Here is a 57,479-nt window from a genome sequence, read left to right as displayed (position 1 = left end):
TTGATCTTCGGCAGCACGCGATCGGCGCCGAGCAGGTCGAGTCGCAGTGCGAGCGGGTCGCGGCCGGTGGCGTGCGCGATCTCGTCGAGGAACGACTCGGTGACGAACGCGTGCGTGTTGGCGACGGGGGCGCGGAGCGGACCGAGCGGGATGTTGGTGTTGAGGATGTGCTGCTCGACGCGGACGTGCGGCACGGCGTTGAAGGGGAAATTCTCCCCGACGAACTCGGCGCAGAAACCGGGCTTCTCGCTCGTGTTGAGGCCGACGGTGATGAACCGGTCGTGCAGCGCGACGAAGTTGCCCGCGGCGTCGAGACCGGCGCGGAGGTGATGCCAGCCGGTCGGGCGATAGAAGTCGTGACGCATGTCGTCCTCGCGCGTCCAGGTGAGTTTCACGGATTCGCCGCACTTGAGCGCGATGGCGGCGGCCTCCATCGCGTAGTCGTGCATGTAGCGCCGTCCGAACGCGCCGCCCATGCGCACGACCTTCGGGACGATTTTGTTCTTCGGCACCTTGAGCACCTCGTTGATCTGGTCGACGACGCGCTGCGGCATTTGCGTGGGCACGAGGAGTTCGAGGCCGCCGTCGGGCTTCGGAATCGCCGTGCAGTTCATCGGCTCCATCGTCGCGTGGGCGATGTAGGGATAGGAATAACTCGCGGTGAGCTGGCGCGCGGCGGCGGCGAGCGCGGCTTCGGCATCGCCCGCGACGAGCACGGGCGCGCCGGGTTGCGTGGCGCGGGCGGTGGCTTCGCGGTCGAAGCCGTCGGTGCTCTGCGCGGCGCCGGGGCCGAAATCCCAATCCACGCGGAGGCGACGGCGGGCGTTAAAGGCGGCCCAGGTGTTGTCGGCGACGATGGCGACGCCGGGCACGAGCGTTTCGAGGTCGCTGCCGCCCTCGATGACGAACGCATGGCGCACGCCCGGCTGGCCGCGAATGTCGTCGAGATTGGCCGAGCGGACGCGGCCGCCGAAGACGGGGCATTTTTCGAAAACGGCGATGCGCAGGCCGGGCACGTGTTGGTCGAGGCCGAAGCGCACGCGGCCGGTGACGATGGCGGGATTGTCCACGCCGCCGACGCGCGAGCCGAGGAGCTTGAAGTCGGCGATGGGTTTCAGCGGCACCGAGTTTTCGTCGGGCAGCGGGAGTTGCGCGGCCTTCGTCGCGAGTTCGCCGTAGCTGAGCATGCGGCCGGTGACGGCGTGCTTCACCCGGCCTTTGTCGGTGGTGAGCTCGGTGGCGGGCACGTTCCACGTTTGCGCCGCGGCGGCGACGAGTTGGTGGCGCGCGACCGCGCCCGCACGGCGCAGCGGCAGGTAGTTGGTCGGCACGGACGTGCTGCCGCCGGAGAGCTGGAAGCCGAGTTGCGGATCGAGATTGCCCTGCTCGATGCGCACGGAGGCGAAGTCCACGTCGAGTTCCTCGGCGAGGATCATGGGCAGCGTGGTCTTCACGCCTTGGCCGAACTCGGGGTTCTTCGCGACGAGGGTGACGAGGCCGCTCGGCTCGATGCGGATGAAGGCGTTGGGCGTGAACGCGCGAAGGGTGTTGTCGAGCGGCGTGGCTTGGGCGAGGAGGTCGCGCGGCAGCACATAGCCGAGCGCGAAACCGCCGCCGGCGAGCGCGGTGAGGCGGAGAAATTCGCGACGGGAAAAGGCGGAGGAATCGGCGCTCATTTCACACCTCCGGAGTTCGCTGTCGTCGTGGCGGGGACGCTCGCGGGGACGTTGAGGCTGGCGGCGTCCTTGATCGCGGCGCGGATGCGGAGGTAGGTGCCGCAGCGGCAGAGGTTGCCTGACATCGCGGAGTCGATGTCGGTGTCGGAGGGCGCGGGATTGGATTTCAGCAGCGCGGCGGCGGTCATGATCTGGCCGGGCTGGCAGTAGCCGCACTGCGAGACGTCGTGGTCGCACCAGGCTTTTTGCAACGGGTGCGCGCCGGCGGGATCGAGGCCTTCAATCGTCGTGATCGGCATGCCGGCTACGACGGAGACGGGCATCTGGCAGGAGCGGACGGGCACGCCGTTGAGGTGCACGGTGCAGGCGCCGCAGAGGCCCTGGCCGCAGCCGAATTTCGTGCCGGTGAGCTGGAGATTGTCGCGGAGGATCCAGAGCAGCGGGGTGTCCGCCGGGGCTTCGACGCTATGGGTCTGCCCGTTGATGTTCAGGCGAAAGGTTGGCATGGGGGAACGCGCGTGCGCCGTGGTCAACTCGGAGCGAATGCACGCGGCCGCAATCCGAAATCGAAGCGCGGATTCGGACCTTTCGCGGAGGACGCCGGGGCGCGACGCGGTGGTCGGAAAATTCCGCAGCTTGACGCGCGAGTGGCGCGTTTTAGCGCGCGCGGGCGGCGGCGGGCTTGGCGGATTTTTTCTTCGGCGCGGCGGGCGCGGCCACTGGAGCGAGGAACGGTTCGAAGAGCGCGCGCTGTTTCAGCGGGAAGCGGCCGCGGATGAAGACGCCTTCGTCGCGCGTGTCCTGCTCGGCGACGGTGCCGAGTTGGTGGAGCTTGGCGACGAGGTCGTAGCGGTCGTGCGGGAGGAGCAGTTCGGCGGACATCTGGTCGTCGATCGCGAGTTCGGCGCAGCGCGCGAGGAGGCGGTCGAGGCCTTCGCCGGTGTGCACGCTGATGAAGAGCGCTTCCGGATGGCGGGCGCGGAAGAGCGCGATCGTCTCGGGCGTGGTCGCGTCGACTTTGTTGAACGCGATGATCATCGGTTTGTCGGCGGCGCCGAGTTCGCCGAGCACTTCCATCGTGGTGGCGAAGTGGTGTTCGACGTTCGGGTTGGCGATGTCGAGGACGTGGATGATGAAATCGGAAACGACGACTTCCTCGAGCGTGGCCTTGAAGGCTTCGACGAGACGGTGCGGCAGGCGGCGGATGAAGCCGACGGTGTCGGTCATGAGCAGCGTGCGGCCGTCGGGGAGCGCGAGTTGGCGCGTAGTCGGGTCGAGGGTGGCGAAGAGCTTGTCGGCGGCGAGGACCTGCGCGCCGGTGAGTTTGTTGAGGAGCGAGGATTTGCCGGCGTTGGTGTAGCCGACGATGGCCGCGCCGGGCACGGGCTTGCGCATGCGGCGGCGGCGCTGGACGTCGCGCTGCTGGAGCACCTGCTCGAGCTCGCGCTTGAGGTGCGCGATGCGGTCGCGCACGAGGCGGCGGTCCTGCTCGAGCTGCGTCTCGCCTTCGCCGCCCATGGCGCCCTTGCCGCGCTGACGCGAAAGGTGCGTCCACGCGCGCGTGAGGCGCGGCAGCGAATATTCCATGCGCGCGAGGGCGACTTGGAGGACGGCTTCGCGGGTCTGCGCGCGGTCGGCGAAGATTTCGAGGATGACTTCCTGGCGGTCGATGACGGCGAGGCCGGATTCTTCCTCCCAGTTGCGCTGCTGGGCGGGGGAGAGTTCCTTGTCGAACACGATGAGGTCGCACTCGTCCGCCTTGGCGAGGCCGATGAGTTCGGCGGTCTTGCCGGTGCCGATGAGGAATTTTGGCTGCTCGCCGGTGCGGATGGTCACGAGGACCGTGCGAGCGACGACGATGCCGAGGTTTTCGACGAGTTCCTTGAGTTCACCGAGCAGCTCGGCGCCTTCGCCGGCAGCCATGTCGTGCGTCTGAACGCCGACGAGGAGCGCGCGCGTGGTCTTTTTCTGGTCGGTGAGGAAATCTGCCATGTAGGGCAGAGCGTGCGCCGGCGCGGGCGGGAGTCAAATGCGGCGGGGCGGCTGAGTGGGTCAGCTGGATCGCCACGCCCGGCAATGCCGGGCTCGCGATGGCAAAGGGAAATGGAGAGCTACCGATCCCAGAACAGGAGCGAGTGCACGTAGTTCGCGCGCTCGTAGGCTTCGGGGTTCGGGCTGTTCTTGAGGCTGAGTTTGCCGCGGAGTTCGGCGACCGAGCGGAAATGGTGCTCCTCGAGGTAGGACTTGAGGCCGTTCACGAGCGAGCGCAGGTGCTGGGGACCGTAGCGGAGCAAGGCGGAGACCACTTGCACGGTGTCGGCGCCGGCGAGGATCGATTTGATGACGTCGACCGGCGTGTGCACGCCGCCGGTGACCGCGAGATCGACGGGCACGCGGCCGCTGAGGATCGCGAGCCAGCGAAGGCGGAGGAGCAGCTCGGAGGAGTCGGAGAGTTCGAGCTTCGGCGCGACTTCGCGGAAGCGGACGTTGATGTCGGGCTGGTAGAAACGATTGAAGAGGACGACGCTCTTCACGCCGGCGGCGTAGAGACGTTCGGTGAAGTTCGGGAGCGACGAGAAGAACGGCGAGAGTTTCACCGCGAGCGGCAGCGAGGAATTCTCGCGCACGGACGTGACGATCTCGAGCATGCGCTCCTCGATTTGCGCGCCGGTGGTGTCGGTGTCGGTGGGCAGGAAGTAGAGGTTGAGCTCGATGGCGTCGGCGCCGGCTTGTTGCACGCTGCGGGCAAAGTCGACCCACGTGGTGGGCGTGCGGGCGTTGAGCGAGGCGATGATGGGGATGTCGACGGCGACCTTGGCGCGGTAGATGTGTTCGAGATATTCGTCGGGTCCGAAGGCGTAGGCGTCGCTGCCCTCGAAGAAGCGCGTGGGCTCGTTGAGGGGATCGGCTTCGGAGAGGCGGTTTTCGAGTTTCAGCCGCTCGGTCTGCGTGAGCCGCACCTGTTCCTCGAAGAGCGAAGCGAGCACGATGGCGGAAGCGCCGGCGTCCTCGAGTTGGCGGATGGACGCGAGGTTGTTGGTCAGCGGGGAAGCCCCCGGCATGATGGGATGCTTCAATTGCAGCCCAAGGTAGTTCGTCGTGAGATTCATCGGCGCGGGGGAGGCGGGCGAGGCGGGGAAGGCAGGGCGGCCGAGTATGCCCGGCGGGCGGGTGGGCGGCTGCGCCGGACTTGGCCAACGCTGTGCGCGGCTTGTGTGCGCGTGACGCGGAGTGCGGGCGAATTTGTTTGCGCGCGCCCGGCGGCTGGCAACGTTCCGCGGCGTCTGGCGCGAACTCGTGCGCGACCGGACACCCTTAACTTCCACTCCGTCCTCGGACCTTCAGGCCTGATCGCCATGCGACAAGCACTCCCGTCCTCCTCGCTCCCGCGCCCGCGGGTTTTCCGTCGTCGGAAAACCGCCGGAGCGCCGTGAAGAGCATCCTCGAATTTTCCGCGGCGCACGCCGCCCGCCGGCCGATCGTCATGACGACGGCCTACGACGCCCTGATGGCGCGCCATGCGGCCCGCGCGGGCATCGACGCGTTGCTGGTCGGCGACAGCGTCGCGATGACGGTGCACGGCTTTCCGTCCACGGTGCATGCCACGCTCGAGATGATGGTGGCGCACACGGCGGCGGTGCGGCGCGGCGCGCCCGAATTGGTCGTGGTGGCGGATTTGCCCTTCCTCGCGCATCGACGCGGCCGGCAACTGGCAGTCGAAGCGGCGGGTGCGCTGGTGCAGGCCGGCGCGACTGCGGTGAAACTCGAGGGCGTGGCCGGACACGAGGAGGTGATCGCGCATCTCGTCGGCAGCGGCATTCCGGTGATGGGCCACCTCGGGCTCACGCCGCAATCGATCCACCAGCTCGGCGGCTATCGCGTGCAAGGCCGTTCGCTCGACGAAGCGGACGACATTCGCGCCGATGCGCGACGCGCGGCGGACTTGGGAGTGTTTGCCGTGGTGCTCGAGTGCGTGCCGGCGGCGCTCGCGGCGGCCATCACGGCCGAGTTGCCGGTGCCGACGATCGGCATCGGGGCCGGGTTGGAAACCGCGGGCCAGGTGCTCGTGGTCACGGACCTGCTCGGGCTCGATCCGGAGTTCCGGCCGAAGTTCGTCCGCCGCTACGCCGATGGGGCGCGGCTCGTGCAGGACGCGCTGGCGGCTTACGCGGCCGATGTGCGCGCGGCGAAATTTCCCGCCGCGGCGGAGGTGCTCGCATGAACGCGCCGCGCCTCCACGAATCGATCGCGGCGTGGCGCGCCGAGCGGGCGGGGCCGCGCTTTGCGGGTTGCTCGGTCGGATTTGTGCCGACGATGGGCGCGTTGCACGCCGGGCATCGCGCGCTGCTCGAGCGGGCGCGGACGGAGAACGACCGCGTGGTGCTCAGCGTCTTCGTCAACCCGACGCAGTTCAACGACCCGGCCGACCTCGCAAAATATCCGCGCACGCTCGCCGAGGACGTGGAGCTCGCGCGCGGGCTCGCGACCGACGTGTTCGTGCCGAATGCGGCGGAGATGTATCCCGACCGCTACCGCTATCGCGTGAGCGAGCTGGAATTCAGCCGCGAACTCGAGGGCGCGCACCGGCCCGGGCATTTCGACGGCGTGCTCACGGTGGTGTTGAAGCTGCTCAACCTCGTGCAGCCGACGCGCTCGTATTTCGGCGAGAAGGACTGGCAGCAGCTCCAGCTCGTGCGCGGCATGGCGGAAGCGCTGTTCCTGCCCGGCGAGATCGTCGCGTGCCCGACCGTGCGCGACTCCGACGGCTTGGCGCTCAGCTCGCGCAATCGCCGGCTCGCGCCAGCCGACCGCGCGCACGCGGCGGCGTTTCCGAAGCTCTTGCGCGCCGGCACCGCGGCGGCGGCGGAGCAGGCGTTGCGCGGCGCGGGCTTCGCGGTCGACTACGTGGCGGAGCGCGACGGCGTGCGACTCGGCGCGGTGCACATCGGCGGTGTGAGACTCATCGACAATGTGCGCCTCTGAAACAATGCGGCCGCCCGTGGCCGGAAGGTGGAGCGGATTGACCTCAATCCGCCTTGAACGCGTTGAGGTCAACGCGTTCCACCTCAACGCAAGCGGCAATCCGCTCTGACCCATGTGTGGCTCCAATCTTCTCGTTGTGCTCACCGGATCGATCGCGGCCGCGAAGGCGTGCGATGTGATCTCGCGTCTCGTGCAGCGCGGGCACCACGTGCGTTGCGTGGCGACCGAGGCGGCGTTGCGCTTTGTCGGGCCGGCGACGCTGGAGGGTCTTACCGGCGCGGTGCCGCTGACGGATTTGTTCGCGCCGGGCGCGGCGCTCGAACACATCGAGCTGACGCGCTGGGCCGACGCGGTGTTGGTGTGCCCGGCGACGGCGAACACGCTCAACCGGTTCGCGGCCGGCATGGCCGACGATCTGCCGGGCGCGCTCTTTCTCGCGCACGACCGGCGCAAGCCGTGGCTCGTGGCGCCGGCGATGAACCCGGCGATGTGGGCGCATCCGGCGACGCAGGCCGCCGTCGCGCAGCTGACCGCGTGGGGTGTGCGAGTGCTCCCCGTCGCCGAGGGGCGCACGGCCTGCGGCGAAGTGGGCGAGGGGCGCATGAGCGAGCCCGCCGAGATCGTGGCCGCCACGGAGGCGGCGCTCGCGCGACCGGCGCGCCGCCTGCGCGTGCTGATCACCAGCGGCGGAACGCAGGAACCAATCGATGGCGTGCGCGTGCTCACCAACACCAGCACGGGCGCCACGGGCGCGCGATTGGCCGAGCATTTCGCGCGCAGCGGTCATGAGGTGACCTTGCTGCGGGCGCGCGGCAGCGTGCGTTCGGAGGCCGGATGCGCGGAGGAGACCTTTGTGAGTTTCGCCGATCTGGACGGCGCGCTGTCGCGCCTGCTGGCGGCGGGGCGGTTCGACGCGGTGGTCCACGCGGCGGCGGTGAGCGACTTCGGCGTCGAGCTGGTCGACGAGCGCGGCGACGGGCGCGCATCCGCCGGCGGCAAACTGGAGACGGAGTCGCCGCCGCTTTTGCGCCTGCGCCCGCTGCCGAAGTTGCTCGATACCCTGCGGGCGCGGTCGGCGGCGCCGTTGCGCGTTGTGGCTTTCAAACTCACGCATGGCGCCATGCCGGGAGAGGCGATGGGCGCGGTGCGCGCGCTGTTCGCGCGGGCGCGACCGGATGCGGTCGTGCACAACGACCTGACGGCTCGCGGCGCGACGGCCGACGATTTTCCCGCGACGCTCCACCTCGCCGAGGGCCGCGCGCAGCCGTGCGCGACGCGCAGCGAGCTCGCGCTCGCGCTCGAGCGCTGGCTCGTCGGCGAAGTCGCCGTGGCGCCCGGCTCATGCGAAATTCCCGAACCCAAAACCGAAAATCCCTCGCTCCATGCTCCTCTGTCTTGATGTCGGCAACACCCAGATCCACGGCGGCGTCTTCGTGGATGACGCGCTGAAGTTCCAGTTCCGGAAATCGACGCATCCGCTCGGCTCGTCCGATGAACTCGGTGTGTTCTTTCTTTCCGTGCTGCGCGAAAACGGCCTCGACCCGCGGCAGGTCACGGAGGTGGCCATCTGCTCGGTGGTGCCGCCGGCGGCCTACCCGCTGCGCGCCGCGAGCGTGAAGTATTTCCACGCCGAGCCGTTCGTGTTGCAGGCGGGAGTGAAGACCGGCCTGAAGATCCGCTACCGCAATCCGGCGGAAGTTGGCGCGGACCGCGTGGCCAACGCCATCGCGGCGACGCAGCGCCAGCCGGAGCGCGACGTGATCGTGGTGGATTGCGGCACGGCGACGACGTTCGACGTGGTGACGGCCGAGGGGGAATACCTCGGCGGCGCGATCATGCCGGGCGTGGGGCTCTCGGCGGAGGTGCTTTCGGCCCGCACGGCGAAGTTGCCGGCGGTGGAGATCCAGCGTCCCGAATCGGCGCTCGGCCGCACGTCGGTCGAGAGCATCCAGGCCGGGCTGTATCACGGGCATGTCGGCGCGGTGAAACGGCTGCTCAGCGAGCTGACCGCCGAGGGCTTCGCGGGCGCGCGGCCCTACGTGATCGGCACCGGCGGCTTCGCGCGGATGTTCGAGAGTGAGCAGTTGTTCGACGAGATCGTGCCGGAACTCGTGTTGCTCGGTCTGCGGCATGCGGTGCGTTTGAACGCCGGGGCGGAGTGATTTTGCCATGCGCCTGACGCTGCTGAAATCGAAACTCCACCGCGCGCGGGTCACCGCGGCGGATTTGAACTACGAGGGCTCGATCGCGATCGCGCCCGAGCTGCGGCGTGCGGCGGGTTTCCTCCTGCACGAGCGCGTGGAAATCTACAACGTGACCAACGGCCAGCGTTTCGCGACGTATGTCATCGGCGGCACGCAGCGCGGCGAGATCATGGTCAACGGCGCAGCGGCGCGGCTCGTGCAGCCGGGTGACGAGGTGATCATCGCGGCCTATGCCGAGTTCGAGCCTGCGGAGGCGGAGGCCCACGAGCCCGTTGTGGTGTTGCTCGACGCGCGGAACCGGCCGAAACGAAAGTAGCGCAGGCGTCCCGCCTGCTTCGGTGCCTGAATGCAGGCGAGACGCCTGCGCTACGCAGAACGTCTCGCGCCGTGTCGCGCGGTGTCGCGTTGTGGCACAGCGGGCGCGGTGTGGCGGTGGCGTTTCACTCGGGAGCGGGTATTGTGGAAGTGGAACACTGTCTGCGAAGGAGAAACCATCATGGACCCACAAAAGATGACCGTCATGTCGCGCCAAGCCGTGCAGGAGGCGCAAAACGTCGCGCGTCGCCGCTCGCACAACGAGGTGGACACGTGGCACCTGCTCGTCGCGCTCCTCGCCCAGGAGGGCGGCATCGTGCCGGCGCTGGTCGAGAAGCTCGGCCTCACCGTCAGCGCCATGCAACTCGCGGCCGACCGCGAGCTGGAGCGGCTGCCCAAGGTCAGCGGCGCGGTGGACGTTTCGAAAATCTACGTCACGCAGGCGCTCAACGAAGTGCTCACGCGCGCCGAGGAGGAACGCGACGCCCTCAAGGACGAGTTCACGAGCGTGGAGCATTTGTTTCTCGCGCTCATCCACGTCGCGAAGCCCGACGCGCTGAAGAAGTATTTCAAGAGCTTCAACCTCGACCGCGCCCGCGTGCTCAAGGAGCTGCAGGCGATGCGCGGCAGCCAGCGCGTGACGACCGACAATCCCGAGACGACCTACAACGCCCTCGAAAAATACGGCATCGATCTCGTGGCGCAGGCGCGCAAGGGCAAGCTCGACCCCGTGATCGGCCGCGACGCCGAGATCCGCCGCGCCATCCGCATCCTCTCGCGCAAGACGAAGAATAATCCCGTGCTCATCGGCGAGCCGGGCGTCGGCAAGACCGCCATCGTCGAAGGCCTCGCCCAACGCATCCTGCGCGGCGACGTGCCCGAGGGTTTGAAGGACAAGACCGTCTTCGCTCTCGACATGGGCGCGCTCATCGCCGGCGCGAAATACCGCGGCGAGTTCGAGGAGCGCCTCAAGGCCGTGCTCAATGAAGTGAAACAGGCCGAGGGTCGCATCGTGCTCTTCATCGACGAACTCCACACCATCGTCGGCGCCGGCAAGACCGAGGGCGCGATGGACGCCGGCAATCTCCTCAAGCCCATGCTCGCACGCGGCGAGTTGCACTGCATCGGCGCCACCACGCTCGACGAATACCGCAAGCACATCGAAAAGGACCCTGCACTCGAGCGACGCTTCCAGCCCATCCTCGTCGAGGAGCCGAGCGTCGAGGACGCCATCTCGATCCTGCGCGGCTTGCGCGAGCGTTTCGAGCTGCACCACGGCGTGCGCATCCAGGACAACGCGCTCGTCTCCGCCGCCGTGCTCTCGCACCGCTACATCGCCGACCGCTTCCTGCCCGACAAGGCGATCGACCTCGTGGACGAGGCCTGCGCGATGATCCGCACCGAGATCGACTCGCTGCCCACCGAACTGGACGAACTTCAGCGTCGCGTCATGCAGCTCGAGATCGAGGACACCGCGTTGCAGAAGGAAAAAGACGACGCCTCGAAGCGCCGCCTCGACGCGCTGCGCAAGGAACTCGCCGACGCGAAAGAGCAGGCCACCGCGCTCCGCGCCACTTGGCAGAAGGAAAAGGAGTCACTCGGTCGCGTGCAAAAGGTCCGCGAGGAACTCGAAGCCGCGCGCCTCGAAATGGCGAAAGCCGAGCGCGCCTACGACCTCAATAAGATCGCCGAGCTGAAACACGGCCGCATCCCGCAGCTCGAAAAGGAACTCGCGAAGGCCGAGAAATCGCCGACCGCCAAGACCACGCTCGTGAAGGAGGAAGTCTCCGCCGAGGAGATCGCCGAGATCATCTCGAAGTGGACGCACATCCCCGTGACGAAGCTCATGGAGGGCGAGAAGGAGAAGTTGCTCCGCCTCGAGGACGAGTTGCACACGCGCGTGATCGGTCAGGACGAAGGCGTGCGCCTCGTCAGCGAGGCGATCCTCCGCGCTCGCGCCGGCATCAAGGACCCACGTCGCCCGATCGGGAGTTTTCTGTTCCTCGGCCCGACCGGCGTCGGCAAGACCGAGCTCGCCAAGACGCTCGCCGAGCAGCTCTTCGATTCCGAAGCCAACCTCATCCGCCTCGACATGTCCGAATACATGGAGAAGCACAGCGTCGCGCGCATGATCGGCGCGCCTCCGGGCTACGTCGGCTACGACGAGGGCGGCCAGCTCACCGAGGCCGTGCGCCGCAAGCCCTACGCCGTCGTGCTCTTCGACGAGGTCGAGAAGGCGCACCCCGACGTGTTCAACGTCCTGCTCCAGGTCCTCGACGACGGCCGCATCACCGACTCGCAGGGCCGCACTGTGGATTTCAAGAACACGGTGATCATCATGACCTCGAACATCGGCTCACGCCATCTGCTCGAAGGTGTGACCGGCGACGAGATTCCCGAGCGCGTGCGCGAGAGCGTGATGGCGGATTTGCGCCAGACCTTCCGCCCGGAGTTTCTCAACCGCATCGACGAGACCGTGCTCTTCAAGCCGCTCGCGCTGGAAGAGATCGCGCGCATCGTGGACCTGCTCCTTGCCAACCTGAACAAGCGTCTCGCCGACCGCCGCATCACCGTCACCCTCGACGCGAAAGCGAAAGAGTGGGTCGCGGAAAAAGGCTACGACCCGGTCTTCGGCGCCCGCCCGCTGAAACGTTTCCTCCAACGCCACCTCGAAACCCGCCTCGCCCGCAGCCTCATCGCCGGTGAAATCGAGGAAGGTGCGAAGGTGACCTTCTCCGTGAAGAACGATGCGCTGGTGCTGAAGTGAGCTGAAGCTGCCGGGCGCTGCGTCGTTCGTCCCCGCGCGTGGCTGGCTCAGCGGGTCGCGAGCGCCAGCGGCGCGCCGACCGTGACGCCGTTGACCAGTTGCGCTTCGACGAGGATTTTCCTTCGCGGCGAGGTCGGGTGTTGGATGCGGCTGATCAAACGCGAGAGAGCGGAGGCGCCGATGTGTTCGTGCGGCACGCGCATCGACGTGACGCGCGGGAGGCCGTTGGGCGGCTCGAGTCCGTCGAAGCCGGTGACGGAGCAATCCTCGGGGACGCGAATGCCGCGCGTCGGCAAGTCCTGGATGAGCTGGTAGGCTTGGTGGTCGGCGGCGCAAACCCAGCCCGTCACCTGCTGCTCGCGCACGAGGCGCGCGACGACGTCAGCGAGTTGCGCGCGCGGCACCCGCCCGGTGTTGGGGCGGACGTTCAGCACCCAGTCGGCGTTGAACTCGAGATCGTTGAGAAAGAGCGATTCGATGTAGCCGCTGAAGCGGCGCGCGATCCAGTGGCCGCCGATCTGATAGTCCCACGACAGAAAACCGATGCGGCGGTGGCCGGCGGCGCGCAGCGTGTCGGCGAGCGAGCAGACGGCGAGGGCGTCGTCGGTGTCGATCACGTCGACACCGGGGCAGTTGTAGCTCTCGAGCACGCCGACGGTGGAGATTTTGCTGGCGATGGTTTCTACGGCGGCTTCGTCGAAGGGGTAGATGAGAATGGCGCCGCGCCAATCGCCTTGGCGGATGAGACGCGAAAATTCCACGGGCGACGCTTCGGGATGGAACGCGACGGGCGCGCGGTAGTGCACGTCGATGTGCACGCGCTCGATCTCGGCGCGTTCGCGAATGCCCTTGAGAATGTGCGGGTAGGTCGTGAGCACCGCTTTTTCCGGCTGCACCTCGAGACCGATGAGCACGCCGATCGTGAGGCGCCGCGCACCGCGACCGCGGTTGCGCATCGCGCGGCCAGGGCTCGGGCGGTAGCCCAGCTCATCGGCCGCCGCGATGACGCGCGCGCGGGTTTCCGCGCTGATTGCCGGATGATTTGCGAGGCTGCGGGTGACCGTGGCGCGCGAGATGTTCAGCTTTTTCGCGATGACGGCGTGACTGATCTTGGCCATGGGGGCAGGGGGCGAGCGCGGTTCAAAACAGCGCGGCACACAAAGTCCGATTTGGTGCATGAAGCAAGAACCAATGAGTGCACCAAAATTTATTTTGACCGGAAATTTGGCGACTAAATCGCCGAAATCGATTTTGGAAAGCGTTGGCTCATATCATTAAAAGGTGCATCAGTAGTTTGAATTGTTTGTGCACATGCCAATGCACACAGCGTTTGACAAGCGATGCACCAGAAAGAAGATTTTCGCCAGCAAGCGCGGCGATCTCCCTAGCTGCGTCGGCTGTAACTCTACCAAACCCCAACACCCCTCGCCTCAGGCGGCGCCGCCCTGTGCGGCTCCGCATGATACGCTCGGGTTTCGGGGTTAGCACCCAACCCAAGAAGATCCCCAATGCACCTCGCATCCCCCTCTGCGATTCGAGCCGGCGTAGCGGCCGGCATCGCGCTGCTCGGCCTCTGGCCTCTGGCCAATGCCCAATCGACGCCACCCGCGCCGGCCGGTGAAACCGCCGTCGCGCCCGTCAAAGACAAAGACGAAGCCTACGTGTTGTCGCCCTTCAAGGTGACCACGGACAAGGACAATGGCTACAAGGCCACCAACGCCACGACAGGCACGCGCCTGAACGAGTCCATCAAGGACCTGCCGATGCCCATTGCGGTCATCACGGAAAAGTTCGTGCGCGACACCGGTGCGAACGATCTCCGCAAGGCCCTTTCCTTCACTTCGGCCATCCAGCTCCAGTCGCAAAACGACCAGGGCACGCCCGGCGGCGCCTATCAGGGCCCCGGCGGCGTGAACAACCCCGAAGGCGCGACCGCCAGCAAGACGGCCACTTCCTACAAGATCCGCGGCTACATCACCGACGCCGTGCTGCGCGACGGCTTCCGCCGCCAGAACTCGACCGACTCGATCAACATCGGCCGCGTCGAAGTGGCGTTCGGTCCGACCGCGTTGCTCTACGGCATCGGCGAATTCGGCGGTATCGTTAACTACATCCCGAAGACCCCGCAGGCCAAGCAGTCGTCCGAAGTCGGCCTCTCACTCGGCAGCTACGACTTCAAGCGCCTGACGCTCGACACCACCGGCCCGATCAGCCCGACGTGGGACTTCAACTACCGCGTCACCGGCGCGCTCGAGGATCGCGGCGACTACACGCAGTATAACAAGTCCAACCACGCGTTCATCTCCCCGGCCTTCAGCTTCCGTCCGACGAAGACGACCGAAATCCTCGCCGATTTCGAATACGGCAAACAGACCGACGAAGGCGTCGGCTTCCGCCGCGTCCGCGCCATGACGGTCGCAAGCGGCGGCGACCAGGGTGAACACGCCGACTTCTACAACCTGCCCGGCACCGACCCCTACACCTTCCGTTGGAGCGGTCCCGACACCTACATCAAGACCAAGGCGAGCAACATCCGCGTGCAGGCTGACCAGCAGATCTTTGAAAGCCTCCACCTGCTCGTCGGCTACAACCACAATAACGTCACGTTCAACACCCGCGACGTGTTCGGCAATCTCACCACTGGCGTTGGCCCCACCGCGCTCCGCAAGACCGTCAATCTCGGCATCGCCTCGCTCGACAAGACCGGCGGCGACTCCCACACGGGCGTCATCAACGGCAACGTCAGCGACGTCATCCTCCAATACGGCTGGGGCACCAACCGCTCCGAGAACACCCACGACCAGGTCCGCGCCGAACTCAGCTGGAAGGACACCTTCCTCGCCGGCAACAAGTGGCTCTCCAACACTCACTCCATCCTCCTCGGCCACTCCGAGGAATCCCAGAAGAACACCTCCGACGACCGCGGCACCGACGACAACCTCCGCAACTACAAGAGCCCGCTCGACGCTTCCCCGATCACCTTCGGCAAGCAGGGTGACGGCACCGCCGACGTCGCGATGGTCAACAAGACCTTCAACGAGAACCGTGCGTGGGACCAATCCACCTACGTCGTCTACTCGGGCAAGTTCATCCAGGACCGCGTCCTCGTCATCCTCGGCGGCCGCGACGACCTGAGCGACAACTACGTCTACACGAACAACCGCGTCGCCAACACGACGTCGAAGGTTCGCAGCCCGAAGGCCAAGGTCCGCACCTATCAGCGCGGCGTCAGCCTCGAAGTCACGAAGCAGATCTCGCTCTTCGCCCTCAAGGCCGAAGGCGTGCAGCCCAACTTCAACGGCTACGTCGACACCAACGGCAACCCGATCGGCGCCGTCATCGCCCGCTCGAAGGAATTCGGCGTGAAGTTCGACCTCTGGGAAGGCCGCATTTCCGGTTCCGTCAGCTCGTTCAAGATCAACCGCTCCGGCACGCCCTTCTTCTACTGGTGGGCCCCGACGTCCAACTACAAGAATTTCAACGCGAGCAAGGACATCGTTTACCAGGTTAACGAGTTCGCCCCGCAGAGCGCGGGCGGCCCGAGCTGGACCAACGGCGCCAACGACGCGAGCATCGCGCAGTGGAACGCCGGCGTCGCCGCCGGTTCGATCTACCAGAAGAATGTCGGTGGCAGCACCAACTGGTATGTGAACGCCTCGAAGACCACCGGCGCCGCCTTCCTCGACGCCATCTTCGACTACACCAAGAGCAAGGGCATGAGCTGGCCGGGCTGGCTCTACAACTACGACGCCGAGACCAACAACGCGTGGAACGACCGCGCTTCGAGCCCGCAAGGCAACGAATACGTTATCGGTGCCGACCAAGGCAAAGGCTGGCAGGCCGACCTCGTGTTCTCGCCGACGAACAACTTCCAAGTCATCGCGAGCTACACCCACATCGAGAAGATCATCACCTCCGCCGGCGACTTCGCCAAATACGCCAATCAGAACGACCGCTGGGCCGTCTGGTATTTCCCGAACACCGACTGGGGTCTGACCGGCAAGCCGCTCACCACGGCCTACAAGAGCCCGTATGATTCCTCGACCTGGTCCGGCATCGGCTTCGGCTACGGCGAGAAGCAGGATGACACGCCCGAGCACCAAGGCTCCGTCTGGGCGAACTACCAGTTCACCACCGGCGCGATGAAGGGTTGGAGCTTCGCCCTCGGCGGCAACTACGAGTCGCCCCGCGAGTATCAGTCCGGCATCACGCACGGCGGCGGCCAGCGCATCACGGACAAGAACGGCAACATCGTCGTCCTCAAGACGCCGGCCCGTTACTCCTACAACGCCATGGCCCGTTACGCCTTCAAGCTCGGCGGCCACGACGCCGCTGCCCAGCTGAACATCGACAACCTCACCGACGACCGGAAGCTCTACGGCCTGATCTACTCGGCGCCGCGCACCTACCGTCTCGAGTTCGACTACAAGTTCTGATCGAAGATTGCATGATGGTTTGCGACGCGCATCAGCAGGGGTGCTGATGCGCGTCTCTTTTTTAGCCACCCCTTCGTTCGCATGCTCCGCCTCGCCACACTGCTCGCCGCCCTCACCGTCGCGCCGGTCCTCCGCGCCGAAGCCGCGCGCCCCGTCTGGTCCGACGAATTCGCGCAACCCGCCGGCGCCGCGCCCGACGCCGCGAAATGGACCCACGAGCTCGGCAGCCACGGCTTCGGCAACAAGGAGCTCCAAACCTACACGACCGATCGCGCCAACTCCTTCATCGCCGACGACCCCGCCGCCACCGACGGCAAGGCGCTCGTCCTCCGCGCCCAACGCGAACCCGACGGCCGCTTCACCTCCGCGCGCCTGCACACTTCCGGCAAGTTCACCGCGCGCTACGGCCGCATCGAGGCGCGCCTGAAACTCCCGCGCGGGCAGGGGATCTGGCCGGCGTTCTGGATGCTCGGCCGCGACGCCGGCCCGGTCGAGTGGCCGAATTGCGGCGAGATCGACATCATGGAGAATCTCGGCCGCGAGCCGTCCATTCTCTACGCCACCATTCACGGCCCCGGTTACGCCGGCACCCAAGGCATCCAGGGCAAGACCACGCTACCCGACGGCGCCGTGTTCGCCGACGCTTATCACGTTTTCTCGATCGACTGGTCGCCCGGCCGCATCACGTGGCAGCTTGACGGCAAAACCTATTTCACCGCCACGCCCGCCAGCCTGCCCGAGAAGGCGCGCTGGGTGTTCGATGACGGCCCGTATTACCTCCTGCTGAACCTCGCCGTCGGCGGTTACTGGCCGGGCTATCCGGACGATACCACGAAATTCCCGCAGGAATTCCGCATCGACTACGTGCGGGTCTTCGCTCTCCCTCCGCCCTGATTCGCGCGTTCCTCCATGCGTTTTGTCAGCCAACAACTCATCGCCAAGAAGCTGAAGATTTCCTCCGGCACCGTCTCGCGCTCGCTCGCGAACGACCCGGCCATCAGCGGCGAAACCCGCTCGCGCGTCCTGCAGGTCGCCGAGGAGATGGGCTACAACTTCACGCGCCCGCGCCGGAAAAAAACCTCCACGCGCCCGCTCACCGTCGGCGTGCTCGTCGGCGTGCGCGACACCGCGCCGGGCACCGCGACGTTTCCGTTCATCCTCAAGGGCATTCACGACCGCGCCGCGCAGGAGAACGTCGCCATCGACGTCCGCTTTCCGAATCCCGACGAGTTCACGATCGGCACGAAACGCAACGAGGTCTTCCGCCAAGTCCGCAGCGGCGGCTGGCGCGGCGTCATCCTGATCTATCCATTCTCCGACGACGCCGTCGCCGCGCTCGCGCGCAAGACCACCGCCGTCGCCGTGCTCGAGGACTACGTCGACCTCGGCGTCGACTCGATCGACACCGACCAGACCGCCGGCATCGAGCGCATCGTCGACGAGCTCGTGCGCGCCGGCCATCGCCGCATCGGTTTCGCCGCGTGGCACTACCCGGTCGGCGGCCATTGGACGAAGCGTCGCTTCTCCGCCTACCTTGAGGGCGTCTATGATCACGGCCTGCCGCTGAATCCCGACTGGACCATCAACGTCCGCAAGGATGTCCCGAAGATTTCCCCGCCGGAAATGGCCGACCGGATCGCGCACCTCGTCCGCACAGAAGGCGTCACCGCGTGGGTCTGCGCCGCCGATCACCAAGCTTACCCGCTCATCCACGATCTGCACGTTCGCGGCCTGCGCGTCCCGGAGGATTGCTCGATCAGCGGCTACGACGGCATCACGCCACCGGTCGGCATGCCGCAAGTCGCGTCGATCCGTGTGCCGCACGAGGAAGTCGGCTCCTCCGCCCTCGGCCGGCTGCTCTATCGCATGCCGCGCCCGCACGCGTTGAGCGCGAAGCTCCTCCTGCGTTCGGAGTTCGTCGTCGGCAAAACCATCGCGCCGCCGCCGGTGTCGGTGGCGCGCTGAACGACCTGCGCGACTGCGCGTTTGTTTTCCGGCGGGCGGCGCGCTACGTTCGCCGCCGCATGAAGACGCTCCGCTGCCTCGCGTTTCTCGTCCTTGCCGTCGCGGCGTCCGCCGCCGAGCCATTCTACGTCGGAGCCGATCTCTCGTCGCTGCCGATCTACGAGGCGCGGGGCGCGAAGTTTTCGAAGCACGGTCGCGTCGCCGATGCGCTGACGCTGTTTCGCGCCGAGGGCCTGAACGGCGTGCGCCTGCGCTTGTTCGTTCACCCGAAGGCCGAAGGCATCGTCGACAACTCCCTCGACTACACGGTCGCGCTCGCGCGCCGCGTGAAGGCGTCCGGTGCGGCGTTCATGCTCGACCTGCACTACTCCGACACGTGGGCCGATCCGCAGAAACAGATCAAACCCGCCGCGTGGGCGAAGCTGCCATTCGACGAGCTCGTCGCGCAAGTCGGCGCCTACACGCGCGACGTGCTCGCGCGTTTCGAGCGCGAAGGATTGCGGCCCGAATTCATCCAGATCGGCAACGAAATCACCAACGGCACGCTCTGGCCCGACGGTCAGGTGAAGTTTGGTGCGCCCGCCGAGGAGGATGCCGCCGCGTGGTCGCGTCTCGCGCGTCTCCTGCGCGCCGGCATCGACGCCGTGCCGCGCGGTCCGGGCCAGCCGAAGATCATCCTGCACATCGAGAGCGGCGGAGACTTGGCGAAATCTCTTTGGTGGTTTCGCCACGCGTGCGAGGCCGGGCTCGATTACGACATCATCGGCCTGAGCTACTATCCCGATTGGCACGGCGGACTCTCGAATTACCGCCGCACGCTCGCGGCGCTCGCGGAGGAATTTCAAAAGCCGATCCAAGTGGTCGAGGCCGGCTATCCGTGGAAGACGGCGAAGAAGTGGACGGAGAAGGCCAACATGGATTGGCCGCTCACTCCGGCGGGGCAGGCGCAGTTTCTTCGCGACGTCGTCCAAGCGGTGCGCGAAATCCCGCGCGGGCTCGGGCGCGGCGTGTGGTATTGGCATCCCGAGTCCGTCCAACTTCCCGGCCATTACGCGTGGGAGGGCGGCACGTGCGCGCTCTTCGACGAGCGTGGCGAGATGCTCCCCGGCGCTCCGGCGCTCTTCGGCGGGGGCGAGCCGGGCCGCTGAGGTTTGCCAATGCCGGATTGAACCCGCGGGGTGTCGCCGCTTGGCTCCCGCAGTGCAGCTACCCCTCTGCCTCGTCGGTGTGTTTTGCGCGATCGCTTGTCTCGTGCCCACGGCGCGCGCGGACAGCGCCGCTGCGGCGGCCCGGCCGCGAGTGGGTGTGCTCACGGACAATTACCCGTTCTCGTTCGAGCAACCGGATGGGAAGGTGACGGGCTTTGTCTACGAGCTTACCGCGGAGATCGAGTCCGTGATGGCGTTGCGGTTCGAGCGTGCGTTGGGAACCACACGTGACATCCACCACCGTTTCGAGACGGGCGAGATCGAGTTGCTGCAGTCCTACGCGCGTTTTCCCGAACGCGAGCGTCGGATGGATTTTTCGGTGCCCTATTTGAAGATGACGGGCGCGCTCTTCGTCCGCGCCCGGGATTCCGCCATCGAGTCGCTCGACGATTGCCGCGGCCGAAAGGTCGCGGTGCACCGCGGCAGCCTGGGCGAGGCGATTCTGCGCCGCGCGAAACTCGAGGCATCGATCTACACGGTCGATTCGGTGGAGGACGGGCTCAAGGCGGTCGCGCGCGGCGAGGCTGATGCCACGCTCGTTGCCCGCCTCAGCGGCTCGGCGCTGGCTCATCACCTCGGGCTGACGGACCTGCGGGCGGTCGACAGCGACGTGCCGGGCTACGAGATCGAATACTGTTTCGCCGTGCAGAAGGGCGACGCGCGGCTGTTGGCGCAGGTGAACGAAGGGCTCGCGATCCTCGCGCGCACCGGGCGGTTCGATCGGCTTTACCGGAAATGGTTCGGGCACATCGAGCCGGCGCGCTACTCGGCGCAGGACGTGACGATGGTGGTGGCGATCGGCCTCACCATCGCGTTGGTATTCGCGTTGTGGACCGTGTGGCACCTACGGCGTCTCCAGGCGCGACTCTCGCGTCAGGCGGAGGAATTCCGCGCGGTCTTCGACGGCGCGCACAGCGGCCTGCTCGTGCTGGAACCCGATGCGGAACAGCAGCTGCGCATCCGGCAGATCAACCCCGCGGCGCGCTCGCTGCTCGTGCCCGACGGTGGTCAGGCGGAAGGAATGCGCTTCGGCGTCCTGCTCGGCGCCGAGGCCGCGCTCGAACGCGAGGTGCGGCGGGCCTCTTCGCAAGCGGACGTGCGCCGCTTTCACTACGAAAAATCGCAGGGCTCCGGTTGGTGGCACGTGTCGGTGGGGCCGCTCGGCCGCTCGCTGCTGGTTGCGGTCGAGGACGTAACGGAGCAGGTGCGGGCGCGCGAGCAGCTGGCGCAACAGGAGAAGCGCCTGCTCGAAACGCAGAAGCTCGAGGCCATCGGCCGGCTCGCGGGCGGCATCGCACACGATTTCAACAACGTTCTCACCGCCGTGCTCGGCCACGCGGAACTGAGCCTGATGTCGCTCCCGGCGGGGCGTCCGGAAGTCGAATCGATGCGCCAGATCATCCATGGCGGCCGCCGCGCGCGCCAGCTCGTGCAGCAGATTCTGGCTTTCTCCCGCCGGTCGGGCGCGACGCGCCAGCCGGTGCCGGTGCTGCCGTTGGTCGCGGAGACGATCGACTTCCTCCGCGTGCTCGGGCGCGGGGGCATAGAGCTCGAGCACGATGTGGCGGCCAAACTCCCCGCCATCCTCGCGGATCCGACGCAGGCGCACCAGGTGTTGATGAACATCGGCACCAACGCCGTGCAGGCGATGCAAGGCGTGGGTGGGCATGTCACGTTCACCGCCGAGGCGGTCGAGATCACGGCATCCGCCCGACCGCCGGTCGACTCGCTCGAACCGGGGCGCTATGTCCGCATCGGCATCCAGGACGACGGCCCGGGGATGACGCCCGAAGTCGTGTCGCGCATCTTCGAGCCGTTCTTCTCGACCAAGGCGCCCGGCCACGGCACGGGCCTGGGCTTGGCCGTCGTGCATGGCATCATGCAGCAGCACGGCGGCGCGGTGACGGTCTTCAGCCAGCCGGGACGCGGCACGCTGTTCAACGTCTTCTTCCCCGTCGCTCCGGCCGACGACGAGGCCGCGGTTCGTCCGCCGGCGGAAATCCCGCGCGGCAAGGGCGAACAGATCCTGCTGGTCGACGACGACGTGGCGGTGGTCAGCGCCGTGCGTCAGATCCTCGTGCAACTCGGCTACCGCGTCACCGCTTTCGAGCGGCCGAGCGCCGCGCTCGCGGAGTTCGAGGCACGGCCGGCGGATTTCGCGCTCGTGCTCACGGACCTCACCATGCCCGGGATGACCGGCCTGCAACTGATCGCGCGCATCCGCGCGTGGAAACCGACGCAGCCCGTGCTGATCGCCAGCGGTTTTTTCACCAACGCGGAGGAACTCGAGGCGGGCAAGCTCCGCGTGACGCGCCTGCTGCACAAACCGCTCTCGTTTGCGCAGCTCGGTGAAGCCGTTGCGACCGCCCTCTCGGTTGCGAAGAACTAGGCCGCGGCGCGGAGGATTTGTTCGACCTTGGCGGGCGTGATCAGCCCGCGATCGCCGAACGCCGACAGGCCGCGCGCGGCGAGGCGGCGCGAAACTTCCGCGGCGACGGCGACGGGCACATGGTAGTCAGCGAGGCGCGTCTTGATGCCGATCGATTCGTAGAAGGCGCGCGTCTTCTCGATCGCGGCGTCGATGCGCGCGTCCTCGCTGCCGTCGCGCAAGTCCCAGACGCGTTCGGCATATTGGAGGAGCTTGGCGCGCTTGGCGGTGCGCTCGACTTGGAGCAACGACGGCAGCACGACCGCGAGCGTGCGCGCATGGTCGATGCCGTGCAGCGCGGTGAGTTCGTGGCCGATGATGTGCGTCGCCCAGTCCTGCGGCACGCCGACGGAAATCCAGCCATTCAGCGCGGTCGTGGCGGCCCAGACGAAGTTGGCGCGCGTGTCGTAGTCAGTCGGGTTGGCGAGTGTCTTCGGGCCGATCTCGACGAGCGTGCGGAGAATGCCCTCGGCGAACCGGTCTTGCACCGCGGCCTGCGCGGGGAAGGTGAGGTATTGCTCGATGACATGGCAGAACGCGTCGCCGATGCCGTTGGCGACTTGGCGCGCCGGGAGGGAGAACGTCGTTTCCGGATCGAGCACCGAGAAGCGCGGGAAAACGTGCGGCGAGATGAACGCGAGCTTCTCCTTGAGCGCGCGGCGCGAGACGACGGAGGCGCCGTTCGACTCCGAGCCGGTGGCGGGCAGCGTGAGCACGGCACCGATCGGCAGCGCGGCGGTGACGCGCGCGGCGCGCTCAGTGAGGATCGTCCACGGATCGTGCGGATAGAGCGCGGCGGCCGCGACGAACTTCGCGCCGTCGAGCACCGAGCCGCCGCCGACCGGCAGGATCCAGTCGAGTTTCTCCGCCTTCACGATTTCCACGGCACGCATGAGGGTGTCGTAGTCGGGGTTCGCCTCGACGCCCCAGAACTCCTTCACGACGCGCGAGCCAAGCGCCTTCACGACCTGCGCATGGACGCCGTTTTCCTTGATGCTGCCGCCGCCGGCCAGCAGGAGCACACGGGCATCGGCGGGGAGTTCGGTGGCGAGTCCGGCAATCTGGCCGCGGCCGAAGAGGATGCGAGTGGGGTTCTGGTAAACGAAATTTTCCATGGCGCGGACGCTAGGCGCGAACGATGCGCGATGCAAACGGCGAAGCCGTCACACGGGCGGGCGCGGCGTTGTTCCATGGGAGGCTTTTGGGTCTTTCGTGACGCGGGGCGGTTGCCCTTGAAACTTTCCGGCGTGGTCCGCTCGAATGCGCCATGCATCGCACGCCTGACGACAGTTCCGGCGCGGCCGACGGTGTGTTTGCGCCGCTGCTGGTGGCGTGCCTGACGGCCTACGGCGTGGCCGAGGCGCTCGGCAACACGCCGATCTACGAAGCGCTGCGGTTGCGCAGCCGCCCGCCGACCGAGGCGACCGCGTGAGGTTCAACGCTCCCGGCCGATCCGCCCGAGATGAGTGAGCTGGAATCCGTCCGCCGATTTCAGCCCGTAGCCGAGCGCGCGATCGAAGCCGATGTGCGCGCACCAAATCAGCGCGATGCCCAGCAGGTCGCGCGAAAACGGAAGGTTGTTTCCGAGGCCCATGCTCAGGGCGACGACGATGCCGGGCAGCAGGTAGGAGTGGGCGACATTGTAGCAGCGCGCGCCGGCCCGCGGGCCCGCGGCGTAGCCGATCATCGAGAGATCAGGGACGAGGAAGAGGATCCCGAACCAGAGCCACGGAAACTGGAAATGGCGGTAGAACGCCGCCGCCAGCACGAGGGCAATCAACCCTTCCGCGCGCAGCCACAGGCGGGCAAATGAGGTGTCCATGCCGGAAACCCAGCAGGCCACGCGCGTCGCGTCAGCGGCAAATTACGCCGCGGCGCCGCAGCACTTCTTGTATTTCTTGCCGCTGCCGCAGGGGCACGGGTCGTTGCGGCCGACCTTCGGCTGCTCGCGACGGTAAGTCGTGCCCGGGCCGTTGACCTGGCCGGTGTAGACCCAGCGGCCGTCCTCGCGACCGAAGAGGGCGATCTCGAAATGTTCGTGTTCCTCGCCCTCCATCTTGAACTTCGCGGTAAACTCGACCGCGCCGATCTTGTCTTCCGCGCCGCCCTGTTCGGTGCGGGAGATGGTGAGGCCGAGCCACTCGGATTGCTCGGACCACTTCTTGGCTGCCGCGGCGTCGAAGGTCTTGCGCTGGTCGGCGCTGAGCGAGCGCTCGAGGTGACCGATCTCGTGTTTGACGTGCGCGGTGTAGCGCGAGCGCATCAGCGCTTCGGCGGTGGGCGCGGGGGCGCCGGCGATGATCGGACCGCAGCAGGCATCGAAGTTCAGACCGGAACCACAAGGGCAGAGACTCATCCCCGGAGGTTAGCCGGGGAGGGGGCCCGGAAAGCAATCCTCAATCGCTCGGCACTTTCTTCCTTTGCCTCGCGCCGGGTTTGGGTGAACTTGGCCGCGCATGCCGTCGCCGTCCGAGGAACCCATCCGCTATTTCCATCGCGCGAAGCGCGTCGTCGAGACCGAGACCGTCTACGGCGAAAAATGGCTGCGCTGGACCTATGGCGGCTCCGTCGGCCGGCTCTCGCTCGAGCTGCTCGTGAAGCGCGCGTGGCTCTCCCGCTATTACGGCTGGCGGATGTCGATGGCGGACAGCACGCGCCGCATCCTGCCCTTCATCATCGAATACGGGCTCGATGTGGACGAGTTCGCGAAGAGCCCGTTCGTCTTCAAGTCGTTCAACGAGTTCTTCTATCGCGGCCTCAAGGAGGGCGCGCGGCCGATCGCCGCCGCGGCCGACGATCGCGTGGCGGTCTTGCCGGCGGACGGGCGCCATCTCGCGTTCCAGAACGTCGACGGCGCGGCGGGTTTCTACGCGAAGGGCCAGCGGTTCGACCTCGCGTCATTTCTCGGCGAAGCGCATCTGCCGGAGGAGAAACGCGTGCTCTCGCGGGAGTTTGCCGGCGGCTCGCTGCTTATCTCGCGGCTCTGCCCGGTCGACTACCACCGCTTCCACTTCCCCGTGAGCGGCACGCCCGCCGACGCGCGCTTGATCAACGGCTGGCTCTACTCCGTCTCGCCGATCGCGCTGCGCCGCAATCTCGCCTACCTCTGGGAAAACAAGCGCATGGTCACGCTCGTCGACTCGCCGGCCTTCGGCCGCGTCGCCGTCTGCGAGATCGGCGCGACGATGGTCGGCACGATTTTCCAATCCTACGTGCCGGGTCGCGCCGTCGCGAAGGGCGCGGAGAAAGGCCTGTTCCGCTTCGGCGGCTCGTGCGTCGTGACGATTTTCCAGCCCGGCCGCATCACTTTCGACCGCGACCTCGTCGAGCAGAGCGCGAATCAGCTCGAGGTTTACGCGCGCATGGGCGAGCGGCTGGGCGTCGCGACACGCTGATTTTCCATGAAACGTCTCGTGCTGGTGTTCCTCGCATCGGTCGCGCTGCTGCGGGCTGACTTTCGCTGGGCCGAAAAATCCATCGCCGAACTCCAGACCGAGATGGACGCGGGCCGCGTGACCGCTGAGCAGCTCACGCAGGACTACCTCGCGCGCATCGCCGAGATCGATCGCGCCGGACCGAAGCTCAACTCCGTGCTCGAGTTGAATCCCTCCGCACTCGCCATTGCGCGCGAACGCGACGCCGAGCGCCGCGCCGGCACGGTGCGCGGGCCGCTGCACGGCATTCCGTTCCTTGTGAAGGACAACCTCGACACCGCGGACCGCATGCAGACGACCGCCGGTTCGCTGGCGCTCGTCGGACAGAAGGTCCCGCGCGACGCCCATGTCGTGGCGCAGCTGCGTGCCGCCGGCGCGGTCTTGCTCGGCAAGGCGAACATGACCGAGTGGGCGAATTTCCGCGGCAACAATTCGAGCAGCGGCTGGAGCGGCCGCGGCGGACAGACGCGCAATCCCTACGCGCTCGACCGCAATCCGTCCGGCTCGAGTTCCGGTTCCGCGGCGGCGGTGTCGGCGAACCTGTGCGCGTTCGCCATCGGCACGGAGACGAACGGCTCGATCGTCTCGCCGGCGTCGGCGTGCGGCGTGGTCGGGTTCAAGCCCACCGTGGGACTCGTGAGCCGCGACGGCATCATTCCCATCGCGGCCTCGCAGGACACGGCCGGTCCGATCACCCGCAGCGTGGCGGACGCGGCGCTCGTGCTCGCGGCGATCGCCGGTGCCGATGCGCGCGATGTTGCGACACGTGAAATCCCGGCGGGCGCGCTCGGCGAACTTGCCGCGTCCTCCTTGCCCGCGCACGCCTTGCGCGGCGCCCGCATCGGCGTGGTGCGCGGGCCGTTCGGCATCCCGGTCCGACTCGATGCGGCGCTCGATCGCCTCGTCGAGCAGCTGCGCGCTGCCGGCGCCGAGGTGACCGACAACGTGAAGATCGCCACGCTCGGCAAGTTCGGCGGCGCGACCTACGACGTGCTTTCCTACGAGTTCAAGGATGGCCTGAATCGCTATCTCGCGGAGCCGGGCCGCGTCACGCCGATGAAGAATCTCGCCGACGTGATCGCTTTCAACGAGGTGCACGCGGCGGAGGAGATGGCCTTCTTCGGCCAGCAGGACCTCATCGTGGCGGAAAAACGCGGACCGCTCACGGAGAAGACCTACCTCGACGCGCTCGCGACCTGCCGGCGACTCGCGCGCACGGAAGGACTCGATGCGACTTTTGCGGGAGGGAACTTCGACGCGCTCGTGATGCTCACGCGCGGTCCGGCGGCGCTGACGGATCACGTGCTGGGCGAAGGCAGCGCCGGCGGCAGCTCGACGATGGCGGCCGTGGCCGGTTATCCGAGCGTGACCGTGCCGGCGACGGACGTGTTCGGTTTGCCGATCGGCGCTTCGTTCGTCGGACGCGCGTGGGACGACGCGAAACTGCTCGCTCTTGCCGCCGATTTCGAGGCACTGACGCGCGCGCGGCGTGTGCCGGAGTTTTGGCCGACAGCCAAAGTCCCGTGAGCGGCGCGGCGACGAAACGGCTCTTGCCTTCATCTTTCCGCAATCCGAAATCCTCAACTCGCAATCGGTTCACGCTCGGGTGATGGAATGGCAGACATGCGGGTCTTAGAAGCCCGTGACGCAAGTCGTGTGGGTTCGAGTCCCACCCCGAGCACCACTTGCGCGACGGGCGAGCCGCGATGCCGATCCGGCATGAACCCAAGACCACGGCGCATGCCCGTGGCACAGGAGATTGACAGCGGGCGAGGCGCCGTGTGCGTTCGCCGGCGATGAACGCCGAGCAACAGGTCCTGACGCGCGGAGGAAATCGGTTGGTGGTGCGTGCGCTCCGCGCCGGCGATGCGGCGGAGTTCGGGCGATTCCTTGAAGGACTGGGAGCGGTCACGCGATCGTTCTTCGGGCCGCATCCGCTCAATGCCGTGGAGGCCGCCCGGCTGTGCGCGGCCCAACCGGAAACGCAGGCGCGCCGCATCGTGGCAACGGCGCCGGGCGGGCGGATCGTCGGCTATTTCATTCTCGAACTCGGATGGCGCGAGGAAGACGCGGCGCGCTACCGGGCTCGTCGCCAGGAGGTGGATATCGCGCGACCCGCGACGCTGGCGCCGGTCATCGCGGACGATTGGCAGGATCGCGGCGTCGCTGGCGCGGCGTTTCCCGCGGTGGTCCAGATGGCGCGTGCCGCGGGCTGCGACCGTCTCGTCCTCATGGGCGGCACCCAGAAGCGCAACGCGCGCGCCGTGCGCTTCTATTTGCGAGAGGGATTTCAGCCGCACGCCGAGTTCGAGCATCCGCCGGGCATTTGGAACATCGACATGTCGCTGCCGCTGTGAGTGGCGTCGCGTGCCGGGGCTTCCCGGGAATTTCTCCGGCCCAACGCAGCTAGAACAGGCGGGCTCCTTGACTCAGGCCGGCGGCTCGCGGCTAGTGGCTGTTGCATGAGTCCACGCCCGACCCGCGCCACGGAAAGCGCGCCGACCTCTTCTGCTGCCCACGCGACGGTGATGAACGTCCTGTTCGCCCTGAGCGTCGCGCACCTGCTGAACGACACGTTCCAGGCGATGCTGCCGGCGATCTATCCGCTGCTGAAGGATTCGTATCACCTGACGTTCACGCAGATCGGACTCATCACGCTGACCTACCAGCTGACCGGCTCGCTGCTCCAGCCAGTGGTCGGCTACTACACGGATCGGCGGCCCCAGCCGTTTTCGCTGCCTGTGGGCATGAGCTTCACGCTCGGCGGCATGGCGGTGCTGTCGCAGGCGCATTCGTTTCCGCTCATGGTGCTCGCGGCGGGCATGATGGGCGTGGGTTCGTCGGTGTTTCACCCGGAAGCGTCGCGTGTGGCGCGCATGGCGTCGGGCGGGCGGCACGGTTTTGCCCAATCGCTTTTCCAGGTCGGCGGCAATTTCGGGACTTCACTCGGGCCGCTGCTCGCCGCGGCGATCATCATCCCGCGCGGTCAGGCGCACATCCTGTGGTTCACGCTCGTGGCACTGGGCGGCATCGCGCTGCTGGCGCGGATCGGCAAATGGTATCAGGCCAACATGCACCGGTTGAAGACGCGGCCGCTCGCGCACGGCGATTTCGAGCCGGTGAAGCTGAGTCGCGGCAAAGTCGCGTGGGCGCTCGTCGTCCTCGTGGCGCTGATCTTCTCGAAATATTTCTACCTGATCAGCCTGACGAACTACTACACGTTCTACCTCATCGGAAAATTCGGCGTCTCGGTGCAGTGGTCGCAGGTTTACCTGTTCGTGTTCCTGTTTGCCGTGGCGGCGGGCACGATCATCGGCGGGCCGGTGGGCGATCGCATCGGGCGCAAGCGCGTGATCTGGATCTCGATCCTCGGCGTGGCGCCGTTCTCGTTGCTGCTGCCGCACGTCGGACTCGCGGGCACGGTCGTGCTGACGATCTTTATTGGCCTGATTCTCGCGTCCGCGTTTTCGGCGATCCTCGTCTACGCGCAGGAACTCGTGCCGGGCAACGTCGGCCTCGTGGCCGGATTGTTCTTCGGCCTGGCGTTCGGCGCGGCCGGCATCGGTTCGGCGCTGCTCGGGCGCCTCGCGGACCACACGAGCATCGCGAGGGTGTTCGATCTCGCGGCGTGGTTTCCGTTGATCGGCTTGCTCACGGCGTTCCTGCCGGAAGTCGAAGTGCGGCGCGCGAAGTGACGGCGCGCGGGAGTATTTCCTGAGACGGACAGTTCGTTCGCGAGAATTTGCGGTGGCGGGCGGCGGAGCGGCGCGGGATTCTTCGCGCAACCCCAACCCCTTGTCCCATGACGATTCGCGCTCTCGTGCTGTTGGCCAGTATCGTTGCGTCGCTTTGCGTGCCCGTCGTGGCGCACGCGAAGATCGGCGATCGGTTTCCCTCGGAGAAGAAGGTGGTGATCGATCCGGTCACGGGCGTGCCGCTGACGTTCCTCACGAGCACGCCGGCCGGTGATTCGAAGATCTACCCGACGCACCGGCAATGGACGGCGGACAGCAAGTGGGTCGTGTTCCGCTCCAATCGGGTGCGCGGGGAGGCGATGGCGGTGAACGAGGAGATCGGTGCGATCGTGCAGATCACCGAAGGCGGCTACATCGGGATGCTGTGCCTCGCGCAGCACGCGATGAAGATGTATTTCTTCCGTCCCGAAGGCGGTGTGCGGCCGCCGCCGGAGCGTCGCGCCGAGGGCGAAGCGCGTCCGCGTGGCGAACGCGGTCCGGCGCGCCCGTCGCAACTCATCGAGGTCGATCTCGCGAAGCTCTTCGCCGACAGCGAGGCCGGCCGCGTGACGCAGGCGGCGGACTACGAGCGCGTGTGCGGCACGATCCCGCTCGAGTGGGGCGCGGGTGGCGATCTCGCGATCGATGCCGCCGAGGACGTGGCGTATTTTCGCGTGGCCAAGGAGGAGGCCGCCAAACACCTGCCGCCCGACGCGAAGATCGAGCCGAACTTCGGCCCGCGCAACATGGGCGCGGGTCCGACCGGGCTCGGCCGCATGGACCTCAAGACCGGCGCGTTGCAGTTCCTCGTCGCGGTGCCGTTTCAGATCGGCCACGTGCAGACGAATCCCTGGGTGCCGGGTGAAATCGTTTTCTGCTGGGAGACCGGCGGCAAATCCCCGCAACGCACGTGGACCGTGCGCGGCGACGGCACGGGCCTGCGGCCGCTGTTTCCCGAGGCGCCGTGGGATTGGGTCACGCACGAGGCGGTGATCACGAAGGACGAAGTGGCCTTCGCGCTGATGGGCCACCGCGCCCCCGGCACGAACGACGCCTGGGGACCGTCCGGCACACGCGAGCACCCGACCGGTCTCGCCATCGTGAATCTCCGCACCCGCGAAATGCGCATTGCCGGCCAGACCAAGCGCGGCAGCGGCCTCTGGCACGTGCACGGTTCGCCCGACGGGCGCTGGGCAGTGGGCGACGATTTCGGGCGCAACCTCTATCTCATCGATCGCACGAACGACGAAATGATTCTCCTCTCCGCCGGCCACAAGGCTACCGCGGCCGATCACGTGCACCCGACCTTCAGTCCCGACGGGACGCGCATCGAGATCGAGTCGGCCATGCTCTCGGCCGACGGCCACGCGATGAACATCTGCATCGTGCCCGTGCCGGAGGCGTTTTTGAAGCGCACGTATCCGAAGCCGGCGCCGCTCGTGCGGGAAAATCCCTGAGCGACGCCGCGCCGCGGGAGGCTCGCGCACGCCCACGCTCCACGCCGCGCGTCCTGCACCGAACGCGCGGCGGGGCGTCCTATGGCTAAACTCAGGCGGCAGCTGAGGCGCCGGCGAACATCCGCAAGATCACGTCACCGCCCGGTAATTGGGCGAAGAACGCGTCGCGACGCTGTCGGGCCTCGTGCAGGTTCGCGGTCTTCAGCGACGCACGGATGCGCTGCTTGGTGAACGGATCCGGAAACAGCGTGTAGTGAATGAACCACGTTCCGTTGTTGTTGAAGAGGTGGTGATTCGGCCCGCCCGAGTTCGCCTGCGGGCGAGTCGAGAGGCGGGGGAAGCCCGGGTGCACGCGCGCGGCGGGAGTCTGGGCTTCAGCGTTCAGGGTAACGACGGGAGCGGTGGCGGTGTTCATGGGAGAAAAACAAAAAGGCCGCCCTGGATTGGGCGGCCTGTGATTTGGAAAGGGGATTTAGGTTGGAGACTAAATGCTGTTACAGGGCGCCCGTGAGTGTTCGCGTAATAGCTTTCGACGTGGCATACCACGGCGTAAGCATCAGCGAGACGTTGGAGCGGACCTGCATCATTTAAGGTTCACGAGAACTACGGGCGCGGCGGCGCACGTCAATCTCGCGTTTCTGGCTATGACAGGAAGTCGGCGACCGGGAATCAGACCCGTGCAGACCTCGCGCTTGGGTGGAAGTGCAGCGCGTGCGGCTCACCAACCGTTCACGCGCGGCCACTCGGCGACGAGGTCGCGGCTGCCGTTGACGACGAAGTAGCGGTCGTGCGCGGCGGCGGTCGGGCAGGCGTGGTTCGGCAGGATACGCAGGCGTGTGCCGATCGGAAATGCCTCGGGCGCGAGCGGATGGTCGCTGACGACGAGGCCGTGTTCCTGCCAGGTGCGCTGCACGCGCAGGCCGGAGAGCAACTGTCCGTCGAGGTCGCACACGAAACCGTAGCCGGCATTCTTCTCCGACGACAGCGCGGCGGTCGCGGTGTCCTTCGAGAGCGCGAACGAACCGGCATCGATCAGGAACTCGTTGGGCCGATGCGCCGGGCGGCCGATCACTTCCGTGAGCACGCTGAGCGCGATGTCGTCGTAGCGGCACGCGCCGATGCCGGCTTGGTAGCAGTCCCAAAACATGTAGACGCCCGCGCGCAGCTCGGTGATGCCGGTGAGGTCGGCGGCGGCGATGGCGGTCGGGCTTGAGCCGAGGCTGAGCATGGCGCAGGGAAAACCGGCAGCATGCAGGCGCGCGGCGGCGGTGCGCAGCGCGTCGGCTTCGAGTGCCGCCACGCGGGCGAAGCCGGCCGCGTCGCGCTCGTTGTAGGAAAACCCGCCGTGCGTCGCGACTCCGGCGAAGAGCGGCCCGAGTTCCTGCGCGACGAGCACCAGCTCGTTGCTCTCCGGCGGCACACCGCCGCGCCGGTCGCCGCTGTCGATCTCGATCAACGCGCGGAAGGTCACGCGTTCGGCTTGCGCGCATTCGCGAAGCGCGCGCGCGGAGGCGACGTGGTCCACGATGACCGCAAGGTCCACGCCAGCGTGCGCGAGCGCCGCGGCGCGCGACAGTTTTCCGGGACCGAGGCCGACGGCGTAGAAGATGTCGCGCCAGCCGTGGTAGGCGAAGTATTCGGCTTCGCGCAGCGTCGAGACCGTGATCGCACCCGCGGGAGGCGGCGCGGCGAGGTGGCCGATGTCGGCGCTCTTCGCCGTCTTGAGGTGTGGACGGAAGCGCACGCCCTTGATCGCGGCGGTCGCGGCCATGTGCGCGAGATTGCGCGCGAGTTTGCCGCGTTCGAGGACGAGGCAGGGCGTCGAGAGTTGCTCGAGCGAGCTGGAGGGGCGCGAGGGGAAGACGGAACTCATCGCGAATGCGGGCCGGGGAGGATTGGAACCACGAAGGTCACGAAGGAAGAAGAGTAAAACATGGATTTCGGGCGCGTGATCATCGGTGCGATAGAACGCTTCGTGAGCTTCGTGCTCTTCGTGGTGAATCGCAGCTAGGTTTTCAGCCAGGGAAGTTTTTCGAGGTCGACGTTGCCGCCGGTGAGAATGAGGCCGACGCGCTGGCCGCGGACGTCGAGGCGGCCGGATTGGATCGCGGCGAACGGCACGGCGCAGGACGGCTCGATGACGATCTTGAGGTTTTCCCAGAGCGTGCGCATCGCGGTGACGATGGCGTCCTCGGAAACGGTCACGATGTCGTCGACGTGTTGCAGAATGAGCGGGAGGTTGCGCTGACCGGTGACGTTGGTGCGCAGGCCATCGGCGATCGTGTCCGCGTGCGCGATGCTGATCGGTTTCTTGGCGCGGAAGGATTGCGCGACGTCGTCGGCCGCGGCGGGCTCGACGCCGACCACGCGGATGCCGGGTTGCGCGCCCTTGGCGGCGACCGCGGTGCCGCAGAGAAGTCCGCCGCCGCCGACGGGACACAGCACGAGGTCGAGCGCGCCGGCTTGTTCGAGCAGTTCGAGCGTGGCGGTGCCCTGGCCGGCCATCACCGCGTAGTCGTCGAACGGATGCACGAGCACGGCGCCGGTCTCGGCGGCGATGCGCGTGCAGGCGGCTTCGCGCGCGGTGAGGTTGGGTTCGCAGAAAACGATGCGGCCGCCGTAGCTCTCGACGTTGCGGATTTTCGTCTGCGGCGCGTTGTGCGGCATGACGATGAAGCCGGGGATGCCGCGCAATTTCGCCGCGCGGGCCACGGCCGCGCCGTGGTTGCCCGAGCTGTGCGTCACGACGCCGTGGGCGGCTTCGGCGGTGGAGAGTGCGAAGACGGCGTTGGCGGCGCCGCGCGCCTTGAACGCGCCCATCGCCTGCAGGTTCTCGCACTTGAAGAACAGGGATGCGCCCGCGGCGGCATCGAGCGCGTCGTTGGCGAGGACCGGCGTGAGTTTCACGTGCGGAGCGATGCGGGCGCGGGCGGCGCAGATGTCGGAAAAGGTCAAAGACATGCGGCGCGGGCAGGATTGCGCGGCACTTGGCGCGGTGCAAGCGGTGAGCGCGGGCGGGTGCGGCGTTGACTCGGGAAATGCCCGACCCAGTTTCGCGCGTCGTGAATCCCACTCCCTCGGAAAATGAGCTGACGTCCACCGCCCCGGATTGGGAAATCTGGAAACCGCGCCTGCGCGTGCCGGATTGGCTGCGGGACAATCCCGGCCTCGTCCTCTCCGTGGTCTATCTGCTGCTGTCGGTGGTCGGACTGCTTTACCAGTTCCTGTTCTTCCGGCGCTTCAAGCTCAACGTCCTCGAGTTCAGCGACGCGGCGGATTTCCTCATGGTGGTGGTGCGTGAGCCGCTCACGGTCGCGATGGCCTCCCTGGGGCTGGTTTTCTATTGGGGTTACATGTGGAGCTCGCTGCGCGCGGCGGGCTGGTTTTTCCGGCGCTGGCCGCGGTGGCGGAAGGACCCGGTGAAACTCGCGGCTTCCCGCGAAAAGGCGCGCAGGATGGTGCCTTCGGCTCAAGTGCTGTTCATCGGGACGTATGCGGTGTTGTTCACCTTGCTGTATTCCACGTGGCAGGCGAATCGGGCCCGCGAGGGCGATTTCCCGCGCGTGACGGTGCAGTTCAAGAACGACGCGGTCGCGCAGGCGGCGCCGTTCGAAGCCACGCTGCTGGGCACGACCTCGCGGTTCGTGTTTCTCTATCGCGCGGAGACGAATCGAGCCGAGGCGCTGCCGTTCGATGCGATCGCGCAGCTCAGCTGGGACGCGCGGCGGCGGAGCGAGCGCGAGGCGAAGCCGAAGTCGGCGCCCGCCTCGACCGAGCCGGAAAAGAAGTGAACGAAGCGCCGGGCGAGAGCGCGTTTGCGTTTGGGCGGGGCGCGCCTACGTTCCGCGGCCCATGGCAGTCCAAAAGCTTCTCCACACCCGGATGCGCGTGAACGACATCGAGCGCACCGTGAAATTCTACGAAGACGCACTCGGCCTGAGGGCCACGCGCCGCCACACCTCGCCGCGCGGGGCGCAGCTGGTCTTCCTCGCCACGCCGAACAGCGACGAGGAAATCGAGATCTGCCAGATGCCGCCCGGCGCGCCCAGCGTGCAGGTGCAACCCGACCTCATGCACCTCGCGTTCGAGGTCGCCGACTTGGCGGCGTTCGAGGCAGAGCTGAAGAAAAAGGGCTACACACTGAGCGACGGCCCGACGAAGACCGGTAGCGGGTCCGTGATCGCCTTCATCGACGCTCCCGAGGGCTACGAAGTCGAACTCATCCAACGCGCCATGTGACGCGTAAGGAATAGGGCGGGGCGCTCGCGCCTCTCCCTTTCAACATGAATCGCCTTTCCACGTTCCTGACCGCGCTCGCGGTCGCTTTTCTCATGACCACGAATTCCTCCTCCGCGGCCGCTCCCGCCGGCCAGACTGAAACCGCCGTCTTCGCCTCGGGCTGCTTCTGGTGCACCGAGGCCGTGTTCGAGCACGTGCCCGGCGTGAAGAAGGTCACCAGCGGCTACACCGGCGGCCACGTCGCAAATCCGACCTACAAGCAGGTGTGCGAGGGCGACACCGGCCACGCCGAGGCGACGCGCATCGAGTTCGATCCGGCGGTCGTCAGCTACGCCCGTCTGCTCGAGATTTTCTTCGAGTCGCACGACCCGACGACGCTCAACCGCCAGGGCGCCGACGAAGGCACGCAGTATCGCTCGGCGATCTTCTACGCCAACGACGCGCAGAAGGCCGCGGCCGAGGCGGGCAAGAAAGCCGCGCAAAAGGATTTCGACGACCCGATCGTCACCGAGATCGCGCCGCTCGGAAAGTTCTACGAGGCCGAGGACTACCATCAGGACTATTTCAAAAACAACCCGCACGCCGGCTACTGCTCCTTCGTGATCAAGCCGAAGGTGAAGAAGCTCCAGTCGAAGGGTGTGATCGCGCCCGACCGCACGGTGAAGTGATGGTCCGGCACGGCGCGCCAATTTCGCCGTTCCAACTGGATCGCCACGCCCGCCCGAGGCCGGAGTCGGGCAATCGCGGTGGAGCGCGTTGACCTCAACGCGCTGTTCGCGAGCGAGAATTCATGAGCGCGTTGGGGTCAACGCGCTCCACCTTCGCGGCGATGGTTCCGGCCGCCGGGGTGATTCCGACCGCGTTGCCGCTGCTTCCTCCTTTCGGCTTACGCGTGAAAGCTGGCGCTTGGTGCGGCAAATTATCTAACTTCGCGCCATGCCCCTCGTCTCAGTCGTGATGCCCGCTCGCAACGCCGCCGCCACGGTGGCGCGCGCGGTGGCGAGCATCCAAGGTCAGACCTTCCGCGATTGGGAACTCGTCGCGCTCGACGACGGCTCGAAGGACGCCACGCGCTTCATTCTGATCGAAATGGCGCAGCTCGACCCGCGCATCCGCGTGCTGCGCACCAAGGCCGGCATCGCGGGCGCGTTGAACGCCGGCATCGCGGCCGCGGCGGGCGAGTTCATCGCGCGCATGGATGCCGACGACGAGATGCTGCCCGAGCGGCTGGCGAAACAGGTCGCTTTTCTCCAGACCAATCCCGATGTCGGCGTCGTTGGCTCGTGCGTCGAGTTTGGCGGCGATCCCGTGAAGGCGGCCGGTTACGCGCTGCACGTCGAGTGGGTAAACTCGCTGCTCACGAGCGAGGAGATCACGCTGAACCGTTTCGTCGAGTCGCCCTTCGCGCATCCGAGCGTGATGTTTCGCCGGCATCTGGTCGACGACCACGGCAACTACCGCGACGGCGATTTTCCGGAAGATTACGAGCTGTGGCTGCGCTGGATGGACGTGAACGTGAGGATGGCGAAGCTGCCCGACACGCTGCTCACGTGGCACGATTTGCCGGAGCGCGCGTCGCGCACCGACCCGCGTTACTCGCCGGAGGCGTTCTACAAACTCAAGGCGTTCTGGCTCGCGGAATGGTTGAAGCGCGAGATCGAGCTGCCGCGCACGATCTGGATTTGGGGCGCGGGCCGACCGACGCGGCAGCGGGCCGCGCACCTCGCGGAGCACGGCGTGAAGATTGCCGGCTACATCGACATCGATGCGAAGAAGACCGGCAAGAAGGTGGGCGGCGTGCCCGTCATCGCGCCGGCCGATCTGCCGCCGCGCGAACAGAATTTCGTGCTCGGCTACGTCGGCACGCGCGGCGCGCGCGACTACATCCGCACGCAGTTGACCGCCACCGGCCGGCACGAAGGTCGCGATTTCCTGATGTGCGCTTGAGGTGGGCGTGGCCGGCGCATGGGCGCTTGCGTGGTTTTGCGCGAATCTCTTTTTTCAGGAGCCACACATTCCTGATGAAGCGAATCCTGATTGCCTTGGTGGCGGTTGCTGGCGCGTGGGGCTGCGCGCAGGCCGCCGAGAAGAAAATGGCACCGGTGCCGGCGGAGCAGCTGTTCCGCCTCTACCGGCACAACGAGATGAAGCTGTCCCCGAACGGCCGCTACCTCGCCAGCATCATTCCCTACGAGCACGAGAAGCACGACCGCCGCACGATTCTGGGCGTGTTCGATCTCGAAACGAAGAAGACCAAAATCCTCGTGAACGATCCGTCGGCGTGGATGCGCAATTTCGACTGGGTCGGCGACGAGCGCTTGCTCGTGCGCTACTGGGACAACGGCCCCGCGCTCATGGCTCTCAACGCCGACGGCTCCGACCGCGTGCAAATCCAGGCGCCGCCGGGGCGCCTCGAGCGGCTCGAGCCGGCGTGGTTGCTCGTGGGCGCGCAGGTGGTGCATCCGTTGATCGATCAGCCGGACGAGGTGCTGATGGCTCAGACGCTCGCCCTGGATTTCTCGCCCGACCGCCTTTCCTACTGGCGCAAGGATCGGCATCGCGAGGTCGGGCTTTACCGCGTGAACACGCGCACCGGCCAGATCACCACCGTGGTGCCCGATCCCGAGATGACGTTCAACTGGCTCTGCGATCGGCGCGGCAAGCCGCGTGTGGCGTTGAGCCTCGATCGCGCGGCGTTCGACGAGAGTTTCCGCTGGAAAGACCGCGCGCAGATGCCGCAGCTGCACGTCTACTGGATCGACGACGACGGCAAGCCGGAGCTCATCTTGGATATCCGGGCCCGCCTCACCGAGGCGTTCGCGCTCATCGGAGTGGAGGACGGCGGGACGTCGTTTCTATTCCGCGCGCGGCAAGGCGGCGATCGCGCGGCGGTCTGGCGCTACGACCGCGCGACGCGTGCGATTTCCGGGCCGGTGTTCGAGAACGCGGCCGTCGATCTCGGCGATTCGATCAGCTCGCCCCTGGACGCGGGCCTGCATGCGATGCTCGTGCCCGATGGGCGCACGAAGGTGCACTACTTCGACGCGGGCTTCGCGAAACTGCAGCCCGTGATCGACGACGCGTTGGGAGAATTCGTGAACGTCGTCAGTTCCTGGGATCGCTCGCGTCGGCGCCTGCTGATCGAGAGTAAGTCGACTCGCGAGCCCGGTCGCTACTATCTCTTCGACCAGCAAACCGGCGATCTCACCGCGGTGTTTTATCGCGGTCCCTGGCTGAACGATTGGAAGCTGGCGGAAAGCCAGCCGGTCACGATCCAAGCGCGCGATGGCGTGAAGCTCGCCGGTTATCTCACGCTCCCGCCCGGCGCCGACAGCACGAAGAAGCTGCCGTTCTTCCTGCTGGTGCACGGCGGGCCCCACGGCATCCGCGACCACTTCGAATTCAATCCCGAGGTCCAGTTCCTCGCGACTCGCGGCTACGCGGTGTTGCAGGTGAACTACCGCGGCTCGGGCGGTTACGGCCACGCGTTCGACGAACTCGCCGTCGGCGAATACGGCCACAAGATGCAGGACGATCTCACGGACGCCGCGCAGTGGGCCATGGCGCGCGGCGTTGCCGATCCGGCTCGATTGGGAATCATGGGCGCGAGCTATGGCGGCTACGCCGTGTTCCGCGCGCTGACGCGGGAGCCCGAACTCTTCAAGGTCGGCGTGTCGATGTTCGGTCCGTCCGACATGGCGCGGCAGATCGCCTATTTTCGCGACGATCCCCGGTTCGCCTACGCGTTCACCTTGTGGTCGCGCCGAGTCGGCGATCCCGAGAAGGACAAGGCCGCCCTCGATGCCGTCTCGCCGCTCTACGACGTCGGACGGATTCGCGCCCCGATGTTCATCGTCTACGGCGACAACGATCCGCTCATTCCCTACGCGCAGTCGGCCGATTTCGTGCGCGCCCTGCGGGCGGCGAAAAAGGACTTCGTGCGCTACGCGCCGGAGCGGGAAGGCCACGGCATCGAGGATGAGGATGCCCGCGTGAAGATCTACCAAGCCCTCGACGAGTTCCTCGCGAAGCGTTTTCCCGCGCGGTAGACGCGCGGCGGAATTTGGCTTCCGGCGGTCGCCGTGCGCTCCTACAAAGCGCCCCGTGTCTCGCGGAGAAACGGAATCCCACGCCCGCCTGAAAATCCTCACGCTCGCCTGGGCGCGGGCGAACGGTTTCGCGCAGGCGGCATGCGAGGTGCGCGTGCCGCGCAGCGGCTTCCGCGCGGACGTGGCGGCGCTGGAGTCGGCGGACGCAGGCGGCGTGGCGGTGTTCGAGTGCAAGCAGTCGCGCCCGGACCTGTTGAAGGACGCGCATGACGAGACGCACACGCGCACGGCCGCCGTCGCGCTCGAGGAGCGGCGGGCGGCGCTCGAGGCGATGCTCGCGGTGCACCGGCCGGAGTGCCGGCAAGGCGATGCGCTGTGGCCGGAGTTCGACACGTGCGACTTCAGCCGCGTCGAGCACCGCACCTACGCGCGCGTGCGGCGCGAGCTGGTGACGCTGCAACGCCGCGTGCGCGAGGGCACGAAGTTCTCGCGGATGACGCGCTATCGTTGCGCGGACTTCCTGTGGCTCGTGGTGGAGCCGGATATTTTTGCCGAGGCCGAGGTGCCGCCGCGTTGGGGACTGCTCGTGCGCGCGGGCGACGCCTTGGTTGTGCGGCGACCGGCGGAGCGGCTCGAGGCGGCGCCGGCGCAGCGCGCGGCTTTGCGGCGGTGCTTGGAGCGCGTGCTGGCGCGGGCCGAGGGACGCGAATCAGCGCTGCTCGCCGAGGACGGCGCTCACCTCGACGAGCTCCACTTCGGGTGAGGCGAGCGCGGCGTGCCGGAGGATCGGCACGTGACCCGCGCCGATGATGAGGACGATGCGGTCTTCGGGGCGGGCGGCGAGTTTCAGGAGGTTGGCGAAGATGCGGAGATTCCGGCCATACCAGTAGGCGACGAGGTTGTCGGCGCCCCAGTAGTTGTCGCCCGCGCCGGCGCGGAACATGCCGGTGAGGTAGTGCCCGTGTCCGAGCATGAGGCGGGATTCGGAGTTTTGATAGAGGAGCGTCTCGCGCAGGGGTCTTTGCGTCTTGGCCTCGTCGTCGGCGGCGTAGAGCGCGGCGAATTTCTTTTCCCAGGGCGAATCGAACAACGCCTCCTCGCCGTGGCGCGCGGCGTAGGCGCGGAAGTCCTCGATCTTCTCCGGGAGTTCGGCGTAGGCGCGGCCCTGGGCGTCGACGCAGTCGAGCTGCTTGAGTCCGGCGGCCTGGCCGAGACGAAAGCCGAGCTGGTAGATTTCGTTCTCGCGATCGGCGATGGAGAACTCGCCGGCGAGGAACTTCGTGTAGCGGTCGTTGATCGACGCGCTGTCTTCGGCGCCGATCTCGAGCGCGACGTGAGTGGGGCGAAAGGCGGCGAGGCGCGCGACCACGTCGGCGATTTCCTTTTGTCGAGCCGGAGCGAGCGCGCCGAACGAGTGCTTCGGCTTGTAGCCGTCGAGGCCGGCGTCCTTGAAGTGAAAGCTGCCGAGCAGCAGGAGCTGCGGCTTCGGGGCATCATCGCCCGGCAGGCGGGGGCCGCCCACCGGAGCGGCGAGCAGCGATGAGGTCGTGACGAGGAGAAGGGCGAGCGCGCGGAGCATGCGGCCTATAACATTCGAAGGGCCGGCGAAGTTACCGAAAATTCGACCACTTGCCTTTATGGCGCGACGGTTACACTCCGCGGCATGTCCGAATCCACACCCGAGCCGGTCAACGGCGCTGAAATCATCACCGAGTTCGTGCGGCATCGCAATGTGCTGATCACGCGCGGCGACTTGAGCCCGCTGTTCGTGGATTACTACCTGCACCTCGCGGACAACCACCTGAAGCCCGCGCCGGAGCACGATCGGCGGTTCAAGCAGGCGCTGGCGGCCTTCGCGCTGCATTGCGCGTCGCGGCCGCGCTTCGAGCATCTGGCGTGGACGATCGGGTTGCAGGATCCGCGGCTGAATCTGTTTCTCACCGGCGACAATGAGGACTGCACCGTGGCGGGCCGCATTTTCACGGAGAATGTCCGCGAGGCGGAGAAGAACGTTTTCTATTCCGACCTGATGCCGCGGCGTGGCGCGGAGAAGCGGCGCAGCGTCGTGAACTTCGAGGGCGCAGACCTGTTTCAGGCGGCGGAGCACTACTACGCGACGAGCGAGCAACGCATCGCGCGCTACTTCGACCTCGGCGAGGACCAGTTCGCGATGCTGGTCTCGCACCCGGATTGCGACGAGGCGTGGCTCAAGCAGGTCGACACGGCGGCCGTGAAGACGTTGGCGCAGACCGAGACGGTCTCGCGCATCGAGCGCCGGGCGTATCGCTGGCACTGCGGTTGCACGCAGCAGAAAATCATGGGCGCGCTGGCGCCGGCCGTGCGCGGCGGGCTCGAGGAACTCTTCGGCGAACAGGAGTCGATCCACGTGCAATGCCCGCGCTGCGCGGCCGCGCACGTTATCACGCGCGAGGCGATGGAGGCGTTTCTCGCAGCGACCAAGAAGTAGCCGCGCGCGGCTCTGGACAACCCGCCGGCCCGCCGCCACCGTGCGCGCATGAGCGTTTGGGAAATCCTCGGCACCGTGCTCGGCGTCATCGGCGTGTGGCTGATGATCCGCGAGAATATCTGGGGCTGGCCGGTCGGGCTGGTGCAGGTCGCGGTCTACGGCTGGGTGTTTTTCGACGCCAAGCTCTACTCGGATGCGATCCTGCAGGCGTGTTTCTTCGCCGTTCAGGCCTACGGCTGGGCGCATTGGTTGCGCGGCAAGCACACGGCGGCGCACAGCGAGTTGCCGGTGACGCGGCTCGCCGCTGGCGCGATCGCGGGCTGGTGCGCGGTCGGCGCGGTGGCGACGGCGGCGTGGGGGACGTTCATGCATCGCACGACGGACGCGGCGCTGCCGTATTGGGACGCGTTCATTCTCGTGTTCAGCCTCATCGCGCAATGGCTGCAGGCGCGGAAGATTCTGGAGAACTGGGCGGGCTGGATCGTGGTGAACACGGTCGCCGTCGGCGTGTATTGGGCCAAGGACCTGCGGCTGACGGCCGGGCTCTATGTGATTTTCTGGGCGATGGCGGTGTGGGGCTGGCACGCGTGGCGGCGCTCGATGCCGCAGGAGGCGCGCGCGTGAGCGAGGTGTTGCGCATCGCGGTCTACGGACCGGAGTCGACCGGCAAAACCGAACTCGCGGCGAAGCTCGGCGCGCATTTCGGCGCGCCGGTCGTGGCCGAGTATGCGCGCGAACATTGCGACGCGCAGGGCGGCGTGCTCGGGCTGGAGGACATGGTGCCGATCGCGCGCGAGCAGTGGCGGCGCGAGGACGAGGCCGTCGCGCGCGCGGCCGGGCAATTTGCCGTATTACGGCAAATTGGAGCGAGTGCCCGGCCGCTGGTGATCTGCGACACGGACGCGCTGACGACGATGTTGTGGAGCGACCTGCTTTACGGGACGACGCCGGACGAGGTGCGGCGCGGCGCGGAGAAACGCTGCCGCAACTACGCGCTCTACCTGCTGCTCGACACCGACGTGCCGTTCGCGCCGGATCCGCAGCGGTGTTTCCCCAATCCGGAGGATCGCGAGAAATGCCGGCGTGTCTGGCACGGCGCGTTGGAGCGACGGCACCTGCCTTACACGTGGATCCGCGGCGATTGGGCCGAGCGCGAGCCCGCGGCGATCGCAGCGGTGGAGGAATGCCTGCGCGGCGGGCGTTGAGCGGCGCGGCGGCTTCTAGAGCGAGAGGCGTTCGCGGAAGAGCTGGGCTTGGCGGCGGGAGAACTCGACTTCGGTGCCGTCGTCGAGCGTGGCCTTCAGGCTGCCGCTGAACCAGGGCTCGATGCGGCGGATGCAGTGGCGGTTGACGAGTTGGGAGCGATTGGCGCGGAGAAAGAGCGTGGCGGGGAGACGCGCTTCGAGGGAGACCAGCGTGCGATAGAGCGTGATCTCGCCGTCGGCGTAGGCGATGCGCGTGTGGTTGTCGTTGCCTTCGAGCAGGCGGATTTGCCGGACGGGTCCGAACCAGCAGCGCTGCTCGTCGCGGAGGAGAACCTGGTCGTCTTCGCGGAGCTTGGCGATGGTGGGCGCTTCGGCGGGGGCGGGCGTTTCGCTGGTGAGGCCGGCGGCGCGCCGGTAGGCGGCTTCGAGGCGTGCGGGGACGATGGGTTTGAGGAGATAGGCGAGCGCGTTGACTTCGAAGGCGCGGAGGGCGTGCTCGTCGTAGGCGGTGACGAAGATGATCTCGGGGAGCGGGGCGCGCAGGCGGGCGAGCAAGTCGAAGCCGGTGCCGCCGGGCATCTCGATGTCGAGAAAGACGAGGTCGGGGCGGGTTTCCGCGAGGAGGCGGAGCGCTTCGGGAACGTTGGCGGCCTCGCCGACGATGTCGGCGTCGGGGAAATCGGAGAGGAGCCCGCGCAGTTCTTCGCGGGCGAGGCGTTCGTCGTCGACCAGGGCGATTCTCATGCGGAGGGGAGGATTTCGGGACGCGGGGAGGGGAGCCGGAGGCGCGCGACCACCAGGCCGGATTCCTCGATCAGGTCGAGCTCCGCGACCGGGCCGTAGAGGTGGGAGAGCTGGGAGCGGAGGTTTTGCAGGCCGACGCCGGTGGAGCGCGTGGTGGTGCGCAAGGGACCGGGATTCGAGACCGTGAGTTCGAGCTGGTTGCCGACGCGGCGCGAGGTGATGGAGACAGTGCCGCCTTCGGGGCGCTGAGCGATGCCGTGGTTGACGGCGTTTTCCACGAGGGATTGGACCGCGAAGGGGGGCACGAGCCAGCCGAGGGTGGCGACGTCGATCTGCTGGGTGCTGCGGAAACGCTGTTCGTGGCGCATGGTCTCCAACGCGAGGTAGTGGTCGACGATCTCGAGTTCCTCGGCGAGCGTGACGACGGGGCGGTCGCCGAGGCGCAAGGCGGCGCGCAGGAGCTCGGAGAGCGAGGTGACGGCTTGGCGCGGCTGGGGCAGGTGACGCGGGACGAGCGCGCGGATGGTGTTGAGGGAATTGAAGAGGAAGTGCGGATTCAGCTGCGCCTTCAGCGCGCGCAACTCGGCCTCGCGGATCTGACCGATGAGGCGGAGGCGTTCCTCGGTGTTGTCACGGGTCTGGTTGTAGAAGAGGTAGCCGAAGTAGAGGCTGAGCCAGAAACCGATGAAGAAGAGGCTGCGCGTCACCATGTCGAGGTAGTCGGTGAGCCCGCTGTCGTGGACGAGTTTGCCGGCGGCCAGCTCCGCGCTGTAGAGGTGCACGGAGAGGAGGCTCATCGCCCCGCCCAACGCCACACTGCCCACGAGCCAGCAGGGCACGATGCGGGCGACGAACTGGCGCGAAGTGAGCGGCCGGCGGCGGAAGAACAAGAGCGTCACCCGCAACGTGTGCGTGATCAGCATCCCGAGCGCCGCCACGCCGATGTTCTCGATGAGCGCCCTGCTGTCGAACGGCTCGGAGGAGACGAAGCTCTGGGTCGCGAGCAGGATGAACCCGCCCCAACCCAACATCTGCGCGAACCAGTAGCGGCGCGTGCCCAGCCAGCGGCGGCGCCACGGATGCGTGGCGGAGCTGATCGGTTGCAAGTGGAGCAGGGCGGACAACGGGGCGGGGAAAACAGGAAGCGGCGAGAGACGGCGGCGTGATTCGGACTCCTCGGATTTCCGTCCACAAGAATTTATTCCGTCGCGCGTGATGGCAGGAACTGGATCGGCGATGGGGGCGGACATGGCGGGCGATGGACGGTTGGGGTGGAGGATGGCACAGTAAACGGGCGGCGGGTGGGCGGCGCAGGAGTCACCACGCGTCAGGGCGTGATGAACCCGCCGACGTAGCCGACGATCAGCGTCATCACCACCACGCCCTCGATCGCATGCGGGATCACGGCGAACCAGACGCTGCGGAAACGGCGCGTCGGATACGTCCACAGCATCGTGGACACGATGATCGTGGGGATCGTGAGCGGGCGGATGAGATGATAGGTGGCGAAGAGCACCGCGTTGGCCAGCCAGTCCCAGCGGCCAAAGACGCCGCGCATTCGCGGCAGCAGCACGCTGCGGAAGAGCAGCTCCTCGCCCAACGCGTAGTTGAAAACGCACGAGAGCAATCCCATCGCGACGAGCCACCAGGCGCCGATGAACCGCGGGTCGGCGAGCGATTCGAGGCGCGGCTCCGGCACGGCGGCCAACGACGGCGCGAGCCACGTCAATGGCGCGGCGAGCCACTGCGCCACGCGCGTCTCCTCGATGAGAAAGGTGCCCACCGCCACCGGCACGACCCACCACAGCAGCGCGAGACGAGGACGACCGTTGGCGGGATCGCGCGGCGTCCGGAGCCACAGACGCGTGCGCCAGCGGCCCGGGCCGAGCGTGGCGGATTCCGCACGGAGCAACAGGCAGGAGAGCACGAATTGCCACATCATGCCCGCGATCATCAGGCCCCAGAGCACGACGCCGGGATGCAGCCCGAGCGCGGCGCTGAGGTGGGGCGAAACGCCGAAGGCCAGCACCGGCATCGGAAGCGCGGCGGCGGCCCAGATGCCGAGGATTTTACGGAGGCTGTATTGTGGGAGCGCCGGCGATTCCGTCGGCGCCCTCACTGCGGCGTGCCCGCTGCGAGGGCCGTGACCAGTCGCCCCGAAAGGCGGCTGCGTCACGGCGTCGCGAGATTGGGCGGAAACGGGCACGCGGACCGGCGTCAGAAGTTGACCGTCACGCCGAGCGAGCCGTAGCCGGCCTGCGTGCCGTCGGATTTCAGGACGAGGTTGCGGTCGGGATATTCCAAGCGGCGGAGGCCGACGACGCCGACGGCGGCGTTGAGTTGGATGAACTTGGTGACGTTCCAGTTGGCCTGGATGCCGACGCGAGCCTCGATGTGCTCGAGTTTGGTCTCGGTGAGCGGACGGCCGTAAGGATACGTCGCGGCGTCGCGCTGGCGGACGTAGTAGGTGTTCCAACCACCCTCGGCGGCGAGGCCGAGCTCGAGCGTTTCGGAAACTTGCCAGAACACGCCGGTGCGCGGCACGCCGAGCGAGAGGCGCCAGTGGTCGGCGAAGCCCCAGTCGAGGCCGGCGATCGGCAACAGTTGCTGCGAGCCGGTGGCGAGGCTGTCGCCCGCGGCGCCGAAGGCGAATTGCAGGCTATCGCTGATGTGCCACATCGCGAGAGTGGCACCGGTCGCGCCGAAGCCGTCGCTCGAGAGCGAGGTGGTGCCGGCGGTGCGCCAGCCGGGGCGCGCCTGGACCATCAGCGTCCACTCGGGGCTGAACCGGTGCTGCCAGACGAACTCGACGCCGATGTCCTGGAGCTTGTCGGGCAACGGGGCGGACCAGAAGCCCTGCGCGTTCACGCTGGTCTGCGGCGCCACGGGACCGGCCCAGCGCTTGGAGTCGCGGTGAAATTCCGTGCGGCGGGCGGAGAGGGTGAAGGAGATCTGGTCGGCCTCGACCTTCCAGAGGTCGGCGCCGTAGGAGAATTCGGTCTCCGCCGTGCGGACCTCGGGATAGGTTTGGCCAAAGGCCTGGAGGTCGCCGCCGCCGGAGCAGGCGAACGTGCTGCGCAGGGTGGCACCGTGGGCAAATGAGGCGATCGAGAGCGCGGCGGCGAAGAGCGCGACCGGGCGGAACGAAGCGGAAGTCGGAAGGGCAGTCATGCGACGCGCACGCTGCGAATCGAGCAGCCGGCGACAATCGTGCCACAGCGACCGGGCCAGGCGCAGGGTCAGCGGCGGAATTGCGGGGCGGTTGGGCGAGCGCAGAGAGGGCGCGTGAGCGGCCGCGATCGGCCGTTGCGAGGCGCACGTTGATGAGGACGAGGTTCCTTGGTGGGTTCTATTTGTCATGGGAAAAATGGATGGCTCCGTGCCTGCGCAGATCACGGGGCGGGTGGCTGGGATTGCTCCAGGAGCGGGATCACCAACTGGGCGTAGCGCTCGGCGGCTTCGAGTTCGGGGAAGTGCCCGCAGTCGGCGAAGCGCAGGATCTCCGCGTTGGGCGCGATCTCGCGCAGGGTGTCGGGATCGGTGTGGCGGTGTGTGCGGTCGCGTGCGCCCCAGATCAGCGTGCAGGGAGTGGCGATGTCGTGGAGAACGTATCGCGGTTCGCGGGCGAGGCCTTGGGTGATGCCGGCGAGGCACCAGCAGGCGCCACGGGCGAAGGCGCGACGGGCGGGGGCGCGGAACGGCTCGCGTGGGCTGGCGCTGGGCAGGGCGCTGTCATACCAACCGTGCGCGGAGTTCTCCCGCGTGAGCCAGATGGCGGCCTGGCCGAGCACGGGCACGGTCAACGGCCATGGGATGACGTGGCGCTTCCAAGCGTGCATGGCGGCGATCGAGGGAGTTTGCGCGAGCACCAGCCGGGTGACGCGTCGCGGGGCGAGTTGGGCGACGCGCAGTGCGTAGAAGCCGTTGGCGCAGCTGAAGGCCAGCGCGGCCTGGGGGATGCCCAGGGCGTTGAGCATGGCGAGAACGACGCCCGCGCCCTCATCGAGCGAATGCGTGTAGGTGGACGAGGGCAGCGAATGGCCGAAGCCGGGAAAATCGAAGCAGACGACGCGCAGGTGCGGGACGAGCAAGGCGATGAGTTGCGCGTAGTGTTCGATGACGTTCGGCCCGTCGGGCGCGAGCACGAGGCACGGGCCCGGCGTGCCGGAATCGAAGACGCGCACGTCGCCGGCGAAGGTGCGGACGCGGCGGGTTCGCAGCGGGCCGTCGATGGCCGGTTTGCGGCGCGCGGCGGTTAGCCGCGTGAGCAGGGAATCGAGGCGCGCGCCGATCATGCGGCGTTGCGCGGTGACATGCGAGTCGCGCGGCAATGGATCCAGAGCGCGGCGGCGTGGCAGAGGAGCGCGAGGCCGAAGCCGACGACGGCGAGGTTCAGGCCGAGCAGGCGGAGTTCGCCGCGGCCTTCGACGACCATCGAGCCGCCGTAGGTGTCGCGCAGGGCGAAGGCGGCGAGGAAGGAGAGCATGACGATCACGTTGATCGTGCTCGCGGTGCGGACGTCGTGGTGGCGCCAGAGGCGCCACGCGGCGAAGAGGCCGAGCGTGGTGTTGGCGAGCAGTTGCCAGACTTCATGGACGCGGGCGTGCGGCACCCACGCGGGGTTGAAGACGTGCGAGGCGTTGACCTCGAGCAGCGGCACGACGGCGGCGTAGAAAACGATGCCGACGGAGATGAGGAGGCGGGTGCAGAGCGGTGCAGGGTGCAGCGAGGGCATGGCGACGGAGGCGATCAGGTGAGTAAGGAGAGGTAAGGCGCGGCAGGCCGTGCGGCGTCAGGGCGCGGCCAGTTTGGCCAGGGCCTCTTTCGCCGATTGAAAGTTGGGGTTCACGGCGAGGGCGGCTTCGTAGGCGGCCCGGGCGGCGGCCTTGTCGCCGGTGTGCTCGAGGATGTTGCCGAGGCGCCAGTGGGCGGCGTCGTGGCCGGGCGCGCCGGCGGCAGGAGGGAGGGTGAGGCACTTTCGCAGGGCGGCGATGCCGGCCTCGGGGGATTCGCCGGTGACGGCGGTGAGGCGGCCGAGCTGGAAAAGCGCGCCATAGTCGGCGGGCGTGAGGCGGAGTGCGGCGTCGAGCTCGGCGCGGGCCGCGGGGTAGTGCTTGTCGCCGATTTTCAACATGGCGAAGGCGACGTGGCCGCGGGTGGCGTCGCGCTGCTTGATGGCGTCAGCCTGCGCTTGGGCCTTGGCCGGGTCGCCGCCGAAGAGGCCGGGAGCGTTCTGGTAATACGACATGAGGCCGAGCCGCGCGGCGAGGTTGTCGGGGGCGAGCTCGACGGCTTTCTCGTAGGCGCGGAGGCTTTTTTTGGCCCAGCCGGGTTTGCTGAGCATGCCGGCCTCGCGTGCGGCGAGGAGGCAGGCCTCGCCGAGTTGGCGGTGGAGCTCGCCGTCGGTGGGGGCGAGCTTGATGGCTTCCTCGAAGGATTTGATGGCCGCGAAGGGTTCGCCGTGGGCGAGGTGCCGCGCGCCCGCGGCGGCGGCGGTTTCGGGCTGGGCGGCGGCGTGGGCGAGGAGCGGAAGGAGTGCGAGCGGGAGGAGTTGGCGGAGGTGGAGCATGGGAAAAAATGGGCAAGGCTCTGCCCGCCGCGTCCGGGGAGGCGGGCGCGGGGAGAAGGGTGAGGGAGTTAGTCGGCGCGCAGGGCTTGCATGGCGTCGATGCGACCCGCGCGTCGGGCGGGCAGCCAGCAAGCGAGCAGCGCGACGGCGATCAGGATCGCCGTCGTGCCGCCGAGGATGGGAAGCGGCCGAGTTTGGAGGCCGGGAAAGGTGGCGTTGAGGATGGCGGTGACGCCGAAGGTGCCGAGCAGGCCGAGGGCGGCCCCGAGGAGCGCCTGACGGAGACCGGCGCCGAGCACGAGGCGCGTGATGTCGCGGTTGCTCGCGCCGAGCGCGAGGCGGATGGCGAATTCGCCGTGGCGTTGCGCCATCGCGCGGGCGATGACGCCGAAGACGCCGAGCGAGGCGAGGGCGAGGCCGAGCGCGCCGAAGGCGCCGAGGGTGTCGCGGAGCGCGAGGAGGCGGGTGGCGGAGCGGGCGAGGAATTGGTCGGCGGGCTGGAGGTCTTGCAGCGGGATGTCGGGGTCGAGTTCGGCGATGGCGGAGCGGACGCTGTCGACGAGGAGGCTCGGAGCGAGGCGGTCGGCGTGGAGGGCGAGCAGGCATTGGGGAGCCGGGGCCTGCGCGAGCGGTTGGTAGAGGTGGTGCGGGACGGGGTTGCGGCCGGCGTCGAGAGTTTGGAAATCGGCGACCACGCCGACGACCTCGCCCCACGCGGGCACGTCGGTGCCGGTGAAGGCGAGGCGGCGGCCGAGCGGGTTGGCGTCGCCGAAGAAGGCGCGCGCGGTGGCTTGGCTGATGAGGAACACGGGAGGAGCGCCGGCGTCGTCCTGGGCGGTGAAGTTGCGTCCGGCTACGAGGCGGGTGCCGTAGGTGGCGAGGTAGTCCGGGCTGATGCGATTGAGCACGGCGGCCGGTTCGCGTCCGGCGGGTGGCCGTTGCTGGCCGTCGACGACGAGCTTGCGCACCTCGGTCCAGTTGTAGAACGGCGTGGCGGTGGAGAGACTGGCGGTGCGGACACCGGGGAGTGCGGCGAGTCGGTCGAGGACGCGGCGGTGGAACGCGGTGATTTTGCCGGCATCGCCGGAAGTGGCGGCGGGCAGAGTGAAGGTGCCGGTGAGGAGCGGGGCTGATTCCCAGCCGGAGCGACGGTGGTGGAGTTGGTCGAGGCCGTGGATGAAAAGTCCGGCGCAGGAGAGGAGGATCATCGCGAGGGCGAATTGCGCGACGATCAGAGCGTGACGGAAGCGCTGGGAGGATCGCCCGCCGGAGGAGCCTCGGCCGCCGGACTTGAGCGTCTGGTTGAGATCGAGGCGGAGCGCGAACAAGGCGGGCGCCAGACCGAAGGCCGTCGCGGTGACCAAGGCCGCGAGGAAGGCCCAGGCCAGCACGGACCAGTCGAGGGCGAAGACCACTTGCTCGCCATTGGCGGCGGTCGAGCGCAGGGCGGCCCAATCGCGGAACCAAATCGCGACTAGGATCGCGAGCACGGCGCCGGCCAGCGAGAGCAGGAGCGATTCGGCAATCAGCGGACGGAGGAGCTGGAGGCGCGAGGCGCCGAGCGCTCCGCGCACGGCGAACTCCCGGGCGCGGGACATGGTGCGGGCGAGGAGAAGGTTCGCGAGGTTCGCGCAGGCGATGAGCAGCACGAAGGCGGAGAGCGCCACGAGCATCGCCGGGATGGCGCGGCCGATGATGCCGGCAGCGACCGAGGGGAGTGGCACGGCGCGCCAGGAACTGTCGCGATTCTCGTCGGGGAAGTCGTGCGCGAGGCGCGCGCCGAACTCGGCGACGAAGCGCGCGCCCGCCTCCGGGGTGAGCGTGGGCGAGCGACGGCCGAGGATGCGGATCGGGTGCGCCTCGCGGTCGGCGGTCTGCGCGGGGGAGAGCGCGAGCGGTTGGAAGAAGTCGATGCTCCCGAGGTAGCGCCAGTCGTTGAACGAGGCCGGCAGGACGCCGATGACTTCGTGCGGCACGCCGTCCACGCGCACGAGTTGGCCGATGATGTCGGCGCGGGCGCCGTAGCGGTTTTGCCAGACGCGCTGGCTGAGGATGACGACGCGGTCGCGTCCCGGCGTGTCGTCGCCGGATTGGAAATCGTGACCCAACTGGAGGCTCACTCCGAGCAGGGAGAAAAAATTCGGCGCGCAGCGGGCGAGCGTGGCGTGCTCGGCCGGTTGACCGGGCGCGGAGAGAATCGCGTCGGCCACCGTGTAGCCGGTGAATTCGCCGTAGGCTGCCTCCTCGCGGCGCAGCGCGAGATAGTCCGGGGCGGAGTGGTTGTCCTGCGGATTCTGCGGTGTGGTGCGCCAGATGCGGTCGAGGCTGTCGCGATGGGCGTAGGGCAGCGGCTTGAAGACGATGGTGTTGAGCACGCTGAACATCGCGGTGTTGGCGCCGATGCCGAGGCCGAGCGTGACGATGGCGAGAAACGAAAACCCCGGAGCGCGGATGAGTTGGCGCGCGGCGAAGACCAGATCGCGCCAGAAACGTTCGAGTGCGCCCCAGCCGAAGGTGTCGCGGGCGGATTCCTGGAGGGCGGCGGTGTTGCCGAATTTACGCTGAGCGGCGAGGCGGGCTTCGTCAGCGGGGAGGCCGTCGGCGGTGTAGTCGGCGGCGCGTTGCTCGAGGTGAAAGCGCATCTCGTCGACCATTTCGGCTTCGGTGGTGCGACGGTGGACGAGCGTGCGGAGGCGCCGGCGGAATCGACGGAGAAAAAACATGGGCGGGCGTGCGGGAGGTCAGTCGGCGCGGAGGGCGGCGAGGGCGTCGATGCGGCTGGCGCGGCGCGAGGGCAGCCAGCAGGCGAGCAGGGCGACGGAGATCAGGACGAGCGTCGTGACGGCGAGGATCAGCGGGCTGTTGGCGCGAATGCCGCGGAACGCAGACGAGAGCGCCGCGGTGACGGCGTAGGCGCCGGCGAGGCCGAGGAGCGAGCCGAGCAAGGCTTGGCGCACGCCGGCGCCGAGCACGAGGCGGGTGATGTCGCGGGCCTGCGCACCGAGCGCGAGGCGGATGGCGAACTCGCTCGCGCGTTGCGCGGTCGTGCGAGTGATGACGCCGTAGATGCCGAGCGAGGCGAGGCCGAGTCCGAGGACGCCGAACGCCGTGAGCATGTCGCGCAGAAAACGCATCTGATAAAACATGCGGGCAATGGACGCATCGGCCGTGGTCAAGCGCGTGATCGGCAGGTCGGCGTCGAGCGACGCCATGGTGGTGCGAATGGAATCGACGAGCGCGGCTGGGGAGACGCCGGCGGCGCGCACGGCGATCTCGACGGTGCGCGTCGGCTCCTGCGCGAGCGAGGGATAGACGCGCATCGTCACGGTGTTGGGCTCGGGGTCGGCGCTCTGGATGTCAGCGACGACGCCGACGATCTCGCCCCACGCGGGCGCTTTGCCATTGGCGACCGCGATGCGGCGGCCGATGGGGTCGCTCTCGCCGAAGAGGGCGCGCGCGGTGGATTGGCTGACGAGGTAGACGCGCGGCGAGTTGGAGGTGTCGCGCGTATCGAAAGTGCGACCGGCCACGAGGCGCGTGCCGTAGGTGGCGAGATACTGCGGGCTGATGGCGTTGAACATCGCGGCGGGTTCCTGCCCGGGCGCGGGGAGCGGCTGGCCTTCGACGACGAGTTTGCGCACGTCGGACCAATCCAGAAACGGCGTGGCGGCGGAGAGGCTGACGGACTCGGCGCCCGGCAACGCGGCGAGGCGCTCGAGGGTGAGGCGGTGGAACGCGGTGAGTTTGGCGTCGTCGCTGTAGTGGCCGACGGGGAGCAGCATGGAGCCGGTGGCGAGCGGCGCGGATTCCCAGCCGGCGCGGCGATTTTGCGCGTCGTCGACTCCGACGAGGAATTGGGCGGCGCCGGCGAGGAGGACCATCGCGAGCGTGAATTGCGCGACGATGAGGAACTGGCGGAAACGTTGGTGGCCGCGATTGCCCGTGGTGCCGCGACCGCCGCTCTTGAGGGTTTCGTTGAGGTCGAGACGCAGCGCGAACAGGGCGGGACCGACCGAGAACACGAGCGCGGTGAAAAGCGAGGCGGCGAAGGCCCAGCCCATGACGTTCCAGTCGACCGTGAAGATGACTTGCTCGCCGTTGTCGCCGGTCGAGCGCAGCGCAGCCCAGTCGCGGAACCAGTGGGCGATGGCGATGGCCAAACCGCCGCCGAGGAGCGAGAGCAGCAGCGCCTCGGCGAAGAGCGGGCGGAGCAGTTGCAGGCGCGAGGCGCCGAGCGCGGCGCGCACGGCGAGCTCGCGGGCGCGGGCCATGGTGCGGGCGAGGAGGAAGTTGGCGAGGTTGGAGCAGGCGATCAGCAGCACGGCGGCCGAGAGACTGACGAGCATCGGCAGCACGATGAGGCCGCTTGAGCCAGCGGCGTCATTTTGCAGATCGACGGTGTGCCACGTGCTGCCGCGGTTCGCTTCGGGGAACTCGCGCGCGAGGCGTTCGCCGAAGTTGGCAATGAACCCAGCGGACTCGGTGGCGTTGGCCGTGTCGGCGCGCCGGCCCAGCACGCGGAAGCGCGTGCTTTGACGGTCGGTGGCTTCGGCAGGAGTGAGGGCGAGCGGGCGGAAGAAATCGACGACGCCGAGGTAGCGCCAGTCGTTGAAGGACTCGGGCAGCACGCCGATGATCTCGTGCGGCTCGCCGTCGATGCGCACGGTGCGGCCGATGATGTCGGGCGCGGAGAGGAAGCGTCCGCGCCACGTGCGTTGACTGAGAATCACGACGCGGTCGCGGCCGGGCTGGCCCTCATCGGCGTGGAAGGCGCGGCCGAGTTGCGGTGTGATGCCGAGGACGGAAAACAGATCCGTGGTGGCGCGCGCAGCGTAGCCCAACTCGGCGGGGCGGCCGGGCTCGGAGAGGCTGGCGCTGCCGGGCGTGTAGGCGATCACGGCGCGGTAGGGCGAAGGCGCGGCGCGCAGGGCGAGGAAGTCGGCGGCGGAGAGATTGCCTTCGGGGTTTTGCGCGGTGCTGCGGTAGATGCGTTCGAGTTGATCGACGCGTTCGTAGGGGAGGGGCTTGAGGAGGATGCCGTTGACGAGGCTGAACATCGAGGTGTTCGCGCCGATGCCGAGGCCGAGCGTCACGATGGCGAGGAGCGAGAAGCCGGGGGCGCGGACGAGCTGGCGCGCGGCGAAGCTGAGATCTTTCCAGAAGCGCTCGAGCGCGCCCCACCCGAAGGTGTCGCGGGCGTGTTCCTGGAGCGCGGCGGTGTTGCCGAATTTGCGCTGGGCGGCGAGGCGGGCGTCGTCGGGCGCGAGGCCGTCGGCGGCGAGATCGGCGGTGCGTTGCTCGAGGTGGAAGCGCATTTCCTCGGCCATCTCGGCTTCGGCGTTGCGGCGACGGAACAGGGTGCGGAGGCGACGGCGGAGGTTCATGGGGGCGGGCGGTGTGAGGCAGGCAGGCGGGACGCCTGAGCTGCGGCGGGTGATCAGGCGGTTTCCAGGACGAGGGTGATGATGGCGCTCATGCGTTCCCAAATCGCTTGCTCCTTCTCCAACTGCTTCCGGCCGGCGCGGGTGAGGGTGTAGTATTTGGCGCGGCGGTTGTTCTCGGTCATGCGCCACTCGGCTTCGATCCAGCCCTTGTCCTCCATGCGGTAGAGCGAGGGGTAGAGGGAGCCTTCGTCGACTTGGAGCGCGTTCTTGGAGAGCTGCTCGAGCTTGCTGGTGATGCCCCAGCCGTGGAGCTCGCCGCGGCTGAGCACGCGGAGAATCAGGAGGTCGAGGGTGCCGGGAAGGAGTTCGTTTTTGTCAGCCATGAGAGCTTACCTAGATAATCTAAGGCAGCGGAAGCAAGCCTTTACCTAGATAGTCTAAGGCAAGACCCGGAGAGGTGCGGGGAGTTGCAGGAAAAATGCGGCGGCGCGGCGGCGCCGACGGGAAATCGCCGGCACGGCGCAAAGAAAAAGGGCGGCCGCAGTCGGCCGCCCTTTGTTTTGGGGGAATCCGTCGACGCCCGTGCGTCAGACGTAGCTCGGGTAGTGCGGGTCGAACATCGCGTCCTTCACGTGCGCCTCGAGGTCGGCGGGGCGGAGCATGTTCGTGAGGCCGCGGTTGAAGGCGACCTCGGCGACGGCGGTGCCGATCTTTGCGGAGACTTCGCGGATGCGTTTCAGATCGGGGTAGATGCGGCCGACCATGAGGTCCTCCTCGGTGACGAGGTCCGCGAGCTTGCGGGCGGCGACGTAGAACATCTCGTCGGTGACGCGGCGCGCTTCGCTGGCGATGACGCCGAGGCCAACGCCCGGGAAGATGTAGCTGTTGTTGCCTTGGCCGGGCTGGTGCGTGACGCCGAGGTAGTTGACCGGGCCGAACGGACTGCCGCTGGCGAAGATCGCGCGGCCTTCGGTCCAGGTGTAGGCTTGGACCGCGGTGCACTCGGCCTTCGAAGTCGGATTCGAGAGCGCGAAGATGACGGGGCGCTTGTTGATCTTCGCCATGGCCTTCACGACGTCCTCGGTGAACGTCTGCGGCATGCCGGAGACGCCGATGAGCGCGGTGGGCTTGAGCGTCTCGACGGCTTCGAGGAGCGACGTGACCGGCTTGTGGTCGTGCGCGAAACGCAGCTTGTGCTCGACGAGGTCGGTGCGGCTCTTGACGACGAGCGCCTTCGAGTCGACGAACCAGCATTGCTCGCGCGCCTGTTGCTCGGGCACGCCGCTGAGCTTGAGCGCCTCGACGATGAGGTCGCCGATGCCGATGCCCGCCTCGCCTGCGCCGAGGAAGAGGAATTTCTGTTGCGGGAGCGGAATGCCGGTGAGGCGCTCGGACGAGATGAGGCCGGCGAGCGTGACGCCCGCGGTGCCCTGGATGTCGTCGTTGAACGTGCAGGCCTTGTCGCGGTATTGGTGGAGCAGGCGGAAGGCGTTGGAGTTGCCGAAGTCCTCGAACTGGATGCAGGCCTTCGGGAAAACCTGTTGGGCGGCGCTGACGAACTCGGCGACGAGCGCGTCGTATTCGGGGCCGCGGAGGCGCGGCTCGGGCAGGCCGAGGTAGAGCGGGTCGGCGAGGAGGGCGGAGTTGTTGGTGCCGACATCGAGCATGATCGGCAGGCATTGCGACGGGTCGATGCCGGCGCAGGCGGTGTAGAGCGAGAGCTTGCCGACGGGGATGCCCATGCCGTTGGCGCCGAGGTCCCCGAGGCCGAGGATGCGCTCGCCGTCGGTGATGACGATGATGCGCACGTCGGCTTGTGGCCAGTTTTGCAGAATGCCCTTCACGCGACCCTTGTCGTTCTTCGTGATGTAGAGCCCGCGGGGACGGCGGAAGATGTGGCCGTATTTCTGGCAGGCGAGGCCGACGGTCGGCGTGTAGATGATGGGCATCATCTCGCTGAGGTGCTCCATCACGAGGCGGTAGAAGAGCGCTTCGTTGCGCTCCTGGAGCGAGATGAGGTAGATGTATTTCTCGAGGTCGCTCTCCTTGCGGCGGTAATTTTCGAGGACGCGCTCGAGCTGTTGGTCCTGCGTCGCGACGCGCGGGGGCAGGAGGCCGCGCAGGCCGAGCAGATCGCGTTCGGCGTCGCCGAAGGCAGTGCCTTTGTTGAGCAGGGGGTCGTGCAATAGCTCGACGCCACGTTTGCCGTGCAAGTGGTGGGTAGTTGTCATTTGGGATTCCTCCATGCGGCCGGAAAGCTTCGGCCGATGGAGCAGCTTAGCGCTGTGGCGGCGGTAGGGCAGACGTTTCCGGGCCGCGCGGACGGGAATCACGTGGGGGTTTCGAGAAAATCCCGAAAGCTAATAGGGGGCCCGTGCGAGGTTTTGCGCAAAAAATGGGTGGCGGCGGGCGCGGCGCAGGCTACCGGTGTTCGTTTCGATGAACGACGACTACGTCTCCCGCTTCGGTGCGCTGGGCCGGCTCTACGGCGCGGCGGCGCTGCCGCGCCTGCACGCGGCGCACGTGGCGGTCGTCGGCGTGGGCGGCGTGGGCTCGTGGGTCGTGGAGGCGCTGGCGCGCTCCGGCATCGGGGCGCTAACGCTGGTGGATCTCGACGACGTGTGCGTCACCAACACGAATCGCCAGCTCCACGCGCTCGCGGACACGGTGGGCCGGCCGAAGGTGGCGGTGCTCGCCGAGCGGGTGCGCGCGATCAACCCGGATTGCCGCGTGACGACGCACACGGAGTTTTTCACGGCGCAGAGCGCGGAGCGGTTGCTGGCGACGAAGTTCGACTGGCTCGTCGACGCGATCGACGGCATGGCGAACAAGGCGTTGCTCATCGCGTCGTGCACTCAGCGCGGCCAGCCGGTGCTCACGATCGGCGGTGCCGGCGGCAAACGCGATGCGACCCGCATCCGCGTGGGGGATCTCGGCGAATCGCAGGGCGACGACCTGCTGCGCCAAGTGCGCAAAAAGCTGCGAAGCGACCACGGGTTCGCGCGCGGCGAGGGACAAGTCTACGGCGTCCCGTGCGTGTTCTCGGGCGAGAAGCCGGTGTTCCCGTGGGCGGATGGCACTTGCTCGGTCGAGCCTGAGCCCGGCACGAGTCTGAAGCTCGACTGCGCGAGCGGCTTCGGCACGGGCGTGTTTGTGACGGGCGCGTTTGGTTTCGCCGCCGCGGGCGAAGTGGTGCGCCGCATCGCCGGGGCGGG

General features: G+C 67.6%; 49 protein-coding genes, 1 tRNA gene and 1 pseudogene (2 of these 51 running past the window's edge). 28 read left to right on the top strand and 23 right to left on the bottom strand.

The annotated features are described in order from the left end of the window. The 4 genes from HZA32_07030 to HZA32_07015 form a co-directional block, all read right to left on the bottom strand. Positions 1–1,676, bottom strand: partial view of a xanthine dehydrogenase family protein molybdopterin-binding subunit gene (locus tag HZA32_07030; protein ID MBI5423823.1) — the 5' portion only. Its footprint begins 523 nt before the window's first position; only the first 1,676 of its 2,199 coding nucleotides appear in the window; the start codon lies at positions 1,674–1,676; its stop codon lies beyond the left edge, outside the window. After that, a complete protein-coding gene (locus HZA32_07025) occupies positions 1,673–2,182 on the bottom strand; it encodes a (2Fe-2S)-binding protein (protein ID MBI5423822.1) in 510 nt (169 codons plus the stop codon). Before HZA32_07025 ends, HZA32_07030 begins: the two co-directional genes overlap by 4 nt. Positions 2,183–2,333: 151 nt before the next feature. Beyond that, positions 2,334–3,668 carry a GTPase HflX gene (gene hflX / locus HZA32_07020; protein ID MBI5423821.1) on the bottom strand — a complete coding sequence of 445 codons (1,335 nt, stop codon included), beginning with the start codon at positions 3,666–3,668 and terminating at the stop codon, positions 2,334–2,336. 119 nt (positions 3,669–3,787) lie between these two features. Beyond that, positions 3,788–4,786: a dihydroorotate dehydrogenase-like protein gene (locus HZA32_07015; GenBank protein MBI5423820.1), complete on the bottom strand. Its 999-nt coding sequence runs from the start codon at positions 4,784–4,786 to the stop codon at positions 3,788–3,790. 320 nt (positions 4,787–5,106) lie between these two features. On the opposite strand from HZA32_07015, the gene panB reads away from it, so the two are divergent. The 6 genes from panB to clpB all read left to right on the top strand — a co-directional run bounded on the left by panB (position 5,107) and on the right by clpB (position 11,945). Continuing rightward, positions 5,107–5,898 (top strand): 3-methyl-2-oxobutanoate hydroxymethyltransferase, encoded by a 792-nt coding sequence (gene panB / locus HZA32_07010; protein ID MBI5423819.1) that lies wholly within the window; start codon positions 5,107–5,109, stop codon positions 5,896–5,898. Beyond that, a complete protein-coding gene (gene panC / locus HZA32_07005; GenBank protein MBI5423818.1) occupies positions 5,895–6,659 on the top strand; it encodes a pantoate--beta-alanine ligase in 765 nt (254 codons plus the stop codon). The genes panB and panC overlap by 4 nt, the downstream gene beginning before the upstream one ends. A 112-nt stretch (positions 6,660–6,771) precedes the next feature. Next, positions 6,772–8,058: a bifunctional phosphopantothenoylcysteine decarboxylase/phosphopantothenate--cysteine ligase CoaBC gene (gene coaBC, locus HZA32_07000; protein MBI5423817.1), complete on the top strand. Its 1,287-nt coding sequence runs from the start codon at positions 6,772–6,774 to the stop codon at positions 8,056–8,058. Beyond that, positions 8,042–8,821 (top strand): type III pantothenate kinase, encoded by a 780-nt coding sequence (locus HZA32_06995; protein ID MBI5423816.1) that lies wholly within the window; start codon positions 8,042–8,044, stop codon positions 8,819–8,821. Before coaBC ends, HZA32_06995 begins: the two co-directional genes overlap by 17 nt. Positions 8,822–8,828: 7 nt before the next feature. Further along, a complete protein-coding gene (locus HZA32_06990) occupies positions 8,829–9,179 on the top strand; it encodes an aspartate 1-decarboxylase (protein ID MBI5423815.1) in 351 nt (116 codons plus the stop codon). A 180-nt stretch (positions 9,180–9,359) separates the two neighbouring features. Then, positions 9,360–11,945 carry an ATP-dependent chaperone ClpB gene (gene clpB, locus HZA32_06985; GenBank protein MBI5423814.1) on the top strand — a complete coding sequence of 862 codons (2,586 nt, stop codon included), beginning with the start codon at positions 9,360–9,362 and terminating at the stop codon, positions 11,943–11,945. A 47-nt stretch (positions 11,946–11,992) separates the two neighbouring features. On the opposite strand, the gene HZA32_06980 is transcribed toward clpB, so the two are convergent. Beyond that, complete coding sequence (locus tag HZA32_06980) at positions 11,993–13,063, bottom strand: LacI family DNA-binding transcriptional regulator (GenBank protein ID MBI5423813.1); 1,071 nt, start codon at positions 13,061–13,063, stop codon at positions 11,993–11,995. A 390-nt stretch (positions 13,064–13,453) separates the two neighbouring features. On the opposite strand from HZA32_06980, the gene HZA32_06975 reads away from it, so the two are divergent. From HZA32_06975 to HZA32_06955, 5 genes are all read left to right on the top strand, one after another. Beyond that, positions 13,454–16,381, top strand: a complete 2,928-nt coding sequence (locus HZA32_06975; protein ID MBI5423812.1) for a TonB-dependent receptor plug domain-containing protein — start codon at positions 13,454–13,456, stop codon at positions 16,379–16,381. A gap of 81 nt (positions 16,382–16,462) precedes the next feature. After that, complete coding sequence (locus tag HZA32_06970; protein MBI5423811.1) at positions 16,463–17,275, top strand: glycoside hydrolase family 16 protein; 813 nt, start codon at positions 16,463–16,465, stop codon at positions 17,273–17,275. A 15-nt stretch (positions 17,276–17,290) separates the two neighbouring features. Continuing rightward, the gene (locus tag HZA32_06965; protein MBI5423810.1) at positions 17,291–18,346 is read left to right on the top strand and encodes a LacI family DNA-binding transcriptional regulator; all 1,056 of its coding nucleotides are present in this window, start codon (positions 17,291–17,293) and stop codon (positions 18,344–18,346) included. Between the two features lie 59 nt (positions 18,347–18,405). Further along, entirely contained in the window at positions 18,406–19,494 is a 1,089-nt protein-coding gene (locus tag HZA32_06960; GenBank protein ID MBI5423809.1) for a glycosyl hydrolase 53 family protein, read from the top strand. Between the two features lie 52 nt (positions 19,495–19,546). Continuing rightward, a complete protein-coding gene (locus HZA32_06955) occupies positions 19,547–21,943 on the top strand; it encodes a transporter substrate-binding domain-containing protein (GenBank protein ID MBI5423808.1) in 2,397 nt (798 codons plus the stop codon). Here HZA32_06955 and HZA32_06950 read toward each other — a convergent pair. Then, the gene (locus HZA32_06950) at positions 21,940–23,097 is read right to left on the bottom strand and encodes an iron-containing alcohol dehydrogenase (GenBank protein MBI5423807.1); all 1,158 of its coding nucleotides are present in this window, start codon (positions 23,095–23,097) and stop codon (positions 21,940–21,942) included. The two genes, HZA32_06955 and HZA32_06950, sit on opposite strands and share 4 nt — an antisense overlap. 152 nt (positions 23,098–23,249) lie before the next feature. Between HZA32_06950 and HZA32_06945 the strand changes: the two genes are divergently transcribed. After that, on the top strand, positions 23,250–23,414 hold the full coding sequence (locus HZA32_06945; protein MBI5423806.1) for a hypothetical protein: 165 nt from the start codon (positions 23,250–23,252) through the stop codon (positions 23,412–23,414). A gap of 3 nt (positions 23,415–23,417) precedes the next feature. Here the strand turns inward: HZA32_06945 and HZA32_06940 are convergent, their stop codons facing one another. Next, positions 23,418–23,804 (bottom strand): DUF4260 domain-containing protein, encoded by a 387-nt coding sequence (locus HZA32_06940; GenBank protein ID MBI5423805.1) that lies wholly within the window; start codon positions 23,802–23,804, stop codon positions 23,418–23,420. Positions 23,805–23,846: 42 nt separating this feature from the next. Beyond that, complete coding sequence (locus HZA32_06935; protein MBI5423804.1) at positions 23,847–24,338, bottom strand: YchJ family protein; 492 nt, start codon at positions 24,336–24,338, stop codon at positions 23,847–23,849. 100 nt (positions 24,339–24,438) lie between these two features. Here HZA32_06935 and HZA32_06930 point away from each other — a divergent pair, with 100 nt between their 5' ends. The 6 genes from HZA32_06930 to HZA32_06905 all read left to right on the top strand — a co-directional run bounded on the left by HZA32_06930 (position 24,439) and on the right by HZA32_06905 (position 30,607). Beyond that, positions 24,439–25,377, top strand: a complete 939-nt coding sequence (locus HZA32_06930; GenBank protein MBI5423803.1) for a phosphatidylserine decarboxylase — start codon at positions 24,439–24,441, stop codon at positions 25,375–25,377. A 6-nt stretch (positions 25,378–25,383) separates the two neighbouring features. Beyond that, complete coding sequence (locus HZA32_06925) at positions 25,384–26,943, top strand: amidase (GenBank protein ID MBI5423802.1); 1,560 nt, start codon at positions 25,384–25,386, stop codon at positions 26,941–26,943. A 73-nt stretch (positions 26,944–27,016) separates the two neighbouring features. Continuing rightward, positions 27,017–27,100, top strand: a tRNA-Leu gene (locus HZA32_06920). 262 nt (positions 27,101–27,362) lie between these two features. Then, positions 27,363–27,773: a GNAT family N-acetyltransferase gene (locus HZA32_06915; protein MBI5423801.1), complete on the top strand. Its 411-nt coding sequence runs from the start codon at positions 27,363–27,365 to the stop codon at positions 27,771–27,773. Between the two features lie 171 nt (positions 27,774–27,944). After that, positions 27,945–29,111: an MFS transporter gene (locus HZA32_06910; protein ID MBI5423800.1), complete on the top strand. Its 1,167-nt coding sequence runs from the start codon at positions 27,945–27,947 to the stop codon at positions 29,109–29,111. Between the two features lie 125 nt (positions 29,112–29,236). After that, entirely contained in the window at positions 29,237–30,607 is a 1,371-nt protein-coding gene (locus HZA32_06905) for a hypothetical protein (GenBank protein ID MBI5423799.1), read from the top strand. Between the two features lie 163 nt (positions 30,608–30,770). Here HZA32_06905 and HZA32_06900 read toward each other — a convergent pair. From HZA32_06900 to HZA32_06890, 3 genes and pseudogenes are all read right to left on the bottom strand, one after another. After that, positions 30,771–30,959 (bottom strand): annotated as a pseudogene (locus HZA32_06900) (hypothetical protein). A gap of 366 nt (positions 30,960–31,325) precedes the next feature. Next, complete coding sequence (locus tag HZA32_06895) at positions 31,326–32,480, bottom strand: alanine racemase (GenBank protein ID MBI5423798.1); 1,155 nt, start codon at positions 32,478–32,480, stop codon at positions 31,326–31,328. Between the two features lie 134 nt (positions 32,481–32,614). Further along, on the bottom strand, positions 32,615–33,568 hold the full coding sequence (locus HZA32_06890; protein MBI5423797.1) for a pyridoxal-phosphate dependent enzyme: 954 nt from the start codon (positions 33,566–33,568) through the stop codon (positions 32,615–32,617). A 101-nt stretch (positions 33,569–33,669) separates the two neighbouring features. Between HZA32_06890 and HZA32_06885 the strand changes: the two genes are divergently transcribed. The 6 genes from HZA32_06885 to HZA32_06860 all read left to right on the top strand — a co-directional run bounded on the left by HZA32_06885 (position 33,670) and on the right by HZA32_06860 (position 39,658). Beyond that, a complete protein-coding gene (locus HZA32_06885) occupies positions 33,670–34,398 on the top strand; it encodes a hypothetical protein (protein MBI5423796.1) in 729 nt (242 codons plus the stop codon). Between the two features lie 61 nt (positions 34,399–34,459). Next, positions 34,460–34,846: a VOC family protein gene (locus tag HZA32_06880; GenBank protein MBI5423795.1), complete on the top strand. Its 387-nt coding sequence runs from the start codon at positions 34,460–34,462 to the stop codon at positions 34,844–34,846. A gap of 44 nt (positions 34,847–34,890) precedes the next feature. Then, the gene (msrA, locus tag HZA32_06875; GenBank protein MBI5423794.1) at positions 34,891–35,514 is read left to right on the top strand and encodes a peptide-methionine (S)-S-oxide reductase MsrA; all 624 of its coding nucleotides are present in this window, start codon (positions 34,891–34,893) and stop codon (positions 35,512–35,514) included. Positions 35,515–35,782: 268 nt separating this feature from the next. Then, the gene (locus HZA32_06870; GenBank protein MBI5423793.1) at positions 35,783–36,793 is read left to right on the top strand and encodes a glycosyltransferase; all 1,011 of its coding nucleotides are present in this window, start codon (positions 35,783–35,785) and stop codon (positions 36,791–36,793) included. 74 nt (positions 36,794–36,867) lie between these two features. Then, positions 36,868–38,895 carry a S9 family peptidase gene (locus HZA32_06865; GenBank protein MBI5423792.1) on the top strand — a complete coding sequence of 676 codons (2,028 nt, stop codon included), beginning with the start codon at positions 36,868–36,870 and terminating at the stop codon, positions 38,893–38,895. 55 nt (positions 38,896–38,950) lie between these two features. Continuing rightward, positions 38,951–39,658: a hypothetical protein gene (locus HZA32_06860; GenBank protein ID MBI5423791.1), complete on the top strand. Its 708-nt coding sequence runs from the start codon at positions 38,951–38,953 to the stop codon at positions 39,656–39,658. Here HZA32_06860 and HZA32_06855 read toward each other — a convergent pair. Continuing rightward, entirely contained in the window at positions 39,605–40,474 is an 870-nt protein-coding gene (locus tag HZA32_06855; GenBank protein ID MBI5423790.1) for a hypothetical protein, read from the bottom strand. The two genes, HZA32_06860 and HZA32_06855, sit on opposite strands and share 54 nt — an antisense overlap. A gap of 84 nt (positions 40,475–40,558) precedes the next feature. Here HZA32_06855 and HZA32_06850 point away from each other — a divergent pair, with 84 nt between their 5' ends. From HZA32_06850 to HZA32_06840, 3 genes are read left to right on the top strand one after another with little or no spacing between them, the layout of a single operon-like run. Beyond that, entirely contained in the window at positions 40,559–41,362 is an 804-nt protein-coding gene (locus HZA32_06850; protein MBI5423789.1) for an Hsp33 family molecular chaperone HslO, read from the top strand. Positions 41,363–41,410: 48 nt separating this feature from the next. Then, positions 41,411–41,986, top strand: a complete 576-nt coding sequence (locus HZA32_06845) for a nicotinamide mononucleotide transporter (protein ID MBI5423788.1) — start codon at positions 41,411–41,413, stop codon at positions 41,984–41,986. Next, positions 41,935–42,567, top strand: a complete 633-nt coding sequence (locus tag HZA32_06840) for an ATP-binding protein (protein MBI5423787.1) — start codon at positions 41,935–41,937, stop codon at positions 42,565–42,567. Before HZA32_06845 ends, HZA32_06840 begins: the two co-directional genes overlap by 52 nt. 15 nt (positions 42,568–42,582) lie before the next feature. Here the strand turns inward: HZA32_06840 and HZA32_06835 are convergent, their stop codons facing one another. The 11 genes from HZA32_06835 to HZA32_06785 all read right to left on the bottom strand — a co-directional run bounded on the left by HZA32_06835 (position 42,583) and on the right by HZA32_06785 (position 56,495). Beyond that, positions 42,583–43,311 carry a response regulator transcription factor gene (locus tag HZA32_06835; GenBank protein MBI5423786.1) on the bottom strand — a complete coding sequence of 243 codons (729 nt, stop codon included), beginning with the start codon at positions 43,309–43,311 and terminating at the stop codon, positions 42,583–42,585. Further along, on the bottom strand, positions 43,308–44,435 hold the full coding sequence (locus tag HZA32_06830) for a histidine kinase (protein MBI5423785.1): 1,128 nt from the start codon (positions 44,433–44,435) through the stop codon (positions 43,308–43,310). Before HZA32_06830 ends, HZA32_06835 begins: the two co-directional genes overlap by 4 nt. Positions 44,436–44,638: 203 nt before the next feature. Next, on the bottom strand, positions 44,639–45,487 hold the full coding sequence (locus HZA32_06825; protein ID MBI5423784.1) for a CPBP family intramembrane metalloprotease: 849 nt from the start codon (positions 45,485–45,487) through the stop codon (positions 44,639–44,641). A 41-nt stretch (positions 45,488–45,528) separates the two neighbouring features. Then, positions 45,529–46,482: a hypothetical protein gene (locus tag HZA32_06820; GenBank protein MBI5423783.1), complete on the bottom strand. Its 954-nt coding sequence runs from the start codon at positions 46,480–46,482 to the stop codon at positions 45,529–45,531. 221 nt (positions 46,483–46,703) lie between these two features. Continuing rightward, a complete protein-coding gene (locus HZA32_06815) occupies positions 46,704–47,606 on the bottom strand; it encodes an alpha/beta hydrolase (protein ID MBI5423782.1) in 903 nt (300 codons plus the stop codon). Beyond that, positions 47,603–48,046, bottom strand: a complete 444-nt coding sequence (locus HZA32_06810) for a hypothetical protein (protein MBI5423781.1) — start codon at positions 48,044–48,046, stop codon at positions 47,603–47,605. The genes HZA32_06815 and HZA32_06810 overlap by 4 nt, the downstream gene beginning before the upstream one ends. A gap of 57 nt (positions 48,047–48,103) precedes the next feature. Beyond that, complete coding sequence (locus HZA32_06805) at positions 48,104–48,880, bottom strand: tetratricopeptide repeat protein (GenBank protein MBI5423780.1); 777 nt, start codon at positions 48,878–48,880, stop codon at positions 48,104–48,106. A gap of 68 nt (positions 48,881–48,948) precedes the next feature. Then, positions 48,949–51,603, bottom strand: coding sequence for an ABC transporter permease (locus HZA32_06800; GenBank protein ID MBI5423779.1), 2,655 nt, complete (start codon positions 51,601–51,603; stop codon positions 48,949–48,951). Positions 51,604–51,621: 18 nt separating this feature from the next. Next, the gene (locus tag HZA32_06795; protein MBI5423778.1) at positions 51,622–54,264 is read right to left on the bottom strand and encodes an ABC transporter permease; all 2,643 of its coding nucleotides are present in this window, start codon (positions 54,262–54,264) and stop codon (positions 51,622–51,624) included. A gap of 53 nt (positions 54,265–54,317) precedes the next feature. After that, positions 54,318–54,647 (bottom strand): PadR family transcriptional regulator, encoded by a 330-nt coding sequence (locus HZA32_06790; protein ID MBI5423777.1) that lies wholly within the window; start codon positions 54,645–54,647, stop codon positions 54,318–54,320. Positions 54,648–54,851: 204 nt separating this feature from the next. Then, positions 54,852–56,495, bottom strand: a complete 1,644-nt coding sequence (locus tag HZA32_06785; protein MBI5423776.1) for an NAD-dependent malic enzyme — start codon at positions 56,493–56,495, stop codon at positions 54,852–54,854. Between the two features lie 208 nt (positions 56,496–56,703). On the opposite strand from HZA32_06785, the gene HZA32_06780 reads away from it, so the two are divergent. After that, positions 56,704–57,479 carry the 5' portion of a tRNA threonylcarbamoyladenosine dehydratase gene (locus HZA32_06780; protein ID MBI5423775.1) on the top strand. It continues 7 nt past the right edge of the window, so the window shows 776 of its 783 coding nt (coding positions 1–776); the start codon lies at positions 56,704–56,706; its stop codon lies beyond the right edge, outside the window.

It is taken from the genome of Opitutia bacterium (assembly GCA_016217545.1).
Classification (GTDB): domain Bacteria; phylum Verrucomicrobiota; class Verrucomicrobiia; order Opitutales; family Opitutaceae; genus Didemnitutus.
The sequence above is the reverse complement of the archived record's forward strand: the minus strand, read 5'-3'. Positions and strand labels throughout refer to the sequence as shown.

Bases quoted from the DNA above. Each gene is read 5' to 3' on its own strand.
- HZA32_06930 (MBI5423803.1), top strand. From the start codon at position 24,439: ATGCCGTCGCCGTCCGAGGAACCCATCCGCTATTTCCATCGCGCGAAG.
- HZA32_06995 (MBI5423816.1), top strand. From the start codon at position 8,042: ATGCTCCTCTGTCTTGATGTCGGCAACACCCAGATCCACGGCGGCGTC.
- HZA32_06850 (MBI5423789.1), top strand. From the start codon at position 40,559: ATGTCCGAATCCACACCCGAGCCGGTCAACGGCGCTGAAATCATCACC.
- HZA32_06925 (MBI5423802.1), top strand. From the start codon at position 25,384: ATGAAACGTCTCGTGCTGGTGTTCCTCGCATCGGTCGCGCTGCTGCGG.
- msrA (MBI5423794.1), top strand. From the start codon at position 34,891: ATGAATCGCCTTTCCACGTTCCTGACCGCGCTCGCGGTCGCTTTTCTC.
- HZA32_06795 (MBI5423778.1), bottom strand. From the start codon at position 54,264: ATGAACCTCCGCCGTCGCCTCCGCACCCTGTTCCGTCGCCGCAACGCC.
- HZA32_06965 (MBI5423810.1), top strand. From the start codon at position 17,291: ATGCGTTTTGTCAGCCAACAACTCATCGCCAAGAAGCTGAAGATTTCC.
- HZA32_06845 (MBI5423788.1), top strand. From the start codon at position 41,411: ATGAGCGTTTGGGAAATCCTCGGCACCGTGCTCGGCGTCATCGGCGTG.
- HZA32_06960 (MBI5423809.1), top strand. From the start codon at position 18,406: ATGAAGACGCTCCGCTGCCTCGCGTTTCTCGTCCTTGCCGTCGCGGCG.
- HZA32_06870 (MBI5423793.1), top strand. From the start codon at position 35,783: ATGCCCCTCGTCTCAGTCGTGATGCCCGCTCGCAACGCCGCCGCCACG.
- HZA32_06950 (MBI5423807.1), bottom strand. From the start codon at position 23,097: ATGGAAAATTTCGTTTACCAGAACCCCACTCGCATCCTCTTCGGCCGC.
- HZA32_06940 (MBI5423805.1), bottom strand. From the start codon at position 23,804: ATGGACACCTCATTTGCCCGCCTGTGGCTGCGCGCGGAAGGGTTGATT.
- HZA32_06805 (MBI5423780.1), bottom strand. From the start codon at position 48,880: ATGCTCCACCTCCGCCAACTCCTCCCGCTCGCACTCCTTCCGCTCCTC.
- HZA32_06855 (MBI5423790.1), bottom strand. From the start codon at position 40,474: ATGCTCCGCGCGCTCGCCCTTCTCCTCGTCACGACCTCATCGCTGCTC.
- HZA32_06810 (MBI5423781.1), bottom strand. From the start codon at position 48,046: ATGCCCTCGCTGCACCCTGCACCGCTCTGCACCCGCCTCCTCATCTCC.
- HZA32_07015 (MBI5423820.1), bottom strand. From the start codon at position 4,786: ATGAATCTCACGACGAACTACCTTGGGCTGCAATTGAAGCATCCCATC.
- HZA32_06890 (MBI5423797.1), bottom strand. From the start codon at position 33,568: ATGTCTTTGACCTTTTCCGACATCTGCGCCGCCCGCGCCCGCATCGCT.
- clpB (MBI5423814.1), top strand. From the start codon at position 9,360: ATGGACCCACAAAAGATGACCGTCATGTCGCGCCAAGCCGTGCAGGAG.
- HZA32_06790 (MBI5423777.1), bottom strand. From the start codon at position 54,647: ATGGCTGACAAAAACGAACTCCTTCCCGGCACCCTCGACCTCCTGATT.
- HZA32_06785 (MBI5423776.1), bottom strand. From the start codon at position 56,495: ATGACAACTACCCACCACTTGCACGGCAAACGTGGCGTCGAGCTATTG.
- HZA32_06815 (MBI5423782.1), bottom strand. From the start codon at position 47,606: ATGATCGGCGCGCGCCTCGATTCCCTGCTCACGCGGCTAACCGCCGCG.
- HZA32_06975 (MBI5423812.1), top strand. From the start codon at position 13,454: ATGCACCTCGCATCCCCCTCTGCGATTCGAGCCGGCGTAGCGGCCGGC.
- panC (MBI5423818.1), top strand. From the start codon at position 5,895: ATGAACGCGCCGCGCCTCCACGAATCGATCGCGGCGTGGCGCGCCGAG.
- HZA32_06820 (MBI5423783.1), bottom strand. From the start codon at position 46,482: ATGACTGCCCTTCCGACTTCCGCTTCGTTCCGCCCGGTCGCGCTCTTC.
- coaBC (MBI5423817.1), top strand. From the start codon at position 6,772: ATGTGTGGCTCCAATCTTCTCGTTGTGCTCACCGGATCGATCGCGGCC.
- HZA32_06800 (MBI5423779.1), bottom strand. From the start codon at position 51,603: ATGTTTTTTCTCCGTCGATTCCGCCGGCGCCTCCGCACGCTCGTCCAC.
- HZA32_06990 (MBI5423815.1), top strand. From the start codon at position 8,829: ATGCGCCTGACGCTGCTGAAATCGAAACTCCACCGCGCGCGGGTCACC.
- HZA32_06970 (MBI5423811.1), top strand. From the start codon at position 16,463: ATGCTCCGCCTCGCCACACTGCTCGCCGCCCTCACCGTCGCGCCGGTC.
- hflX (MBI5423821.1), bottom strand. From the start codon at position 3,668: ATGGCAGATTTCCTCACCGACCAGAAAAAGACCACGCGCGCGCTCCTC.
- HZA32_06835 (MBI5423786.1), bottom strand. From the start codon at position 43,311: ATGAGAATCGCCCTGGTCGACGACGAACGCCTCGCCCGCGAAGAACTG.
- HZA32_06910 (MBI5423800.1), top strand. From the start codon at position 27,945: ATGAACGTCCTGTTCGCCCTGAGCGTCGCGCACCTGCTGAACGACACG.
- HZA32_06945 (MBI5423806.1), top strand. From the start codon at position 23,250: ATGCATCGCACGCCTGACGACAGTTCCGGCGCGGCCGACGGTGTGTTT.
- HZA32_06865 (MBI5423792.1), top strand. From the start codon at position 36,868: ATGAAGCGAATCCTGATTGCCTTGGTGGCGGTTGCTGGCGCGTGGGGC.
- HZA32_07025 (MBI5423822.1), bottom strand. From the start codon at position 2,182: ATGCCAACCTTTCGCCTGAACATCAACGGGCAGACCCATAGCGTCGAA.
- HZA32_06935 (MBI5423804.1), bottom strand. From the start codon at position 24,338: ATGAGTCTCTGCCCTTGTGGTTCCGGTCTGAACTTCGATGCCTGCTGC.
- HZA32_06880 (MBI5423795.1), top strand. From the start codon at position 34,460: ATGGCAGTCCAAAAGCTTCTCCACACCCGGATGCGCGTGAACGACATC.
- HZA32_06980 (MBI5423813.1), bottom strand. From the start codon at position 13,063: ATGGCCAAGATCAGTCACGCCGTCATCGCGAAAAAGCTGAACATCTCG.
- HZA32_06895 (MBI5423798.1), bottom strand. From the start codon at position 32,480: ATGAGTTCCGTCTTCCCCTCGCGCCCCTCCAGCTCGCTCGAGCAACTC.